This is a genomic window from Blastococcus sp. SYSU DS0552 (genome assembly GCF_054050815.1).
Map to the genome: position 1 here is coordinate 55,345 of NZ_JBJHAB010000012.1, position 54,846 is coordinate 110,190.

Here is a 54,846-nt window from a genome sequence, read left to right on the forward strand (position 1 = left end):
ACGGCGTTCCGCAGACCATCACCGACGCGTTCGGCACCTCCGGCTTCATGCACACCGACGACGGCGCGATCGTGGCCGGCCAGCCCGACGTCGCGGCCACCTGGTTCCCGGCGAACGACCACCCCCGGGACGCCGCCTCGGTCACCGTCCGCGCCACGGTCCCGGAGGGCCTGGAGGCCGTCTCCAACGGCGTCCTCCGCGGCACCCGCACCGCGCACGGGTGGACCACCTGGGACTGGCGCGCGCAGGAGCCGATGGCCACCTACCTGGTCACGCTGGCGATCGGCGAGTTCGACCTGCGCGAGTACCGGGCCGACGGCATCCGGTACTGGGACGCGCTGGACCCCGACCTGTTCACCATGGAGCTCGACCCGGGGTCCGGGGGCGCCTCCGTCGGTGAGGTGGCCGAGGGGTCGCTGGCCCGGCAGCCGGAGATCACCGACTTCCTCTCCGGCGTCTTCGGGCCGTACCCGTTCCGTGCTTCCGGCGGCATCGTCGACGACCTGCCGGAGTTCGGGTTCGCGCTGGAGACGCAGACCCGGCCGATCTACTCCTCGGCGTTCTTCTCCGACTCCGTGAGCGGCGACCTCGTGGTGGTCCACGAACTGGCGCACCAGTGGACCGGCGACCTGCTGCGCATCGACGAGTGGCGGCACATCTGGCTCAACGAGGGGTTCGCCACGTACGCCGAGTGGCTCTGGCTCGAGCGCGAAGGGCTGTCCAGCCCGCAGCAGGAGTTCGACGCCATCGCCGCGGGCGCCCCGCCGGAGTTCTGGGAGCTCACCATCGGCGACCCGGGGCCGGCCACGGAGAACCTCTTCGACATCGCCGTCTACTACCGCGGCGCGATGACCCTCCAGGCGCTGCGCACCGAGGTGGGCGACGAGGCGTTCTTCGCGATCGTCCGGGAGTGGGTGGCGTCCCAGGCCGGCGGCACGGTCACCACCGAGGAGTTCGTCGCGCTCGCGGAGAAGGTGTCCGGGCAGCAGCTGGACGAGCTGTTCCACCAGTGGCTGTTCACCCCCGGGAACCCGACCGCGGCCGGCTGACGACCCGAGCGGCTGAGGGGCCCGGCCGGGCCTCTCAGCCGCTCGGCCCGAACTGCTCCACCCGGATGTCCGCCGCCGGGATACCCAGGGTCTCCAGCAGCCGGGTGGCCGCGCCGGCGAACGCGGCCGAGCCGCAGACGAAGGCCGTCTGACCCGGCTCCCACAGCGGCACCAGGTCCGCGGCGGTGAGCCGGCCGGCGGGCCGGATGCCGTGCGGCTCCCGCGTGGTGACGACCAGCGCGCCGGCGGCGAGCAGCTCGACGGCGTAGGGCAGCAGCTCCAGCGTCCGGACCGAGACGGCGATCCGGAGCCGGTCGGCGCGTCCCAGCGCCCGGGCGGTGCGCAGCATCGACACGAACGGGACGACGCCGGTGCCGCCGGCGACCAGCAGCGCCGGGCTCTCGGTGTCCCACACGAACCAGCCACCGATGGGGCCGCGCACCTCCAGCACGTCGCCCGGCTCCACGACGTCGGCCAGGTGGGTGGAGACCTCGCCGTCGTCCAGCCGTTCCACGAACAGCTCCACCAGCGGATCGCCGGGCGCGGAGGCGACCGAGTAGGAGCGCTGCGCGGTGTACCCGTCGGGGGCGGTGAGCCGGACCACGTAGTGCTGCCCGGGCAGGTGGTCGACCCGGTCGGCGACGTCCAGCCGCAGCTGCACCGACCGCGGCACCGGGCGGCGGACGCCGGCGACGGTGGCCGTCCGCCAGCCCCCGCTGGGTGCACCGGCGACCCCGGCGCCCAGCACGACCGGGTCCGGGGCCTCAGTCACCCTGGTACCGCTGCTGCCGCCACGGGTCCCCGCGGTCGTGGTAGCCGTTCTGCTCCCAGAAGCCCGGCTGGTCACGGGCCAGCAGGGTCAGCTTGCTGATCCACTTGGCGCTCTTCCAGAAGTACAGGTGCGGCACCAGCAGCCGGACGGGACCACCGTGCTCCGGGGTCAGCGGGCGACCGTCGAAGTCCCAGACCAACCATGCCTTGCCGCCGGTGACGTCGGCCAGCGGCAGGTTGGTCGTGTAGCCGGTCTTCGACGTCGCCATGACGAAGTGCGCCTCGGCGGTCGGCCGGGCGGCATCGAGCAGCGTGTCGACGCTGACGCCGGAGAACCGGGTGTCGAACTTCGACCAGGTCGTGACGCAGTGGATGTCGCCGCGGTACTCCGACGGCGGCAGCCGGTGCGCCTCCTCCCACGACCACGTCGTCGGCGACTCCACCTTCCCGTCGACGGTGATGCTCCAGGTCTCGGGTGAGATGCGCGGGGTCGGCTCGGCGGTCAGCACCGGCCAGTCGGCGCCGACGTCGTACTGGCCGGGCGGCAGCCGCGGGTCGCGCTCGCGACGGCGGCCGAGGAATCCACGGGTGGGGGTGGGCACGAGGACACGATCCCCCACCGGAGGCGCCTGGACCACCACCGCGCGCCCCCGACGTGCACGGATGCCGGGAGCCTCCCCTCCGACCTGCGGTGAGGGTCGCCTTACATGAGCCGTGTCACCTCGTGTTGGCTTGGTGGCAAGCACGGTGTAGTCCTAGCGTGGGGACTTGTGGTGACGGTGGAGCACGCTCAGCGCAGGACCCCGAAGGTGGCGAAGACCAACTCGGTCTTCAAGAAGGCCGTGATGGCCGTCAGCGGCATCATCATGGTGCTGTACCTGATCGCGCACGTGATCGGGAACCTGAAGGCCTTCTCCGGCGCCGAGGCGTTCAACTCGTACTCGGGCTGGATCCGGACGGTCGGCAACCCGGCGCTGCCCGGGCAGACCACGCTCTGGGTCATCCGGATCGTGCTGCTGGTCGCCGTCGTGGCGCACTTCTGGGCCGCCGTCTCGCTGTGGCGCCAGGCCAAGCGTGCGCGCCCGTCGGGCTACGTGACCAAGAAGGCCACCGCCCAGAGCTACGCCTCGCGGACGATGCGCTGGGGCGGCGTGATCGTCGGCGCCTTCATCATCTACCACGTCCTCGACCTCACCCTGGGTGCGGTGAACGCCGAGGGCTTCGACAGCACGCCGTACGACCGGCTCGTCGCCAGCTTCCAGAACCCGTTCGTCACGATCTTCTACGCCATCTCGGTGATCCTGCTGGGCATGCACCTGCGGCACGGCATCTGGAGCGCCACGCAGACCTTGGGCCAGAGCAACCGGCGCCGCGAGAAGACGGTCAGCCTGTTCGCCCTCGGGTTCTCGACCGTCCTGACCCTCGGCTTCCTGCTGGTGCCGTTCTCCGTCCTCTTCGGGCTCATCGACTAAGGAGCTCCCCCAGATGCCTCTCGAGCTGTTCACCGTCGGCGAGCCCATCGCCGACACCAAGGCCCCCACCGACGTCCCGATCGGCGAGCGCTGGAGCGAGCGCAAGTTCCGCGGCCGCCTGGTCAACCCCGCCAACCGCCGCAAGATGACGATCATCGTCGTCGGCACGGGCCTGGCCGGTGGCTCCGCCGCCGCCACGCTGGGCGAGGCCGGCTACAACGTGAAGTCGTTCTGGTACCAGGACAGCCCGCGCCGCGCGCACAGCGTCGCCGCGCAGGGCGGGATCAACGCCGCCAAGAACTACCGCAACGACGGCGACAGCGTGCACCGGCTGTTCTACGACACGGTCAAGGGCGGCGACTTCCGCTCGCGCGAGAACAACGTGCACCGCCTCGCCGAGGTCAGCGTCAACATCATCGACCAGTGCGTCGCCCAGGGCGTCCCCTTCGCCCGCGAGTACGGCGGCCTGCTCGACAACCGCTCCTTCGGTGGCACCCAGGTCTCGCGCACCTTCTACGCCCGCGGCCAGACGGGCCAGCAGCTGCTCTACGGCGCCTACCAGGCGCTGGAGCGGCAGATCGCGGCCGGGACCGTCGAGGAGCACTCGCGCACCGAGATGCTCGACCTGATCGTCGTCGACGGCCGCGCCCGCGGCATCGTCGCCCGCGACCTCGTCAGCGGCGAGATCAGCACGCACTTCGCCGACGCGGTGGTCATCGCCAGCGGTGGCTACGGCAACGTCTTCTACCTCTCCACCAACGCCAAGGGCTCCAACACCACGGCGATCTGGCGGGCGCACAAGCGGGGCGCGTACTTCGCCAACCCCTGCTACACGCAGATCCACCCCACCTGCATCCCGGTCAAGGGCGACTACCAGTCGAAGCTGACCCTGATGTCGGAGTCGCTGCGCAACGACGGCCGCGTGTGGGTGCCCAAGGAGCGCGGCGACGACCGCGACCCGCGGGACATCCCCGAGTCCGACCGCGACTACTACCTCGAGCGCCTCTACCCCTCGTTCGGCAACCTGGTGCCCCGCGACATCGCCTCGCGCCAGGCCAAGAACGTCTGCGACGAGGGCCGCGGCGTGGGCCCGGGTGGGCTCGGCGTCTACCTGGACTTCGCCGAGGCGATCGAGCGCCTCGGGCGTCCGGCCGTCGAGGCCAAGTACGGGAACCTCTTCGACATGTACGCCCAGATCACGGGCGAGGACCCCTACGAGGTCCCGATGCGGATCTACCCCGCCGTGCACTACACGATGGGCGGGCTGTGGGTCGACTACGACCTGCAGTCGACGATCCCGGGCATGTTCGTGATCGGGGAGGCCAACTTCTCCGACCACGGCGCGAACCGGCTCGGCGCCTCCGCGCTGATGCAGGGGTTGGCCGACGGCTACTTCGTGCTCCCGTCGACGATCAGCAGCTACCTCGCCGACGGGCCGTTCGAGAAGGTCGACGAGAGCCACCCCGCCGCCGTCGAGGCGCTCACCGGTGTGCAGGAGCAGGTGCAGAAGCTGCTGAGCATCAACGGCAACCGCACCCCGGCGTCCTTCCACCGCGAGGTCGGCCAGCTGATGTGGGACCTCTGCGGCATGGAGCGCACGGACGAGGGCCTGCGCAAGGCCATCGACCGCATCCAGGAGATCCGCAAGGAGTTCTGGACCAACCTGAAGGTGACCGGCGACTGGCACTCGTTCAACCAGACGCTGGAGCACGCCGGCCGGGTCGCCGACTTCATCGAGCTCGCCGAGCTGATGTGCATCGACGCCCTGCACCGCCGCGAGAGCTGCGGTGGCCACTTCCGCGCGGAGAGCCAGACGCCCGACGGGGAGGCGCTGCGCGACGACGAGAACTTCGCCTACGTCGCCGCCTGGGAGTGGACGCCGGAGGGCCAGCCCCCGGTCCTGCACCGGGAAGACCTCGAGTACGAGTACGTCCACCTCGCCCAGCGGAGCTACAAGTGACAGCCACACACGAAGGCCCGATGCGCTCCAGCGTCGGCAACCCCGCGGCCGAGAAGCGCGGGATGAACCTGACGCTGCGCATCTGGCGCCAGCAGGGGCCGACGGCCAAGGGCAAGATGGTGACCTACAAGATCACCGACATCTCCCCCGACATGTCGTTCCTCGAGATGCTCGACGTGCTCAACGAGCAGCTGATCATGCAGGGCGACGACCCGGTCGCCTTCGACCACGACTGCCGCGAGGGCATCTGCGGCATGTGCGGCGTCATGATCAACGGTCAGGCGCACGGCCCGCAGCAGACGACCACGTGCCAGCTGCACATGCGTTCCTTCAAGGACGGCGACTCGATCGACATCGAGCCGTGGCGCGCCACCGCGTTCCCGGTGATCAAGGACCTCGCCGTCGACCGGCGGGCGTTCGACCGGATCATCCAGGCCGGCGGCTACATCAGCGTGCCCACCGGCACCGCGCCCGAGGCGCACGCGACCCCGGTGCCGAAGGCCGACTCGGACGCCGCGTTCGACGCCGCCACCTGCATCGGCTGCGGTGCCTGCGTGGCGGCCTGCCCGAACGCCTCCTCGATGCTGTTCACCGCCGCCAAGGTGACGCACCTGGGGCTGCTGCCCCAGGGCCAGCCCGAGCGCAACGACCGCGTGGTCAACATGGTGGCGCAGCAGGACCGCGAGGGCTTCGGCGGCTGCACGAACATCGGCGAGTGCTCCGCCTCCTGCCCGAAGGGCATCTCGATGGAGACGATCTCCCGGCTGAACCACGACCTGCTCGGCGCCCTGCGCGCCGGGGCGCGGCCGAAGAGCTGACTTCACCGCGCCCCCCTGGCGCGGAACTGCACGAGAGCCCCCCTCCGGACACCGGAGGGGGGCTTTCGTGCACTCCGAGGCCGCACGCCGGCTGGCACACTGCGCGCGTGCTGCCCACGACCGCCGAAGACCGCGTGGCACCCCCCACGGCGTCCCCGGTCCGCGCGCTGCTGCACGTCCTGCTGGCCGGCGGGCTCGGCATCCTGATGGCGGTCGTGGGCGCGCCCGTCGTCATCGCCTCGCTCTTCGGCGGCTGGACCGCCGTGGGCATCGCGGTCGCCGTGCTCACCGCCGTCGCCTGCGGGCTCGCCGTCGCCGTGGACCGCACCGCGGGACCGGGTGGCTGCGGCCGGCCCGGCTCGGTGCTGCGGGGCGTCACCCTGGGCGTGGTCGCGTCCGGTGCCGTCGTCGTGCTCGCGGGGGTGGCGCTGCGCCTGGACGTCGGCGACGGCGTGCCCGTGCTGCTCCGCTACGCGGCCGCCGGTCTGCCGTTCGCCGCGGTCGCCGGCCTGCAGTGGCCCGGCGTGGTCCGGATCGTCACGGCGGTGCTCCTCGCGGGATGCGCCGCGGCAGTCCTCGTGCCGCGCGGGACGGAGGCGGCCCAGGACGCCCAGCAGCAGCGGACCCTCACGGAGGTGGGCACCACTGAGCACCCGTGGGTCACCGCGGTCGACGGCTACCGGGTCTCCGCGTCCCAGGCGACCGGCAGCCCGCTGATCTGGACGCGGCTGGAACGCGCCGACCACCGGGCCGACGCGGTGCTCTGGCTGTTCCGCGACCAGCCGGTGGATCCCGCGGCGGCCGACCCGTGCGCAGCGACCTCGCTCTGGACGCCGGGCGGCGACCAGCCGATGACCTCCTGCACCGCCCTCGGCGACGGGCGCTGGCTGCGCTCGTCCGGGTACTGGCAGGAGCTGGTCCGCTTCGACCCCGACGTCCGGGTCGGCGTGACGGTCGACCCGGTCGTCGCGCTGCCGGTGCTCGAGGCGGCGCTGGCCGCGGCTCGCCCGATGACCGAGGACGAGTACGAGACCTGGCTCGACGAAGGGCTCACGCCCGGCTGGTGAGCGGCGCCTGCTCCCGCTCGTCCAGCCAGCTCCACAGCTCGTCCGGCGGTAGCGGCCGGCTCAGGTGGTACCCCTGGACGACGTCGCAGCCCAGCTCCGCGAGGGCCGCGACCGTCGCCGCGTCCTCCGCGCCCTCGGCCACCATCACCAGCCCCAGCGCGTGCGCCAGCTGCAGGGTGGAGGTGACGATCGAGGCCGCTCGCGCGCTCCCGGTCAGCGCCGCGATGAACGTGCGGTCCAGCTTCAGCTCGGTGACCGGCAGCGCGGCGAGGTAGGCCAGGCTGGAGTGGCCGGTGCCGTAGTCGTCGATGGCCACGCCGACGCCGTCGTCCCGCAGCCGGCCGAGCACCCCGACGGCGCGCTCCCGGTCCTCCATCAGCAGGCTCTCGGTGACCTCGAGGACCAGGCTGCCCGCGGTCAGCCCGTGCGCGGCGAGCAGGCGGGCGACGTCGTCCGGGAAGGACTGGTCGACCAGGTTCGAGGGGCTGACGTTGACCGCCATGGTGAGCGACCGGCCCTGGTCGGCCCAGCGGCGGCACTGGGCCAGGGCCATGTCGACCACCCGGGCGGTCAGTTGGCCCATGAGCCCGGCCGACTCCGCCAGGTCGATGAACGCGTCCGGGTAGAGCAGCCCCCGCGTCGGGTGCTGCCAGCGGACGAGCGCCTCGACGCCTGCCACCGTGCCCGTAGGGAGATCGAGCTTCGGCTGGTAGTGCAGCACCAGCTCACCGGTCTCGAGAGCCCGCCGCAGCGCCGAGACGTCCTCCAGCCGGTGCCGACCGTGCCCGTCCCGATCCTCGTCGTACACGGCGGCGCCGAGGCGGCCGGACTTCGCCGAGTACATCGCCAGGTCGGCCAGCTGCAGCAGCTCCACGGCGCTGCGCGAGTGGTCGGGGCCCACGGCGACACCGACGGCGGCGTCCAGGCCGAGCTCCATGCCGGCGAGCCGGAACGGGCGCCGCAGGTGGTCGCGGAGGCGGTCGGCCAGGACGAGGGCGCCGTCGACGTCCAGGTCCTGGGCCAGGACGACGAACTCGTCCCCGCCCAGCCGGGCCAGCAGGTCACCGTCGCGCACCTGCGCCCGCAGCCGGGTGCCGACCTCCCGCAGCAGCGCGTCGCCGACACCGTGGCCCAGCGAGTCGTTGATCTCCTTGAACCGGTCGAGGTCGAGGACGAGGACGGCGAGCTCCTCACCGGCGAGGAGCCGGGCGTCCAGGGCGTCGAGCGCCTCGAAGACGCAGCGCCGGTTGGGCAGCCCGGTCAGCTCGTCGGTGCGCGCCTGGCGGCGGCTGTCGGCCAGCGCGCGGACGGCGCGGAAGGTGAGCGCGGTCCGCGCCAGGGCGGCGAGGACCGCGCCGAAGGCGAGCGCCCCCGTCATCGGGTCGCCGCCACGGAAGTACCCGTGGACGAGCAGCCCGACCGCGGTCAGGGTGCACACCGCGGGGACGAGCAGCGGCGCGCGGACCGCGGCGGGGTCGGAGATGCCCCCGGCGGGGGCGTGGCAGGCCGAGAACCCGAAGCACAGGAACGCCAGACCCCAGACCACGTCGAGCGCGCTGCCCACGGAGTACGTGTCGTGGGCGACCTGGTAGGCGTACACGCTGTCGCCGGTGACGAACAGCAGGAGCCCGGTGACGACCCACCACCAGCCGCCCCCGCCGCGCCGCCCGATGACGACCAGGCCGGCGGCCAGCAGGCTGAGCAGCAGCAGGTCACCCACCGGGTAGGCGATGCCGACGAGGGCGGCGCCCTGCCCGTCCGCCGCGGTGCGGAGCAGGTCCCCGAGGGCCAGGGACGCGGCCAGGGCCCCGGCGGTGAGCCCGGTGACCAGGCAGTCGAGCCAGAGGTCGGCCGTGAGCCGCCGCACCCGGCCGCGGATCATGAGCAGCAGCGCGAGGAAGGCCAGCGGGTAGAACCCCAGCTGGAGGGCGTCGGCCCACGACGGCCGGGGCACCGTCTCCAGCCCCCGGTAGTGCAGCTCGTAGACCGCGCCACCGAGCAGGTAGGCCCCGACCGCGCCGGCGAAGCAGAGCCACGCCCGGCGTGCGACCGAGGTCACGCGTGCCCGCAGCACGAGCACGACCGTGAGGGCGGCGAGGAAGACCAGCTTCCCGCCCGCGGCCAGGTACTCCCCGACGTACGGGATCCCGAGGGCGGCCATCACCAGGCAGAGCACCCAGGCGGCGGACGCGACGGCGGCCGTGACCCGCACGGCACGCAGCGCCCGGTCCGCGTCGCGCCCCCGCGTGCTCCCGGTGCGCCGCTCATCCATGACCGGACGATCGGCGCGGTACGAGATCGGCTGAAACGCAGCTCACGTCCCTCCTCCCCCGCCGGGGGGAGGCCGGGGCCGCGCCGGGAGCGTCAGGCGGGAGGCACCGGCGGGATGATCCGGTCGACGACGTCGGCCGGCATCAGCCCGGCCTTGCCGAAGCGGCTGGCCGCTTCGATGAACTGCGGCGCGGAGGCCGCGAGCTCTACGAGCATCGCCCGGGCGTCGTCCTCCCGGCCCGCGAGGGCCGCGACGACGGCCCGCCACATCAGCTGGTCGGGCTCGGTGACCGGGTCCATGGGGCGCAGCAGCTCCAGCTCCCGGTCGGCGGTGACGGGGTCCCCGTCGATGGCCTGCTGGAAGGCGCGGACGACGTCCTGGTAGCGGGCACGGGTCACGGTCAGGTCGGCCAGGGCGCCCAGCGGGTCCGGGGAGTCGTCGACCCGCAGGTCGACCACCATGTCGTGCCAGGGACGCCCGGTCGTGGTCGCGCGGACGACCATGATCGCGGCCGACCGGCGTCCCCGGAAGTCACCGCCGGCCTCCTCCCCCGCCACCAGCGCGCTGAGCAGGCGCTGCGCGAGCAGACCGGCGGAGCCCTCGAACCGCTCCACCATCGCTTCCCACACCGCGGGCGAGCTCGCCATGTTGGCCAGCGCGACGCAGTTGTCGCCGATGAGGTGACCGGCGGCGTCGACGCAGCTGGTGCCCGTGTACACGGCGAAGTCGCCGGCGAGACCGAGGACGGCGACCTGCCGGCGCTCGGGCTGGGGGTCGACGCTGCTGAGCGCCGTCAGCACCTCCTGCGCGGTGAACCCGCCGCGCAGGAGGTCGAGACCGACGGAGCCGTACATGGGCTCGGCCATCGACTGCGTGGCGATGACCCCGTGCCCCGGGAGGGCGAAGGGGACGCTGTTGCCGACCGCGAAGGCCTGGGACTGGGTGGCGACGCCCATCTCCCCCGTCTCGGGGTCGCGGGCCACGATCGAGTAGGTCACCGCGGCGGCCTACCCGCGGCTCCCCGGGACCCGAAACCCCGGTGCGTCACAGTGCGCGGTCCCCCATGGCCTGGGCCAGGAGCTCCACCGACCGCAGCCGTCCGTCGAGGGACGCCGACTGGTGGGCGACGATCAGCTCGTCGGCGTCGGCCAGCTTCGCGAACCCCTCGAGGTGCTCGCGCACCTCGGCCGGGGTGCCGACGGCGGTGTGGGTCAGCATGGTGGAGACGTGCTGACCGGCTCCCTGCGCGAGCAGCTGGTCGGCCTGCTCGTCGGTGAGCGCCCGGCCACGGCCGAACAGGCCGATGGCCAGGTTCCGCCGGACGGCCTGCAGCTGCTCCTGCGCGGCCGCGGTGCTGTCGGCGGCGACGACGTTGACCCCGGCGATGACGTAGGGCTCCGCCAGCTGCTCGGAGGGCTTGAACTCCCGGCGGTAGGCGGCGACGGCCGGCTCGAGCATGGCCGGCGCGAAGTGCGAGGCGAACGCGTAGGGCAGCCCGAGCGCCGCGGCGAGCGTGGCGCCGAACATCGACGACCCGAGCACGTACAGCGGCACCCGCGAGCCCTTGCCGGGGATCGCGTCGACACCGGGCACCCGGCTCTCACCGGCCAGGTAGGCCTGCAGCTCGAGGATGTCCTGCGGGAAGCTGTCGGCCGAACGCGGGTCGCGGCGCAGCGCGTACATGGTGTTCTGGTCGCTGCCCGGGGCACGGCCCAGCCCCAAATCGATGCGGCCGGGGTACATCGCGTCGAGCGTGCCGAACTGCTCGGCGATCGTCAGCGGCGAGTGGTTGGGCAGCATGACCCCGCCGGCACCCAGCCGGATGCTGCTGGTCTGCGCGCCGACGTGCGCGATCAGCACGCTGGTGGCCGACGAGGCGATCGAGGGCATGTTGTGGTGCTCGGCGTACCAGACGCGCGCGTAACCGTGCTCCTCCGCGCACTGGGCGAGAGCCACGCTCGCGGCGATGGCGCTGCTCGCGGTCTCCCCGCGCGGGATGGGGGCCAGGTCGAGGACGGACAGGGTGATGCTCATGTGCGGTACGGGCCTTTCACGTCGGTTGCCTGGCGCAACGCCGCCCGCCCGCCGCACCTTCCCCTGCGCCGTGGGAGCGTTCCGGCCGCTCCGCGTGTCCTGCAGTGGCCGTGGAGCGCCGCGAACACCCCCAGAGCGTGGGTCAGCGGCTCTGCAGCGCGTCCAGCGCGACGGCCATCGCCGCCGCCACCCGGAAGTCCAGGCGGTCGTCGGGAACGGTCACCGTGTACTGGTCGCGCAGCGCGATCCGCTTCTCGCTGCTCATCACCAGCGCCCCGGTCCGGCTGTCGGTGAAGTCGAAGTGGAAGAGGAAAGGCACCGGGATGCTGTCGAGGAACGGGATGAGGCCCCACACCCGGCGCAGCAGCGCGATGAACCGGTTGCGCTCCTGGCCGACGGCGTCGATGCCGGGCGCCGACAGATGCCAGGTGGAGCGCAGCAGGCTGGCGCCGAACGCCTTCCGGAAGTAGCCGACGGGCTGCCCGTGCTCGTCGAGGACGTCGTGCTCGGCGCCGACGTCCAGCCGCTGGCGGGCCTTGAAGGAGAACACCCGCCGGCTCTTGGACTCGTCGGCGAAGAAGGTGACCTCCTCCCGCAGCTTCATCCGCTTCTGCTCGGCGAGGGCGAGGAGCTGCCCTTCGCTGCCGTCGGGGTTCGCCGAGCGCACCTCGTAGCGGTTGACCATCATCGTGACCCGCTGCCGGACGAAGAACTTCGGCACGACCACAGGGGCCGGCTGGGGCGCGGGGGGAACGGTCACGACTGTGCTCCAACAGTGGTCGACGGCTGGGGTCGGCTCATCCTGTCGGATCGGCGCCCCTCGCGGGCCGGTGCCGACCGTCGGCCGGCCCGCGGGAGGGCGACCGGGCTCACCGCGGGGACTCCGCCCGCCCACCGGTGAGGACGTCGTGCAGCCGCTGCACCTGCCGCTCCAGAGGGCTGGAGTTCTCGTCGTCCCGCATCGGCCCCGCGGGCATCAGCACCCACAGCAGCAGGTAGACGAGGATGCCGGCACCACCGGCGACGGTCAGGCCGACGAAGCCGACCCGCCACAGCACGGCGTCGATGCCGGTGTACTCGGCGAGCCCGCCGCACACCCCGCCGGCCATGCGGTCGGTGGTGCTGCGCCGGAGCTCCGGTCGCCGCGGCGGGCGCTGCTGCCCGCCGTCGGGGGCGTCCGCGGGCGGAGGGAGGGGAACTGAGTTCGTCATGCCACGAGCCTGCGCGCGGAGCCGCCGGCGCGACATCCGGTGACACCCGGATCCGCCCCCGAGAACGGCGCTCAGGGTCTCCCCCGGCCGGACCTCACCGCAGCGGGAGCGGCGTCGTGTCGCCGTCCTCCCGCGGGCCGAGGATCCAGCGCTCCTCGAGGGCGATGGGCACGTCGTTGATGCTGGCCTCCCGCCGGCGCATCAGGCCGTCGGCGGCGAACTCCCAGTTCTCGTTGCCGTAGGAGCGCCACGTGCGGCCCTCGGCGTCCTGCCACTCGTACTGGAAGCGCACCGCGATGCGGTCGTCGGTGAAGGCCCACAGCTCCTTGCGCAGCGCGTAGTCCAGCTCGCGCTGCCACTTGCGGGTCAGGAAGTCCACCACCTGGTCACGGCCCCGCAGGAACTCGGCGCGGTTCCGCCAGACGGTGTCCTCCGTGTAGGCCTGCGCCACCCGGACCGGGTCGCGAGTGTTCCACGCGTCCTCCGCGGCGCGCACCTTCTGCTGGGCGGTCTCCAGGGTGAACGGCGGGAACGGTGGTCGGGACACGCGGTGCCTCCTCGGGCGCAGCGGCGGCCGCCTGCCGGCCACCGGGTGCCAGCCTGCCGGGGGTGCGGGCCCCCTCGCACGCCGGCCGATGAGTTCGCCGCGGCCGGCCCGTCTAGGTTCTCGACGACCGGTTCACCGAAGGAGATCCCGTGGGACGCATCGCCGCCGCCCTGTTCACCACCGTCGACGGTTCGGCCGAGCGCCCGGACCAGTGGCACGGGCCGTACTTCGACGAGGCGATGGGCGCGGCCATGGACCGGCACCTGGGCCGGTGCGAGGCCTACCTGATGGGCCGCGTCCTGCACGACCAGTGGGCCCGGTACTGGCCCGGCAACGACAGCGACGAGTTCGCCGAGTTCATCAACCCGGCCACCAAGTACGTGCTGTCGACGACGCTCCAGGACTCCGACTGGGCCGGGACGACGGTGCTGCGCTCCCTCGACGAGGTGCGGGCGCTGAAGGAGCGCACCGCCGGCACCATCGGCATGTCCGGCAGCCTGACGACCGTGCGGTCGCTTCTGGAGGCCGGCCTGCTCGACGAGCTGATGCTGCTGGTGGACCCGGTCGTGGTCGCCGGGGAGCGCCGCTGGACCGACGAGCTGGGCCGCACCCCGCTGGAGCTGCTGTCCTCGGAGGCCTTCCCGACCGGCGTCCTGCACCTGGTCTACCGGCCCGCCCGGGAGGGTTGAGACGCCCGGTCGCCGCCAGGTGTTCCGGACCGCGTCACCGGGCGGACACCTTCGGTGCCCACGCTGGCGCCATGACGGCGAGCCTCTTCGTGATCGGGATCCGGGTCGGCTGGATCGGGCGTGACGTCCGGTCGGACGACGCCGGGGCCGGTCGCGCGGACGACGTCGTGCACGCGGTCGCCAAGCCGGTGGTCGACGGGCTGGAGGCGTCGCTGTGCGGGCAGCTGGTGCGGGCGACCGCCGCGCAGGACTGGCCCACGCAGCACGGCACGGCGCGGTGCGGGGAGTGCGCCCGCCTCGCCAGCTGATCCCGGCGGCCGCGGTACGACTGTTACCGGGTCGCTCCCCTGCCGTGCGCGCGCTGCTCTCCCACGGGTCACCTTCCGGCCGGAGCCTGGTGCCGTCCGGACGGAGACGATCCAGGAGGAAGCCATGACCACGCCCGCAGCCAAGCCGCCGGCCACGTCCACCACCGAGCCGAAGAACCGCAAGCAGTCCGACGAGGACGCGCCCGGCACCGAGCCGACGACGCCGGAGCTCGACGAGCTGGCCCGTACCCGCGAGGAGGCCGAGGACCGGGCCCGGGAGCTGCTGGCCGCCCAGGTCCTGCAGGAGGCCCGTAACGGATCCCACGACGAGCGGGCCCGCCAGCTGGTCCTCGCCGTCCGCCGCGACCTCCTCGTGGAGCTGCGCGAGCAGGAGCAGGAGCAGGCCCGCCGGCAGCTCGCCGCGGCGGCGGACAGCAGCGAGGACGCCGTCGTCGGCCTCGTGCAGGGGGTGACGACGATCGTGCGCAGCTTCGTGCCCGCCGTGCTCGTCCGGCCGGAGGAGGTCATCGAGACCACCTACGCCCTGGCCGACCAGGGGCTGCGCGTGACCCGCCGGCTGGCGCTGACCCTGACCGAGAGCGTGCGCGGGCTCGTCACGACCTGACGGGGCGCGCCCCGTCGGCGAGGGCCGCCGGGTCACCCCGGCGCCCCTCGCCGACGCACGGGGTCCGGTCCACCGCCGCTGGGTCGCCTCCTCCCCTACTCTCCCGGCGTGCTCGATGCACGCGAGAGCCCACGACCGGGCCGGGCCGACCGGTGGCGGTGGCCCGTGCGCACCCTGGCGGTCCTCGCCGTCGCCGTGTGACTCCGTGGACTTCCTCGCCCTGTCACACCGGCGGCGCGGCCGGTGTCTCCATGTCGTCGGATCGACACACCTGGAGGAGACATGGCGAGGAGCACGCGGGTCCCCGCGACCGAGGTCACCGGCATCTACGGAGGCCTGGTGAAGGCGATGTGCCGGAAAATGTTCGGCCAGGTGCCGGAGTCCGTCGGCGTGCTCTGGCACCACCCGGCCGTGGTCAAGGACCTGATGGGCCTGGGCCGCAAGGCCGACGCGTGGCACCGGCTGAACCCCCAGCTCGCGACCTTCGCGTCGATGGCCGCGGCCGCGACCGTCGGGTGCAGGTTCTGCCTGGATCTCCACTACTTCATGACGCGCAACCGCGGGCTCGACGAGGCGAAGGCCCGCGAGGTGCCGCGCTGGCGGCAGTCGACGGTCTTCACGCCCCTGGAGCGGCGAGTGATGGAGTACGCCGAGGCGATGAGCCAGACGCCGCCGGCCGTGACCGACGAGCTGTCGACCGCGCTGCTGACCGACCTCGGCGCGCCCGCGCTCGTCGAGCTGACCGCCCGGGTCGGCGCGATGAACCTCACGGCGCGGGCCAACGTCGCACTCGGCATCCGCTCGCAGGAGTTCGCGGCGTCCTGCGGCCTGCCGCCGCTGGCCACCCCTTCGCGGGACGGCCTCACCCCGGCATGACCGACGACCCCTTCCCCGCCCACCGCGGCCTGCTCTTCACCGTCGCCTACGAGCTGCTCGGCTCGGCCGCCGACGCCGACGACGTGGTGCAGGAGACCTGGCTGCGGTGGGCCGAGGTGGACCCCGCGACGGTGCGGGACCCGCGCGCCTACCTGGTGCGGATCGTCACCCGGCAGGCGCTGAACCGGCTGCGGACGATCTCCCGCCGGCGCGAGGACTACGTGGGCGAGTGGTTGCCGGAGCCGCTGCTGACCGGCCCCGACGTCGCCGAGGACGTCGAGCTCGCGGAGAGCGTCTCGATCGCGGTGCTCACGGTGCTGGAGACGCTGGGACCGGTCGAGCGCGCGGTGCTCGTGCTGCACGAGGTGTTCGACGTGCCCTACGACGAGATCGCCGAGGCGGTGGGCAGGTCCAGCGCCGCGGCGCGGCAGATCGCGCACCGGGCCCGCGAGCACGTGGCGGCCCGGCGACCGCGGATGACGGTGAGCCGCACCGAGCAGCAGCAGGTCGTGGACCGGTTCCTCGCCGCGCTCACCGGTGGCGACGTGCAGGCGCTGCTGGACGTCCTGGCGCCCGACGTCGTCGTGGTCGCGGACGGCGGCGGTCTGGCGCCCGCCGCCCGGCGACCGTTCGCGGGCCGGGCGCGGGTGGCGAACGCGCTGTCCCGGTTCGCCGAGCTCGCGCCCGGCGTGCGGATCACCACCCCGCTGGTCAACGGGGCGGTCGGGGCGCGGATCGACCCCGGCGGCGAGTTCGACACCGTGGTCACGTTCGTCGTCGAGGACGGCCGGATCAGCCGCATGTACGCGGTTCGGAACCCGCACGAACTGGGCAGGCTCGACACGGTGGCCGAGCTGCGGCGCTGACCAGAGGTCCGCGGCCTGATCTTCGGGAGCGGACGTGGCGGGAACGAACGTGCTCATCCTGGGCGGCGGCAACGCCGGCATCTCCCTGGCGGCGCGGCTGCTCCGGGACGGGGTGGAGGACGTCACCGTCGTGGCGCCGTCCCCGGTGCACCGGTACAAGCCGCTGCTGAACTACGTCGCCGCGGGCGAGGCGACGATGGCCGACCTGGAACGCCCGATGGCCGACGTCGTGCCGGACGGGTGCACGTGGATCCGCGACGCCGTCGACGCCGTCGACCCCGCCGCCATGACGGTGCGCACCCGCGGGGGCCGGACCCTGCACTGCTCGACCCTCGTGCTCTGCCCGGGCCTCGTGGAGGACTGGGACGCGACGCCGGGGCTGCAGCGGGCCTACACCGAGGGGTGGGCCGCGTCCTCGTACGTGCCGGGCAGCGCCCCGCTGGTGTGGCCGGGCGTGACGTCGCTGCGGGCCGGCTCCGTGGTCTTCACCGTGCCCCCGGAGCCGGCGTCCTGCGGGCCGACCGCACTCAAGCCGCTGTTGATGGCGTGCGACCACTGGCGGCGCGCCGGCGTGCTGGACGACCTGCAGGTCCGCCTCGTGCTGCCGGCGGCGACGGGGACCGGCATCCCGGAAGCGGACCGGTACCTGGAGGACGTGTTCGCCGGCTACAGCATCGAGGTGCTGCGCGAGTCACGGATCGAGCGGGTGGACGGTGACCTGCACTCGGTCACGATCACCTCCCCGAGCGGCCGGCGGGTGCTGGAGGACGTCGCGTTCGCGCACGCCGTCCCGCACTACCGGGCGCCGCGCTGGATCGCCGACGCCGGCCTCGCCGTCGATACCTCCCCCGGCCTGGTGGACGTCGACCCCGGGACGCTGCGGCACCGCCGGCACGGGTCGATCTGGGGCCTCGGCGACGCCGCCGACCTCGCCACCCGCCCGTCGGGGGGTGCGCTGCGGAAGCAGGTGAAGGTGCTGAGCGAGAACCTGTCGGCCGCCGCGACGGGCAAGCCGATGCAGCAGTACAACGGCTACACGGTCATGCCGATCACCGTGACCCGCCGGAAGCTGATGCTGAACGAGGTCGACCGCGACAACCGGTCCCAGCCATCGGTGCCCTTCCTCGACCCGTTCGTGCCGCGACGCTGGCAGTGGCTGTTCGACCGCTACGGGCTGCCGCAGGTCTACTGGCACCGCATCCTCCGCGGCCGGGTCTGATCCCGTCCTGAAGGTCCTCGACAGGGCCCGCGCCCCATGTCGAGAATCCGAGCGCGGCTCCGTCCCCGGGGTGCGAACGGCCAGACTGGGCCGTACCTCACCAGGGAGAACACCATGGCCAAGTACCTGCTGCTCAAGCACTACCGCGGCGCGCCGGCGGCGGTGAACGACGTCCCGATGGAGAAGTGGACGCCGGAGGAGATCTCGGCCCACGTGCGGTACATGCAGGAGTTCGCCGAGCGGCTCGAGGGCACCGGCGAGTTCGTCGACGGGCAGGCACTCGCGGCCGAGGGCACGTGGGTCCGCTCGGACGGCGAGGGGCGGCCGCCGGTCACCGACGGCCCGTTCGCGGAGACGAAGGACCTCATCGCCGGCTGGATGGTGATCGACGTCGACAGCTACGAACGCGCGGTCGAGCTGGCCGGCGAGCTCTCCGCGGCTCCCGGAGCAGGGGGGAAGCCGATCCACGAGTGGCTCGAGCTGCGTCCGTTCCTGACGGCGCCGCCGACCGTCACGGAGTGACCGCACCGGTGGACGAGACCCTGCTCCGGGCGCTCATCCCCACCGTGATCGGGATCCTCGGCCGCCGCGGAGCCGACTTCGCGGCGGCCGAGGACGCGGTCCAGGAAGCGTTGCTCGAAGCCGTCCGGGTGTGGCCGGAGAACCCACCGCGCGACCCGCAGGGCTGGCTGGTCACGGTGGCCTGGCGCAAGTTCCTCGACGCCACCCGCGCCGAAACCTCCCGGCGGCAGCGCGAGCTGCGCGTCGAGGGCGAGCCGCCGCCCGGGCCGGCCGGGGGCGTGGACGACACCCTCCAGCTGTACTTCCTGTGCGCCCACCCGTCCCTGACCCCGGCCTCGGCGGTCGCGCTCACGCTGCGGGCGGTCGGCGGCCTCACCACGCGGCAGATCGCCCAGGCCTACCTCGTGCCCGAGGCGACCATGGCGCAGCGGATCAGCCGGGCCAAGAAGACGGTGTCGGGCGTCCGGTTCGACCAGCCCGGGGACATCGCCACCGTTCTGCGGGTGCTGTACCTGGTCTTCAACGAGGGCTACTCCGGCGACATCGACCTCGCCGCCGAGGCCATCCGGCTCACCCGCCGGCTCGCAGCCGCCGTCGACCACCCCGAGGTGGCGGGCCTGCTGGCGCTCATGCTGCTGCACTCCGCGCGCCGCCCCGCACGAACCCGCCGCGACGGGAGCCTCGTGCCCCTGGCCGAGCAGGACCGCACCGCGTGGGACACCCGGTCGATCACCGAGGGCGTCGAGGTGCTGCAGGCCGCGCTGGCCCGCGACCGGCTGGGTGAGTTCCAGGCGCAGGCCGCGATCGCGGCGCTGCACGCCGACGCACGCACCGCCGGGGAGACCGACTGGGTGCAGATCGTGGAGTGGTACGACGAGCTGGTGCGGCTCACCGGCAGCCCGATCGCCCGCCTCAACCGGGCCGTCGCGGTCGGCGAGGCCGACGGTGCGCGGGCCGGTCTGGCCGCGCTGGCCGAACTGGACCCCTCGCTCCCCCGCTACTCCGCCGTCGCGGCGTACCTGCACGAGCGCGACGGCGACCCGGCGACGGCGGCGCGGCTCTACGCCGAGGCCGCCCGTGCCGCACCGAACCTGCCCGAGCGCGACCACCTCATGCGCCAGGCGGCCCGGCTCAACGCCCTCGCGGTCGAATGAGCCGCTACCGCTGCTGCCGGCGGGCGATGAGGACGAGGCCGCCCACCAGGATCACGAGGGGCGCCCAGCCCGGCAGACCGAAGGGGCCGACGATCAGCTGGATCACGAAGATCGCGAGCTGGAAGGCGACGATGAAGCCCACCAGGAGCAGGATCCCGAAGAGCAGCGGCCGTTCCGCCTGCAGCTGTCGCAGGTAGTCCATCAGGTCTCCTCGGTCGTGGGGCACCCCGGCGACACCGGCCATCGGGGACATCGACACCAGAACGTTGCTCCTGTAGCCCCTGTTCCGCGCGTCCACCGTGGGGTGCGCCCGGAGGTCACACGTTGAAGCGGAACTCCACCACGTCGCCGTCGGCCATGACGTAGTCCTTGCCCTCCATGCGGACCCAGCCGCGGGACTTGGCCTCGGCCATGGAGCCGGCCTCGACCAGTTGGTCGAAGCTGACGATCTCGGCCTTGATGAAGCCGCGCTGGAAGTCGGTGTGGATGACGCCGGCGGCCTGCGGGGCGGTCGCGCCAACCGGGATCGTCCAGGCGCGCGACTCCTTCGGCCCGGCGGTGAGGTAGGTCTGCAGCCCCAGGGTGCGGAAGCCGACCTTCGCCAGCTGGTCCAGCCCGGGCTCGCTCTGCCCGATCGACTCGAGCAGCTCGGCGGCCTCGTCGGCCGGCAGCTCGATCAGCTCCGACTCGGTCTGCGCGTCGAGGAAGATCGCCTCCGCCGGAGCCACCAGCGCCCGCAGCTCGTCGAGCTTCTCGCTGTTCGCGAGCTCGTCGGCGTCCACGTTGAAGACGTAGAGGAACGGCTTGGTGGTGAGCAGCGTCAGCTCGCGCAGCGGCTCGGGGTCGACCCCCGCGGAGAAGAGGGTCTTCCCCTCGTCCAGCACCTTCTGCGCGTCCTGGGCGGCGGACAGCAGCGCGGCCCGCTCCTTGTCCTTCCTCGCCTCCTTCTCCAGCCGCGGGACGGCCTTCTCCAGCGTCTGCATGTCGGCCAGCACGAGCTCGGTGTTGATCGTCTCGATGTCGTCCGCGGGGCTCACCTTGCCCTCGACGTGCACGACGTCGGGGTCGCTGAAGACCCGGATGACCTGGCAGATCGCGTCGCTCTCGCGGATGTTCGCCAGGAACTTGTTGCCCAGGCCCTGACCCTCGCTGGCGCCGCGCACGATGCCGGCGATGTCCACGAAGGACACCGTCGCCGGGATGATCTTCTGCGAGCCGAAGATCTCCGCGAGCTTCTCCAGCCGCGGGTCGGGCACCCCCACCACGCCGACGTTCGGCTCGATCGTCGCGAACGGGTAGTTCGCCGCGAGGACGTCGTTCTTGGTCAGGGCGTTGAACAGGGTCGACTTGCCGACGTTGGGCAGGCCGACGATCCCGATGGTGAGGCTCACGGGAGCTCAGAGTACGGCCCCGGCGCACCGCCTCCGGACGCCCGACATCGTGGTGGCACCCGCGCGGCGGCGCCCACCACCGTGGGCCTCCCCCGCCCTGATGAGGTTCCTGGTCCAGTTCCCCCCCCCCCGCGCCGCCGGCCGACGACCGTGATGGATCGGTCGAAGGGATACAGCGTGGGCAAGCACCGCACGGACGCAGCTCGCGGCGGGTCCCTGCGGAGCGGCCGTGGTGCGGCCGAGGTCCAGGGGCTGACCCTCGGGGCCGATGACGATCCGGTCACCGCCCCGGCGAGGGCAGCAACCCGCGCTCCACCGCCACCAGCACCGCCCGGGTCCGGTCGTCCACCCCGAGCTTCGCGAAGACCCGCAGCAGGTGCGTCTTCACCGTCGCCTCACCGATGAACAACTGCCGGCCGATCTCGGCGTTCGTCAACCCCCGCGCCACGCCCGCGAGCACCTCGAGCTCGCGCGCGGTCGGCGCCTCGGCGACCGGGGCCCGCAGCCGCGAGACCAGCCGCGCGGCGACCGGCGGCGCCAGCACGGTCTCCCCGCGGGCCGCGGCCCGGACGGCGTCGGCCAGCTGCGGCAGCGGCGTGTCCTTGAGCAGGTAGCCGGTTGCCCCGGCCTCCACCGCGCGCACGATGTCGGCGTCGGTGTCGTAGGTGGTCAGCACCAGCACGCGGACGTCCGGGTGCGCGGAGAGGATGCGCCCGGTCGCCGTGACGCCGTCCATCCGCGGCATGCGCAGGTCCATGAGGACGACGTCCGGCTCCAGCTCGGCCACCCGCACCAGCGCCTCGGCCCCGTCGCCCGCCTCCCCGACCACGTCGAGGTCGGGTTGCGCGTCGAGCCACCCGACCAGACCGCCCCGGACCACGGGGTGGTCGTCCACCACCACCACCCGGATCACGGCACCCCCGCTCACGAGGCCGGCACCCGCACGGTCACCCGCGTGCCCTCGCCGGGCGCCGAGACCACGTCGACCTCGCCCCCGACGGAGGAGACGCGGTCGCGCAGCCCCTCCAGCCCCGCACCCCGCGCGCGGGACGGTTCGAAACCCACCCCGTCGTCCTCCACGTGCACCGACACCTGCCGCGCCCCCTCACCGCCGACGACCGACACCCGGATCACCACCGCCCGCGCCGCCGCGTGCCGGCGCACGTTGGTCAGCGCCTCCTGCGCTCCCCGGAGCAGGACGACCTCCTCGTCGCGGCGCAGCGCCAGACCGCCGTCCAGCGCCGACGTGTCCACGCGCACCGGGAGGCCGGTCTCGCGCCCGAACCGCTCGGCCAGGCGGGCCAGCGCCTCGACCAGGGTCGAGCCGTCCAGCGCCACCGGCCGGAAAGCGGCGACCATGGCGCGCGCCTCGGCAAGGTTCTCCCGCGCCACCTCCTCGATCAGCGTCAGCCGTTCGCGGGCGACCACCGGGTCGGCGGCGAGCTGGGCGGCCGCGGTCTGCGCCAGGACCACGATGCTCGTGTAGCCCTGCGCGAGGGTGTCGTGCACCTCCTGGGCCAGCCGCTCCCGCTCGGTCAGGACACCGCGCTCGTGCTCGGCGCGGGCCAACTGCGCCCGGGTGCGCTCCAGCTGCTCGATGAGCTCGGCGCGGTGAGCGCTCTGGTGCAGCACCCGGCTGATCCACAGCCCCAGCGCCAGGCTGAACAGCAGGCTGATGGCGGTCTGCACCAGCACCTCGCGGGCCAGCTCCCCCGATACCGCGCGCACCAGCGGGCCGGCCGCGGTGGCGGCTGCCAGCAGCACGGTCCACGCCACACCCGTCATCCGGCCGTGCACGACGAACCACACCTGCGGATAGGCGAGGAACAGCAGGAAGAACAGCTCCGGGGACAGGAACCCGAGCGCGCAGAACCCGGCGACGAGCACCGCCAGGTAGACGACCGCACGGACCGGCGCATCACCGCTCAGCGCCGGCGCACCGGCCAGCACGTACGCCAGCGCGAACCCCGCCAGCACCCCCAGGACGGCGGTCAGCCGCCCGCCGTCGTGGTCGGCGACCGCCGTCGCCACGGCCAGCCCCCACAACGCCGCCGAGATGACGTGCATCCCGACGACGGTCGCCCGCCAGCCGCGCTCGGACAGCGGTTCGGCGCCGCCCTCCTCGTCCGCGGGCGGGAGGAAGGCGGCGCCGAGCCGGCTGCGGACGCTCATCCGGCGTTCCGCCGCCAGCGGAACGTCCGGGCGCAGACCACGACGCCGATGATCACCCATGCGGCCAGCACCACGGCAGTGGTCCCGTGCTCCCAGCTGCCCGCGGGCTCCGCGGCCGCGGCCGCGTCGGGCAGGAAGACCGAGCGCATGCCCTGCGTCATCCACTTGAGCGGGAAGACCGCGGCCAGCTGCTGCATCCACCCCGGCAGCTCCGAGAACACGAAGAACACACCGGAGAAGAACTGCAGGACGACGGCGACCGCCGGGATGCCCGCGCCCGCCGCCCGCGCGCTGCCGACGAACGACGACACCGCGATGCCGAGCACCGTGCCGGCGAGGATGCCCAGCACCGCCACCCAGGCGAAGGTCAGCCAGCGGCCGGCGTCGCCGGGCATCGGCACGTCGTAGACCGTCGCGGCCACCACGAGCAGCACCGCCAGCTGGACGACGGTGGTGAGCAGCACCTGACCGGCCTTGCCGATCCCGTACGCCAGCGGCGGCGTGCCCAGCGTCTGCAGCCGCAGCAGGTCGCCCCGGTCGCGCTCCTCGGTGATCGCGAGGCCGACGGCCTGGAAGCTCGTCAGCATGATCCCCGTCGCGGCGATCCCGGCCAGGAAGTACTGCCGGAAGTCCACCCCGGGCGCCACCTCGCGGCCGGCGAAGATCGATCCGAAGATCACCAGCATCACGACCGGGTAGGCGAACGAGAACACCAGCTGGCCCGGGTCGCGGACGAACAGCCGCAGCTCCAGGGCGACCCTGGCCCGCCCGATCGTCCAGGCGCCCGGGGGTACCGGACGGCGGGTGGCCGGCGGCGGGGTGGGCAGCAGAGCGGTCATCGGGGGGCTCCCTCGGAGACGAGCCGGAGGTAGACGTCCTCCAGGCCGGGACGGGTCACGGTGAGGTCGGGGACCTCGCCGGTGGGGGTCGCCGCCAGCAGGTCGCGCAGGACGCCGGCCGGCGTGCGGGTGACGACCTCGCGCACGACGCCGTCCTCGGTCCAGCGCACGGTGGCCTCCTGACGCAGGGCGGCCCCCAGCGCCCCGGGCGGGGCGACCTCCACCAGCCGGCCCGCCGCGATCACCCCGACCCGGTCGGCCAGCTGCGCGGCCTCGTCGAGGTAGTGGGTGGTGAGCACGACGGTGGTGCCGCGGTCGCGCAGCCCCTCGATCAGCGACCAGAACTGCCGGCGGGCGACCGGGTCGAGCCCGGTCGTCGGCTCGTCGAGGAAGAGCAGCTCCGGCCGTCCCTGCACCCCCAGCGCGACCTCCAGCCGCCGCCGCTGCCCGCCGGAGAGCCGGTCGACGCGCGTGCCCGCCGCCTGCTCCAGGCCGACGGCGGCGAGCAGCTCCGTGCTGCTCTGCGGGGTCGCGTGGTAGTGCGCGTAGTGGTCGACGGTCTCCCGCACGGTGAGGGCGTCACCCGCCCCGGTGCTCTGCCCGACGACACCGACGCGGTCCCGCCAGCGCCGGTCGGCGCCGGCCGGGTCCTCCCCCAGCACCTCGAGCGTCCCGCCGTCCCGCCGCCGGAGGCCGGCCAGGATCTCGACCGTCGTCGTCTTGCCGGCCCCGTTCGGGCCCAGCAGCGCGAACACCTCGCCCCGCCGCACGTCGAGGTCGACGCCGTCCACGACGGCCCGCCCCCCGTACCGCTTCACCAGACCGCGCACCCGCACGGCCGGTCGCTCGCCGGCTGCCGCACCGGGCACGTCCGGCGCCTCGTGGATCGTCGTCATGCAGCCAGCATCGCCGGAGAGCCACCCCGGGGGGAACGACCGGAGCGCTGATCCGCCGTCCACCGACCGGTGGACGGCGGACGGCCCCGCCCACCCCCACGGCGGCGTCCGAAAACCGCCAGGAGCCGTCCCCTTGCACTGGCATGCTCGACGACGTGACCGAGCTCCTGGACCACGAACGCCGCTACCGCGCCGTCGCCGGCCGGGACGCACGCTTCGACGGATGGTTCGTCACCGCGGTGCGCACCACCGGCATCTACTGCCGCCCCTCGTGCCCGGCCCGCACACCGCTCCCCCGCAACGTCACCTTCTTCTCCACCGCCGCCGCCGCCCAGGGGGCCGGGTACCGGGCGTGCCGGCGGTGCCGTCCCGACGCCGTCCCCGGATCCCCCGAGTGGGACGTGCGCGCCGACGTCGTCGCGCGGGCGATGCGCCTGATCGCCGACGGCGAGGTGGAGCGCTCCGGGGTGCCGGGCCTGGCCGCCCGGCTGGGGTACTCCGAGCGGCAGCTGCACAGGCTGCTCGTCGGGGAGCTCGGGGTCGGCGCGCTGGCCCTGGCCCGGGCCCGGCGCGCGCAGACCGCCCGGGTGCTGCTGGAGACCACCGGGCTCCCGGTCACCGACATCGCGTTCGCGGCCGGGTTCGCCAGCGTGCGCCAGTTCAACGACACGGTGCGGGAGGTGTTCGCCACCACCCCGACCGAGCTGCGCCGAGCCCGCCGCGGCGCCCCGGCTGGGCAGCCCGGCTGGCTGACGCTGCGACTGGCCGCCCGGGCGCCGTACGCCGCCGACGAGGTCCTGCTCTTCCTGGGCGCGCACGCCGTCCCCGGGCTCGAGGAGTGGGACGGGCGCACCTTCTCGCGGGTGCTCGACCTGCCGCACGGCCCGGCGGTGGTCCGGCTGTCCCCGGCGGCCGACGGCAGCGCCGCGGTGACCGCCCGCCTGCGGCTCACCGAGCTGCGCGACCTGGGCGCCGCGGTGACCCGCTGCCGGCGGATGCTCGACCTGGACGCGGACCCGGCCGCCGTCGACGAGGCCCTGGGCGGGGACCCCGCGCTGGCCGCGCTCGTCGCCGCCGCTCCCGGGCGGCGGGTGCCCGCCTCGCCCGACGCCGAGGAGCTCGCGGTCCGCGCGGTGCTCGGGCAGCAGGTGTCGGTCGCGGGCGCACGGACGCTCACCGCGCGGCTGCTGGCCGCCGGCACACCGCTGGCCGAGCCGGTCGGCTCGCTCACCCACGCCTTCCCCCGGGCCGCCGCCCTCGCCGACGCCGACCTCGGCGCGGTGGGGCTGACCGGCGCACGGCGCCGCACGGTCACCGCGCTGGCAGCCGCGCTGGACCGGGGCGACATCGCGCTCGACCCCGGCGCCGACCGGGAGGCGGCCGGGCGGGCGTTGCTCGCCGTCCCCGGCATCGGCCCCTGGACGGCGGCCCTCGTCGCCCTGCGCGGCCTCGCCGATCCCGACGTGTGGCTGCCCGGCGACCTCGCGCTGCGCCGGTCGCTGGCCGCGCTCGGCAGCTCCGACGTCGAGGCCGCCACCCGCTGGCGGCCCTGGCGCTCCTACGCCGTGATGCACCTGTGGGCGCTCGCCGCGCCGTCCCTGTTCACCCGCACGCCCGCCCTCCCGAGGAGCGCCTGATGACCGTCCCGATCCGCACCCGGCACGCCACCGTCGCCACGGCACCCGGCCCGTTCACCGTGGTGGTGGACACCGACCCCGACGGCCGGGAGGTCGTGCTCGCCAGCGGCTGGACCGCCGAGGTGGCCGACCTGCTGGCCGTGGTGCACCCGTCCCTCCGTCCGGTGTCCAGCGAGCTCGCCCCCCGACTGGACGTGCTCGACGCCGTCGAGGAGTTCCACGACGGCCGGGTGGGCGCGATCGACGCCGTCGCGGTCCGGCAGCGCTCCGGACCGTTCCTGCAGGAGGCCTGGGACGTGCTGCGCACAGTGCCGGCCGGGGCGCCCGACACCTACGCGGCCTTCGCCGCCCGGTGCGGCCGCCCCGCGGCGGTGCGCGCGGCGGCGAACGCCTGCGCCCGCAACGCGACGGCCCTGTTCGTGCCGTGCCACCGGGTGCTCGGCTCCGGCGGCGGGCTGGGCGGTTTCCGCTGGGGGACGCCGGTCAAGCGCTGGCTGCTCGACCACGAGGCGGCGCACGCCGGCGTGCCCGCCGGCTGACCTCCCCGGAACTGTCGCACCCCTCCGGCAGGGTCGCGCCCATGGACGCCGCTTCTCTCTTCCTCGGGCTCCTCCTGGGCGCGCTGCTCGGTGCCGCGATCACGCTGGGCGTCGTCACCCTGCTCGCCCGCCGCCGCCCGGAGGACACGGGGCTGGAGCCGGTGCACGAGTCGCTCGACCACCTGCACCGGCTGCTGGCCGGCATGGAACGGGCCCGGGCCACCGCGCACGGGGAGCTGCGCGAGCAGATGGGCACCGTCGGCCAGGCCTCGGCGCAGCTGAAGCACGAGACCGCCGCGCTCGTCACCGCACTGCGCACGCCGCACGTCCGTGGCCGCTGGGGCGAGGTGCAGCTGCGGCGCGTGGTCGAGGTCGCCGGCCTGCTCGAGCACTGCGACTTCGTCGAGCAGCCCGGCGGCACGAACGACGAGGGCGCCGGCGTCCGCCCCGACCTCGTCGTCACCCTCGCCGACGGCCGGCAGGTGGTGGTCGACGCCAAGGTCCCGTTCACCGGCTACATCGAGGCGGTGCAGGCCGAGGACCGCGACGTCCGCGCCCAGCGGGTGGTGGCGCACGCCCGGCAGCTGCGCACCCACGTCGACCAGCTGGCCGCCCGCCGGTACCCGACCGCCTTCCGGCCGGCGGCCCCGTTCACCGTCCTGTTCGTCCCCTCCGACGGGTTCCTGACGACGGCGCTGGAGGCCGAACCCGGCCTGCTCGAGTACGGCTTCGCCCGCGACGTGGTGCTCGCGACGCCGAGCACCCTGCTGGCCCTGCTGCGCACGGTTGCCTACTCCTGGCGCCAGGAGCGGCTGGCCCGCGACGCCGACCAGGTGCTCGAGGTGGGCCGGCGGCTGCACGCCCGCCTCAGCACGCTCTCCGGGCACCTCACCCGCCTGGGCTCGGCGTTGTCGACCACGCTCACCCGCTACAACGAGACGGTCGGCTCCTACGAGCGCTCGGTGCTGACCGCCGCGCGCCGGTTCGACGACCTGGGGATCGCCGAGGCCCCCGTACCCGAGCCTGCCCCGGTGGAGGCGACCATCCGCACGCTGCGGCCGGCCGACGACCTCGGGCGGCTGGACCCGGCCGGGGTGGAGGAGCGCGACGGCACCGCGGGCTGAGGCGGGCCGGACCGCCGGACGGACTCGTCCACCCCGCCCGTCACAACCATCACCCTGCGCTACTGGGCCACCACAGGATGCCCGCGACGCGATGGCCTCCTCCCACGAACTGCCAGCTCGGGTCGCTACCGTTGCCCCGGAGGTCGGCCAGCCGGGTCGTCCACGGGAGCGGGACGGAGGTGCGCCATGGCCACGGCGAGCACGGCGGGCGCATGGCAGAGCGGAGGACGGCCCGATCGGCCGTACCCCGCACGCGCACCGCGTCCCCCCGTCGCCAGCGACCGCCCGGCCCGCCCCGCGCGCCCGTCCCGTGCCGGCGCACCCGCACCCGGTCGCGCCGGCGAGCGCCTGCGCGCGGCCGAGCGCGAATACGCGGACGACCGGTCACAGCCGGCCGGTCCCCGCCGTCGCGAGCCCGGCCCGCCGCGGCCGAGCGCCGGGCGCCCCGCGCAGGAGCGCGGCCGTGCGCAGACCGCGTCGCCCGCCGCCGCACCGGGGAGTCGGCTGCGCGGCTCCCTCGCCGTGCTCGGCGTCTTCCTGCTGACCCTCGCCGGCGGTGCGGTCGACTCCTTCTTCGGCATCGGCCTGGGCCTGATCACGCTGGTCGCGCTGGCGATCGGGGTCTCGGTGGCCACCCTGCTCGTCCGGCGCCGCGACCTGCTGACCGTCATCGTCGCGCCGCCACTGGTCTTCGCGCTGGTCGCGGTCGTGAACATCGTCCTCGCCCCCTCGGCGACGCTGAACCTGCCCACCATGGCGACCCTGCTGGTCCGCGGATTCCCGACGATGGCCGTCGCGACCGCGATCGCCCTCCTGCTGAGCGTCGTGCGGCTGGTCACCCGCCGCTGACCACGGCGGCCCACAGCCGCCCTGACACGCTCGCCCCGACGGTGGGCCGGGGATGGAGGAGGACGACGTCATGGAGCTGCTCCTCTGGCTGGCCGCGGGGGGCGCCCTCCTCGCAGTCCTGGCACTGATCGTCGTGCGGCGCCAACGGCGCAGCGGCCGGTCGGACGCCCCGCACCTGTCGACGAGGCACGGCGCCCCATCCCACGGCTCCCCCAGCAGCAACGACTGGACGTTCGGGGGTGGCGTCGGCTGAGGCCGGCGGGCGTGCTCAGTCGGCGGTGTCCCGCTTCGCCTTCTCGGCCCGGCGCAGCTCGTGCGGCAGCGCGAACACCAGCCGCTCCTCGGCGGCCTTCACCGTCCCCACGTCGGGGTAACCGCGGGCGGCGAGCCAGTCCAGCACCTCGCTCACCAGGATCTCCGGCACCGACGCACCGCTGGTGACGCCGACGGTGCCGACCCCCTCGAGCCAGGCCTCGTCGATCTCCGCGGCGTAGTCGACCAGGTAGCTGGCGCGGGCGCCGGCCTCCAGGGCGACCTCCACCAGCCGCACGGAGTTCGACGAGTTCGTGGAACCCACCACGAGCACGAGGTCGCACTCGCCGGCCATCTGCTTCACGGCCTGCTGCCGGTTCTGCGTGGCGTAGCAGATGTCGTCGCTGGGCGGCGACTGCAGCCCCGGGAACCGGTTCTTCAGCTGGTCGACGGTGGCCAGGGTCTCGTCGACCGACAGCGTGGTCTGCGACAGCCACACGACCTTCTCCGGGTCGCGCACCTGGACGTTCGCGACGTCGTCGGGCCCGTCGACGAGCTGGATGTGGGTCGGGGCCTCGCCGGAGGTGCCCTCGACCTCCTCGTGGCCGCGGTGGCCGATCAGCAGAATGTCGTAGTCGTCCCGGGCGAACCGCTTGGCCTCCTGGTGCACCTTCGTGACCAACGGGCAGGTGGCGTCGATGGTGCGCAGCTGCCGGTCGGCCGCCTCCTGGTGCACCGCCGGGGAGACGCCGTGGGCGCTGAAGACGACGACGGAGCCCTCGGGCACCTCGTCGGTCTCCTCCACGAAGATCGCCCCGCGCCGCTCCAGCGTGGCCACGACGTGCTTGTTGTGGACGATCTGCTTGCGGACGTACACCGGAGCACCGTGGATCTCCAGCGCTCGTTCGACGGCGACCACCGCCCGGTCCACGCCGGCGCAGTACCCCCGGGGATCGGCCAGCAGGACACGTCCGCGCTGTTCAGCCATGCCCCCATGGTAGGTGGGTGGCCGGCGCCGGGCGGGCGTGCGCAGGTGGCCCCGGACACGGATGTGACCAGCCACATCCCTCCTGCAGGCGCATCATCCCTGGTCGGGGGTGTCGGGCGGGGCGTTCTGGGGCACGCTGTGCAGCATGGCCCGTGAGATCCCCGAGGTTGTCCGCGCCGCCGCCGGTCTGGCGGCCACCGTGCTCGACGAGGCGCGCAAGCTGCCCGAGACCCTGCCCGGCGTGCCCGTGCGCGTGATCGGCATGGCGATGCAGCACGCGATGAAGGTGCAGCAGACCTACGCCGGGTTCGTCGCCCGCGGCGACGAGCTCCTCGTCGGGCTCCGCGGCGAGGCAGAGCCGGGTCTGGCGACCTTCGACGACGACGTGGAGCCGCCCACCGGCTACCGCGGCTCCGCCTTCGACCGGGTCGCCGACAGCGGCACGATCACCGACGAGGAGGTGGCCGAGCTCCCCGACGACCCGGCCGCCGACGCGGTGGTCGCCGCCATCGACGACCTCGGGGAGGAGCTGGTGGAGGACCTCGCCGACGGGCTCGAGGAGCTCGCCGACGGCGCGGGCGAGGCCCAGCAGGCCCTCACCGACCTGCCGGTGGAGGAGGCGCCGAGCACCGACGAGGTGCTCGACGAGCTCGCCATCGACGAGGTCGTCCCCGAGGTGCCCGACACCGACCCGCTGGACCAGGGGCCCGCGGACGCGCTCGCCGCCGACGACGCGGTGGTCACCGAGGACGCCGGCGCCCTGGAGCGGGCGCTGCTGGAGTCCGAGCCCGCTCCGGCGGCTGCTGCCGAGCAGCCCGACGGTGGTGAGAGCGTCGACGTGCTCACCGCCGACGGCGAGGTGGCGACCGTCGACGCGGCGGTCACCGACGAGGGCATCGCCGCCGTCGAGGAGCCGCAGGAAGGCGCCGGCACCGACGAGACGGTCGCGGCCACCGACGGCACCGCCACCGCCGCGACGGGCACGAACGCCGGCCCGGACGTCGCCGTGGACGAGAGCGGCAGCCCGGTCGCCGCCGCCACCGGTGTGCGGACCGACGTGGGCGGCACCGACACCGCCGGGACCGACGCCGCGATCGACGAGGGAGCGGCCGTCGGCGCCGTCGGGGAGGGCTCCGCGGCACCGACCGACGACCCCCAGGGCGGCAGCGAGCTGTCCGGCGCCCAGGCCGCCGGGGCGGCGCCCGTCGACGGCTACGACAGCTTCTCGATCGCCCAGCTGCGCGGCCGTCTGCGCGGCTACCAGCTCAACACGGTCTCCGACCTGCTGGCCTACGAGCAGGCCACCCGCGCGCGCGAGCCGTACCTGCGGATGCTGCGCAACCGGCTGGAGAAGCTCGAGGAGCAGGCGGTCGAGGCCAGCCCGCTGGCCCCGCGGGGCACCTGAGGGACGGCCCCTGCCCCGGTCGGACCGGTGCGGGGGCAGCCCAGGGGGTGTCGGTGCCGTCTGACACCCTCAGGTCATGACCGCCCCGTCGTCCCCCGAGTCGCCGTGGCCGGTCCGCACGGTGGCTCGCAAGGTGGCCGACTGGATCGGCCGGCTGGGCGAGGTCTGGGTCGAGGGGCAGGTCGCCCAGCTGTCGCGGCGGGGCGGTGCGGCCACCGTGTTCCTCACCCTGCGCGACCCGGCGGCCGACCTGTCGGTGCCGGTCACCTGCCACCGCGAGGTCGCCGAACGCCCCGGCCTCGAGCTCACCGAGGGCGCCCGCGTCATCGTGCGGGCCCGGCCCGACTACTACGTGGCCCGCGGCTCCTTCTCCCTGCGGGCCACCGAGATCCGCGCCGTCGGGCTGGGTGAACTGCTCGCCCGCATCGAGCGGATCCGCCGCCTGCTGACCGCCGAGGGCCTCTTCGCCGCGGCCCGGAAGCGGCCGCTGCCCTTCGCACCCGGCGTCGTGGGGCTGATCACCGGCCGGGACAGCGCCGCCGAGCGGGACGTGCTGGTGACCGCGCGCCGGCGGTGGCCGGCGGTGCGCTTCGCGCTGCACCACTGCGTCGTGCAAGGGCCACAGGCGGCCGCGAACGTCATCGAGGGGCTGCGGAAGCTGGACGCCGACCCGGCCGTGGAGGTCATCGTGATCGCCCGCGGCGGCGGCTCGGTCGAGGACCTGCTGCCCTTCTCCGACGAGGGCCTGGTGCGCGCCGTCGCCGGCTGCCGCACCCCGGTCGTCACCGCCGTCGGCCACGAGACCGACACGACGCTCGTCGACCACGCGGCCGACGTGCGGGCCGCCACCCCTACCGACGCCGCCCACCGGATCGTGCCGGAGATCGGTGAGCAGCGGCGGCTCGTCGACGGGCTGCGCGCCCGCGCCCGGCACCTGGTCGCCGCCCGGCTGGAGCAGCAGGAGCGCTGGCTGGAGTCGGTCCGCAGCCGGCCGGCGCTCGCCTCCCCCGACCGGCTGCTACACGGCCGGGAGGAGGACGTCGAGGGCCTGCGCACCCGTGCCCGCCGGACGCTCACCCACCGCGTCGAGGCGGCGGAGCGCGACCTGGAGCACGCCCGGGCACGGGTGGCCGCCCTCTCCCCGGCCGCGACGCTGGACCGCGGCTACGCCGTCGTGCAGCGGGCCGACGGCGCGCTGGTGCGCGATCCCGGCGACGTGGCCGACGGCGAGCTGCTGCGGGTGCGGGTCGCCGGCGGCCAGCTCCCCGTCCGCGTCGACCGGAGCGCGACCGCCTCCCCCGGCACCGAAGCCACCACCGTCCAGGAGGACCCCGCATGAGCGCCGACGAGCGCACCCCCGAGCCGACGACCACCTACGAGCAGGCCCGGGAGGAACTGGCCGACGTCGTGCGGCGGCTGGAGGCCGGCGGCCTGACCCTCGAGGAGTCGCTGACCCTCTGGGAGCGCGGGGAGGAGCTGGCCCGGGTCTGCCAGCACTGGCTCGACCGGGCCCGCGAGCGCCTGGCCGCCGCCGCGCCCGGCGAGGAGCCCTGAGCGGCTCCTAGGCCGGCCCGCACTGCCGCGACAGCCCGCGACGGAGGAGCTCAGGCGGGAGAACGCACCCCGGCGTCCGGGGCGATCACGAGGCCGGCCTCGGCGAAGGCCGCCAGCACCCGGTCGACCCGCTGCTGGAGCGCGGGAGACCCCGGCGCCCCCTCGTCGAGGCAGCGGGCCAGCACGTCCCGCACGTCCACCCCGGCGGGGGCGGCGGGGATGCGCGTCACCATGCCGCACGCGCACGACCCACCCTCGGCCGGGGCCCGGTGATCACTACGGGGGCACTCCTCGTGTGGCGGCATCCGGGGTCTCCTCGTGGACGGTCGGGTCAGTGGCTGATGCCCGACAGCGTCACCCCTGCCGGCCGTCCCGGCCCGCGACGCACCGGGGCGTCACCCTCTCGTGACCTGCGTCGCACGCTGTACCCCCTCGCGGGTCAGCCCTGGAAGGGGGCGACCGCCGCGGCCACCTCGCGCAGCTCGTCGTCCGCGGCCGAGCCGGTGACGACCAGCGTGACCCCGTCGGCGACCCGCGAGAACGCCGTCTCGCCCCGCTGCGTCGTCGACCGGGTCCACCGCTCGCCGTCGATCTCCGCCCCGCCGTCCTCCGTCGCGCCGTCGAGCACGGCGTCGACGGCGTCGGCGTCCGCGTCGTCGCTCACCACGTATCCGGCGTAGTCACCCGCCGGCGTCACGTACCCCAGCTGCACGGTGACCGGCGCCCCCTCGGGGCCGGTGCCGGCATCGGTGCGCACGCTCGTCGGGCGGTAGTCCTCACCGAGCGAGGGCACCAGCAGGGCGTACTCCGACTCCGCCTCGGCCAGCCGCAGCGTGCTCGTGGGGTCGATCTCCCGCACCGGGTCGTCCGGGTTGTTGCGGAAGGCCTGCCAGGCCACGATCAGCAGGCAGATGACCACGAGCGGGACGAGCGAGCGGAGCATGTTCGCCGCGCTCATCCGGTTGGCCCGCTCGGCGGCGGACGGCGGCGGCGGGACCTCGGCCTCGGGCCCGGCCACGTCATCGGGGTGCTGGGGACGCTGGCTCGTAGGGCCGGATCCGGTCATGCCCCTAGGATCGCAGGTGAGCTCTCCCCCACCGCCGCCCAGCGCCCGTGCGGCCTCCTGTCGATCCGGTTCTGCCGGAGCGGCCGGTCGCAGGGTCGCCCCGGCTCCGTCCCGGGCCCCACCCCGAGCTTGCGAGGGGTGGGGAGGACGGGGTCCTTCTCCAGGAGGTCCTGTGTCGCTCCCCTTCCCCGACGCCCCCGTCTCCCCGGCCTCTGGGCGCCCGTTCAGCGCCGATCGACCGGCGCCCGACCGCAACCTGGCCATGGAGCTCGTGCGGGTCACCGAGGCGGGCGCCATGGCGGCCGGTCGCTGGGTGGGCCGCGGCGACAAGATCGGTGGTGACGGCGCGGCCGTCGATGCGATGCGCGCGCTCATCGGCACGGTGAGCATGAAGGGCGTCGTCGTGATCGGCGAGGGCGAGAAGGACGAGGCGCCGATGCTCTACAACGGCGAGCAGGTCGGGGACGGGCAGGGGCCGGAGTGCGACGTCGCCGTCGACCCGGTCGACGGCACCACGCTGATGGCCAAGGGCATGCCCAACGCCATCGCCGTCATGGCGGTTGCCGAGCGGGGCGCCATGTACGACCCGTCGGCGGTCTTCTACATGGAGAAGCTGGCCACCGGCCCGGCCGCGGCCGACGTCGTGGACATCACCGCGCCGGTCGCCGAGAACATCCGGCGCATCGCGAAGGCCAAGCGCAGCTCGGTCGGTGACGTGACCGTCTGCATCCTCGACCGCCCGCGGCACGAGCAGCTGGTGCACGAGGTGCGCGAGGCCGGGGCGCGGATCAAGTTCATCACCGACGGCGACGTCGCGGGCGCGATCGCCGCCGCCCGCGAGGGCACCGGAGTGGACCTGCTGCTCGGCATCGGCGGCACGCCCGAAGGGATCATCACCGCCTGCGCCCTCAAGTGCATGGGCGGCGCGCTCCAGGGCCGGCTGTGGCCCAAGGACGACGACGAGCGGCAGAAGGCGCTGGACGCCGGGCACGACCTCGACCGCGTCCTGCACATCGACGACCTGGTGCGCGGCGACGTCTTCTTCGTGGCCACCGGCATCACCGACGGCGAGCTGCTGCGCGGAGTCCGCTACAGCGCCGGTGGGTGCACCACCCAGTCGCTGGTCATGCGCTCCCGGTCGGGCACCATCCGCTCGATCGACAGCCTGCACTCGCTGGAGAAGCTGCGCGCCTACTCGGCCGTACCCTTCGACCGGGAGCCCTGACCGGGGGGCACGCCGAGTGGGGCCCGGAGCGCTCCGCCCAGCGGCTCCGTGCCAGCGAGGACGGCACCTGGCCGCGGTGCCATCCACGAGGATCGCGGTGTCATGGCAGGTGGCGCTGGGCCAGCCGGTCCATGAGCGCACGCCAGCGGCTGGGGTGCTCGCCCGGCGCCAGGCTGCGCAGCCGCAGGTCGCCGAAGACCGTGCGGGCGTGGACCACCACCACCGGCGTGCCCGCCAGCCGGGCCACGGGCGCCAGCTCGACCCTGCGGTCGCCGAACACCGTGCGGCCCAGCAGCTCGGCCTCCACGCCCTCGGCGACGATGACGTCGACGGTGCCGAACACCGTGCTCACGTGCAGGTCGAGCCGCTCCTCGCCGGTCCGCAGGCCGCGCAGGTCGATCCGGACGTCGCCGAACACGGAGCTCGCCCGCCGCGGTGGCGTCGCCGCCACGGTCAGCACGATGTCGCCGAAGACGCTGCTGACCTCCTCCTCCGGCGTCCGCCGCCCGACGATCTCGACCGGTGCCGGGGCACCCGCCGGCAGGTCGGCGACCAGCACGTCCAGCTCGGCCCGCGTGACCGCGGCGTAGGCCGACTCGGCCCGCTGGGCGAACTCGTCGAGGTCCAGCCGGCCCTCACCCACGGCCGCCTGCAACCGGGCGACCACGGCCTCGCGCTCGGCATCCGAGGCGCGGAGGACCGGGGCGCCGGCGTCGTCGCTCACGTCGGGAGACGCTACCGAGTCCCCGTGCCCGGGACGCCCAACCGGGGCGCGGGATCCCGGGTCACGCCAGCTCGGTGCAGGCCATCACCGTGTAGGCCTTGACCCGGCCCCCGCAGGTGCTCGCGTACTGCTCGTAGGCCGACAGCGGCGGCGACTCGTACATCAGGTCGTCGCAGGCCTGCAGCTCCCCGTCGAAGCAGCCCTGCGCGTAGGCGTCGAGGATCGGGTCCGGCCCGAGGTCGCCGGGCTCCACCGGCGGGAACTCCTCGACGCCCCCGCCCGGCGCGCCGGCGTACCAGCCGCCCATATCCTCGTCCAGGTACTCGCCCGCGTCCTCCATCTGCGCCCGCGAACCCTCGACCATCCCCTCGCGGATGCCGTCGGTCAGCGCCGGGCCGAGCTCCGCCGCCACGGCCCGGCCGACGTCCTCCGCGCCACCCAGCACCACGGCGCTCAGCAGCAGCGTGGTGGCCGCGGCCCCCACGGCCAGACCCCCCACCGCCGCGCCCGCGATCGCCCAGCGGCCACGGTGCGACGGCGCGGCAGCGACGGCCGGCGCGAGCTGCGCCGGCGTCGGCGTCGGCTGCCAGGCGGCGGCGGACGCCCAGTCCGGCGCCGGCTGGGCACCCGGCGCCGGCCAGTCCGCCGCCGGAGCCGGCCAGCTCGGATCGCCCTGCTGCTGCGGGGACGACGGAACGCCGGCGTCCGGCGTCGGGGGCGGCTGGGACATGGGGCCCTCCTCGGGGGCTCGTGCCGGCTCGGCACCGTGGCAGCGCACAGCACTGCGGCGCGCACCCCTCTCCTCGGCGGCCCGCGCGAGGGCGGGACCGACCGGCACCCCCACGGGTGTCTAGGGTCCCGTGCGGAGCACTGTCACCATCCACACCACCGGGAGCACAGCGTGGCCCAGCAGAACGGCGCAGCGCAGGACGGCAGCGGTCAGGACACCCCCGACTTCCGCATCGAGCACGACTCCATGGGAGAGGTCCGCGTTCCCTCCTGGGCCAAGTGGCGGGCGCAGACCCAGCGTGCCGTCGAGAACTTCCCCATCTCGGGCACGCCTATCGAGCGGGAGCTGATCGGGGCGCTCGCGGCGATCAAGGGAGCGGCGGCCGCCGTCAACGCCGACCTCGGCGTCCTCGACCGGTCGATCGCCGACGCCGTCACCGAGGCGGCCGGGACCGTGGCCCGCGGCGACTGGGACGCGCACTTCCCCATCGACGTCTTCCAGACCGGCTCGGGCACGTCGAGCAACATGAACACCAACGAGGTCATCGCCTCGCTGGCCACCGAGTCCCTCGGCGCGCCGGTGCACCCGAACGACCACGTCAACGCCTCGCAGTCGTCCAACGACGTCTTCCCGTCGGCGATCCACATCGCCGCCACCCGCGCCATCGTCGTCACCCTGATCCCGGCGCTGCGGCACCTCGAGGCCTCGCTCGAGCGGAAGGCGGAGGAGTTCGCGGAGGTCGTCAAGAGCGGCCGCACCCACCTCATGGACGCCACCCCGGTGACCCTCGGCCAGGAGTTCGGCGGCTACGCGGCCGCCGTCCGCTACGGGATCGAGCGGCTGGAGGCCTCGCTGCCGCGCATCGGCGAGCTGCCCCTCGGTGGCACCGCCGTCGGGACCGGCATCAACACCCCGCCCGGCTTCGCCGCCGCGATCATCGAGAAGCTGGCCGGCCAGATGGAGCTGCCGCTGACGGAGGCCCGCAACCACTTCGAGGCGCAGAGCTCCCGCGACGCGCTGGTCGAGGGCTCGGGCCAGCTGAAGACGATCGCCGTCGGCCTGATCAAGATCGCCAACGACCTGCGCTGGATGGGTTCCGGCCCGCGCACCGGGCTCGGCGAGATCGCCCTCCCCGACCTGCAGCCGGGCAGCTCGATCATGCCGGGCAAGGTCAACCCGGTGATCCCCGAGGCGGTGATCCAGGTCGGCGCCCAGGTGATCGGCAACGACGCCGCGGTCACCTACGCGGGCACCACCGGCGTCTTCGAGCTCAACGTGACCTTGCCGCTCATGGCCCGCAACATCCTGGAGTCGATCCGGCTCCTGGCCAACGTCAGCCGGCTGCTCGCCGACCGGTGCGTCGACGGAATCACCGCCAACGTGGAGCAGTGCCGCACCTACGCCGAGTCCTCCCCCTCGATCGTCACGCCGCTGAACAAGTACATCGGGTACGAGGAGGCGGCCAAGGTCGCCAAGCAGTCGCTGGCCGAGCAGAAGACGATCCGCCAGGTCGTCGTCGAGCGCGGCTACGTGGAGCAGGGCAAGCTCACCGAGGCCCAGCTCGACGAGGCGCTCGACGTCCTCTCCATGACCCACCCCTGACGTGGCTCCCGTCGGCCACCCCTGCGGGGGTGGCCGACGGACCGCGGGATCAGTCCAGGGCCGCGGTGAAAACCTTGCGGGTGCCCGGCGAGGCACCCACCGAACGCTTGAAGGCAACGAGCCCGATGTTCGGCCTGCCGTCCTTCTCACTCGCCGGTCCCAGGTCGACCAGGCGGGCCCCGCTCTCCAGGGCCTCCCGGTAGACCAGGTACGCGAGCAGCTCCATGGGTGAGTGCGCCAGGTCGCCGTCGGGGGCATCGGCCCAGTGCACGACCTGGTGGACGTCCTCCAGCGCCCGGTAGACGACGGCACCGGCGACGGGCCGCCCGTCCAGACGCAGCAGCCGCATCTGCACCCGGTCGGGAAACGCCTCGGAGACCCGGGCCAGGTAGTCGCGCGCCAGCGGCAGGGGCCGGCCGTGCGAGGTGCGGTTGTCGGCGAGGATCCGGTGCAACGTCGTGAGGTCCTCGCCACCGGTGACCTCCACCAGCTCCCACGATCCGCGCAGCGCCGCCCGCACGTACCGCCGCTTGCGCTCCTTGAGCAGCAGCAGCGGATCGACGACCCCGGCCAGGTCGACGTGCATGTTCAGGTCGCAGCGCTCGACGGTGAAGCCGCAGTTGAGGAGGACGTACTCCACCAGCGGCTCGGCAGCGGAGTACGCCACCGGCCGCGCCCGGACCTCCACCCGTCCGACCCCCTGGGCCCGCAGCGACGCGAGGGCGCTGGAGACCAGGTCCACGAGATCGGTGACGGCAGGGTCGTCGCGCACCAGGTCCAGCCCGCCGAACGGAGCGCTGTGACCGGACACCAGCGCACCGTCGGTCAGGACACCGTCCAGCACACCCACGAGCGGGCCTCCCGGGCGGCGGTGCTCGTGCCGCCAGCGCCGGTCCACGGGTACGTCGTTCAGCTCGTGGAAGCGCGCGCCGCAGTAGAGCAGCCCACCTCCCAGCAGCGGCTCGGCCAGGCCCGGACCAGTCACCTCAGCGGGCCGGCCGCGCCCGGACGGCGATGTTCGCCCCGTAGTCGGCCGGGAGTTCGTCGCCGAGGTCGTTGAGCGCCCGGATGAGGGCCGGCGGGAAGTCCAGCATCATCGCGTTCGGCAGCGGCTTGAACAGCATGCCCCTACGCTCGATCGGCTCGAAGCCCGCCGACCGGAGGTCCGACTCCAACTGCTCGAGGCTGTACACCCGCTGGTGCCCGACCAGGTGGTCGCGCGGGCTCAGGCTGTCGAGCTCCGGCTGCAGGCCCATCAGCACGGCGAGACGACGGTGCAGCGACCGCTGGTTGGGGACCACCACGACGAGCTCCCCCTCCGGGGCCAGCCAGGTCCGCAGGTGGTCGGCGAGCGCGACCGGGTCGTCCACGTGCTCGAGCACGTGCAGCGCCATCAACTTGTCGCAGGGCTCGTCCGGTCGGAACTGCTCGAAGAGGGCCTCGGCGACCTCCACCCCCGGGTGCTCCGCGCGGACCCGGTCCGCCAGGCTGGGGGCACCCTCGACGACCAGGTACCGGCGCGGCAGCGGGGCCAGCCGGGAGAGCGTCACGCCCTCGCCGAAGCCGAGCTCGACCACGAAGTCGTCCGGGTCCACGAGCGTGGCCAGCCAGCTGCAGCAATGCTCCTGGAGGGCGTCCTCGATGAACTTGTCAGGGACGTCGTCGTTGAGGTGGTAGCTGTGCGCGATGCGCTCCAACTCGGCCGTGCGTGCGTCCAACGACTACTCCTCCGGGGACCTGGGGCCATGCCTGTCGCGAGCGCGGACCCGGTCCTCCCGGGCCCCCATCAGCCTGCGCCGCGGCCTCGCGCCGCGGCCTCGCGGGGCGGGCGACACCGGCGCGGCACCACGCAGCCACGGTAACCGAAGGAGCACCCGTCGCCGGGGACGTCGCGGCAACGGCTAGCGTCGTCGGGGTACCAATCCGCGCGCTCCCTGGACCGGAGGTCGGCATCGCCGTGCCCGTGCCCTTCAACGAGACAGCGCGCGAGTACCAGGCGCTGCAGGCCCAGCTCGAGGATGCCGTCCTGGCCGTGCTCCGTGGCGGGTGGTACGTGCACGGCTCCGAGCACGCCGCCTTCGAGGCCGAACTCGCCGCGTTCCTCGGTGCGCCCCACGTCATCGGCGTGGGGAACGGCACGGACGCCCTCGAGATCGCGCTGCGCGCCGTGGGCGCCGGCCCCGGCCGGGAGGTCGTGACCGCGGGAAACGCCGGGGGGTACGGGGCCGCGGCAGCCAGGGCCGCCGGAGCCGAGGTCGTCGTCGCCGACGTGGACCCGCACACGCTGCTGCTGGACCCGGTGAGCGCGGCCGCGGCGTGCACCGCCCGCACCGCTGCGGTCGTCGTCACGCACCTCTACGGGCGCACCGCCGACGTGGCGGCGCTCCGCGCCGGCCTGCCCGCACACGTGGCGGTGCTCGAGGACTGCGCCCAGGCCATCGGCGCGGACACTCCGGCCGGGCGCTGCGGGACCGTCGGCGACGTCGGCACGTTCAGCTTCTACCCGACGAAGAACCTCGGTGCGGTCGGTGACGGCGGCGCCGTGGTGTGCCGATCCCCCGAGCTCGCCGCGCGGATCCGGGCGCTGCGCCAGTACGGCTGGACCGAGCGCTACGTCGTCGGCGTGCCCGGAGGGCGCAACTCCCGGCTCGACGAGCTGCAGGCCGCGGCGCTGCGGGTGAAGCTGCCGCACGTGACCGCGTGGAACGCACGTCGCCGCGAGATCGTCGCCGCGTACGCCGAGGCGGCCGTGGGAACCCGGCTGGCCCTGCCGGCGCCGGGCCCCGGGGACGTCGGCCACCTCGCCGTCGGGCGCCACCCGCAACGGGGGGATCTCGCGCGCCGACTGGCCGGGCTCGGCGTCGCCACTGCGGTCCACTACCCGGTCGCGGACCACCGTCAGGCGGCGCTCGGTGCCACGCCTGGGCCCACCGGGGCGGCGGAGGCCGAGCGCGCATGCGCCGAGGTGATCAGCCTGCCGTGCTTCCCCTACCTGACCGACGCCGAAGTGGAGCAGGTCTGCACCGCGGTTGCGCGGGTCGCCTGACTCAGCCGAGCTGATCCGCGACGGCCAGCCCCTGGACCACCTGGTCGTTCATCGAGGCGACCCCGAGCCCGAGCAACCCTCCTGTCAGGAGCGCAGCCGGGCAGGCCGCCGCCAGTGCGTCACGCGCGGCGGCGTCGGCGGCCACCGCCGACGCCGTCGGGATGATGACGGCGCCGGGAGCCGCGATCACCCTCAGGACCCGGACCACGGATCCGGGATCCCCGCTGACCTCGAGCAGATGAGTCAGCTCGTCCACCAGCTCGGTGGAGACGTCGTGGCCCGCCCGGTGGCGCTCCACGACGGCAGGCCCCGCCTCGACCACAACCCGGTGCCACTCCGGGTCCCGCCCGGCCTGGACGTCCTGGTCGGTGACCCGGTAGGCGCCGTAGTCCGGGTCCAGCACCGACAGGCAGCCGACAGGGGCCCCGATCGATCGCCCCCGCACCAGGCAGCAGAGGGCCAGGACCGAGGCGCCGGTCGGACGTTCCCGGGCGGGCAGGCCGAGCAGCGCCTGCAACCGTTCGACCCCGACGCCGAGGACCGGCCGCGCCGCCACCCAGCGCCCCCCGTCGGCGGTGCCGACCTGCCAGCCTCCGGGAGCGGGCGCCAGGGACTCCACGGCCGCCTGGCTGACGGTGACGTGGGGCAGCGCCGACAGCCGGCGCTCCAGCGTGCGCACCAGCTCCCCGACGAAGCCCGTCGAGGAGGTCCAGAAGGGATGCTCACGCAGGCCGGTGGGCCGACCGGCGCAGGCGTCGGCCACCGTCTCCGGCCAGAACAACGGCAGCCACGCGGCGCGGTGGTACCGCGCCAGCAGCCCGTCGCCCGCCGGGCCGGCCAGCTTCGCGAAGAACGGCTCCACCAGGCGTCGCTGGACGGCCGCACCGTGGTTGAGCTCCGCGGCCTCGCGGTACGTCAGCGTGTCGTAGGCCGGCGAGCTCACCTTGTGCGCGGCGTGGCGCGGATCGTCCCGGGACATCGGGGCCGGGCCGGTCAGGCCGCCGGCGGAGAACACCTCCAGCCGGTCGGCGACCAGGTGGTCCGGCCAGCGTCGTCCCCCGACGAGGACCTCCGGCGTCGGCGTCCGGACCCACGGGACCTGTGCTCGCAGCCAGCGGTCGACCAGGTCCGTGAAGCGGGTCCAGTCGTAGCGGACCTGCGGCTGGTAGCCGGCGAGGTCGGGCGTTCGCTCCGGGCCCGCCCCCCCGCTCTCGACGAGCACCATGCCGATGTCGAAGTCCGTGTCGTCGACGCGCATGCCGCGGAAATGGCCACCCGGGGAGCGCCCGTCGGTCACGAGCACGACCTCCCGGCCGGCCGCACCGAGCTCGGCGGCGGCCACCAGGACGGCGAGGTTGTTCCCGACCAGGAGCGCCTCAGGCACCAGCCGGCTCCGCGTCCACCCAGATCTCGGAGCCCAGCTCCGGGAGCAGCTCGGCCAGCCGGTCGAACCCGTCCAGGAGCTCAGGGGTCAGGAAACCGTCGTCCACCAGGCGTTGCATCTGCGCGTGCGTGAACGGCTTGACCAGGATGCTGCCGCGGTGGCGGACGACGAAGCCGGCGCGCGCCAGCTCGGCCTCGAGTCCGGCCTGGTCGTACACCGTTCGCTGCTGCATCGTCCGCTGCGTGTCCGACTCGGTGGCCGGGTCGGGGATCAGGCCCATGGCGACGGCCAGCAGGCGGTGCAGGGACCGCGCGCTGGGCACGTTCACGTGGGCCACCGCGCCGGGTGCGCAGGCAGCGCGGACAGCGGCGAGCAACCGCTGCGGGTCGGGCACCTCGTGCAGCAGGCAGCTGACCACCACCATGTCGAACGGCCCGCCGAGCTCGCTGACGTCGACGTCTTCGGCGAATCCCTCCACGACCCTGGCCCGGCCGACGTCACCGGCCAGCCGGCGGGCGTTGTCGGCGAAGGTCGGTGCGGGCTCGACCACCACCGTCTCCACGCCGGGGAGGTCGACGAACAGGGGCAGTTCCCCGCACCCGACCTCCAGCAGCCGGCGCGGGGCGTGCGCGGCCACCCGCGCCAGGACGCACCGGCGGCGGTACCGGACCTGCACGGGTTCGAACGGCAGGGCGCGGTACTGCACCGCGTAGTCGACGAGGTCGCGCCGGGCGCTGGTCACGACGATCCGCCTCTCCTCGCTCCGGACCGCCCCCGGCATCGCGAGCCGAGGAGGGCGCGCGCCGGGGTCGCGGGCGCCCCGGACCCTAGCCGGGGGCCCGCGGCCCCACGATCCGACACCCTCAGCAGGAACAAGTTCCCCAGCGACACCACGGGAACCGGCTCCTCCCCCGGGGAGGCGCCCGGTCCTGTTGGCTGTAGGCGTGACAGTCGAAGACCCGGGCGCTCCTCCTCCCGGTGAGCGCCGCAGCAGCCCGTGGGGCCGGCGGGCAGCGGACAAGGGATGGCCCGAGGGCGGGGCCGCGCTCGGCTGCCGGATCGTCGAGCTCCCCCGGATCACCGATCCCCGGGGCAACCTGACCTTCATCGAAGGGGAACGGCACATCCCCTTCGCCGTCCGCCGGGTCTTCTACCTCTACGACGTCCCTGGCGGCGAGTCACGGGGCGGTCACGCGCACCGGGAGCTCGAGCAGCTGATCATCGCGGTGAACGGCAGCTTCGACGTCATCGTCGACGACGGCAGCGAGCACGAGCGCTTCTCCCTCAACCGGTCCTACTACGGCCTGTACGTGCCCCGGATGATCTGGACGCACCTGGAGAACTTCTCCAGCGGGAGCGTCAGCCTGGTGGTGGCCTCCCTGGAGTACGAGGAGTCCGACTACTACCGCGACTACCAGGACTTCCAGCTCGCCAGCACCTCCCAGGCCGGGGACCGCCGGTGAGCGGTCCGCTGGTGAGCGTCCTGGTGCCGACCTACAACGGCGAGCGGTTCCTGCGCCGGGCCCTGGAGTCGGCGCTGACCCAGACGTACCGGGACATCGAGGTGATCGTCGGGGACGACGGCTCCGTCGACGGCACAGCGGAGATCCTGGCCGCCGTCGAGGCCTCCGACCCGCGGGTCCGCGTGGTCCGCCGGGAGCAGAACGTGGGCGCCTTCGACAACACCGCCGGCCTCGTCGGGGAGGCACGGGGCGAGTACGTCAAGTATCTGCTCCACGATGACCTCCTGGCACCCGAGTGCATCGAGACGCTCCTGGCGGGGATCCGTTCGCGGCCCGGCATCTCGATGGCCTTCTCGCACCGGGCGATCGTGGACGCCGAGGAGGCACCGATCCCGGGACGGCAGCCGGCGCTGCTCAGCGACCAGCCGGGCGTCATCACCGGCGAGCGCCTCGGCAGCGCCGTCCTGGAGTCGTGCCGGAACGTGATCGGCGAGGTGACGACGGTGCTGTTCCGGCGCGCCGACATCGACCTCGGATCCCTCTACCGGCTCGACGGTCGGCGGCTGCAGGCGAACGCCGATGTGGCGCTCTGGCTGCGGCTGCTCAGCCGCGGGGACGCCTACTACAGCCCCCGGACGCTCAGCAGTTTCCGCCAGCACTCGGGGCAGCAGTCCGCCCGGCCCCGGCTGCACGCGCTCGGGGCCCGCGAGTGGCCGCTCCTGATCGACTGGGGACGGCGCCACGGGTTCCTGCCGACACAGGCCGAGCAGCGCCGCGCGCACACCGCGGCGCTGACCATGGCGGCCTCCGTGTACGCCGCGCTCCTAGATCCCGCGGACAGCGCGCACGCCCTGGAGGCGGTCTTCCTGTCGACGGCCCGGCTGGTCGAGCTCGACGGGCAGGTCCCCGTGGCCGGGGGCCGACCGCTGTGGGAACGGGCCCACACCTCCGCAGTCCTGGACCGCTTCGCTCGCGAGCTCGACGTGTGGGCCCAGACCTATCCCGTCGCCCTGGCCGCACCGGAGCTGGACGCCGCGGAGGTCGACGCCACCGTCCAGGCGTTCCGCGAGGTGCGGACCACCAACGCAGCCAGGAGCCTGGTGCTGGCCGTGCGACCACCGCTCGTCGACCAGGCCGTCCCCCTGATCGAGGCCGCTCTCACGAGAGGCCCCGACATCGACGTCGAGCTGGTGCCGACCGAGGACCCGGCGTCCCTGCTCGCCGAACCGTGGCTGGCCGTCGCACCGCACGGCAGCACGTGGCACGACGGACGGGCGACGGCGGTGTGGACCTTCGACCCGGCAGCCGGCCGCCACTGAGGGGGGTCGGCCGACGGATCGTGGCCGGGTCCGGCGAGGCGGGACGTCGACGTCGTGCGCCGCGCCCGAAAGTGAGTAGCGTCTTGAAGCGATGAGCGAGACAACGAGCGCCGGTGACGCAACGACCCCTGACGTCACCCTGCGCTACCCCGGTGGAGAACTGCCCCTGCCGCTGAAGAGCGGGACCGAGGGCGCCGACGGAATCGACACCAGCAAGCTGCTGGCGACGACCGGCAAGGTCGCCCTGGACATCGGCTTCGTGAACACGGCGTCGTGCACCTCGGCGATCACCTACATCGACGGTGACGCAGGCATCCTGCGCTACCGCGGCTACCCGATCGACCAGCTGGCGGAGAACTCGAGCTTCCTCGAGGTCACCTACCTGCTGATCCACGGTGAGCTGCCGACCGCCGACGAGCTGGCCGCCTTCGACCAGAAGCTGCGGCGGCACACGCTGCTGCACGAGGACCTCAAGCAGTTCTTCAACGGTTTCCCGCGGGACGCGCACCCCATGCCGGTGCTCTCCTCGGCCGTCAGCGCGCTGTCGACCTTCTACCAGGACTCGCTGGACCCCTTCGACGAGGACCACGTGGAGATCAGCACGCTCCGCCTGCTCGCGAAGCTGCCGACGATCGCCGCGTACGCGTACAAGAAGTCGGTCGGTCAGCCGTTCCTGTACCCGGACAACTCGCTGGGCCTGGTGGAGAACTTCCTGCGGATGACGTTCGGCTTCCCCGCCGAGCCCTACGACGTCGACCCGGACCTGGCCAAGGCGCTGGACATGCTCTTCGTCCTGCACGCCGACCACGAGCAGAACTGCTCGACCTCCACGGTCCGGCTGGTGGGGTCCTCGCACGCGAACCTGTTCGCCTCGGTCTCCGCCGGCATCAACGCGCTCTTCGGCCCGCTGCACGGCGGGGCGAACCAGTCGGTGCTGGAGATGCTGGAGGCCATCCGGGCCGACGGCGGGGACATCCCGCGCTTCGTCGAGCGGGTGAAGAACAAGGAGCCCGGCGTCAAGCTCATGGGCTTCGGCCACCGGGTGTACAAGAACTACGACCCCCGCGCGGCCATCGTGAAGTCGACGGCCGACACGGTGCTCGACAAGCTCGGCGGCAACAACGAGCTGCTCGACCTGGCGCGCCAGCTCGAGGAGATCGCGCTGAAGGACGAGTTCTTCATCCAGCGCAAGCTCTACCCGAACGTCGACTTCTACACCGGGCTGATCTACCAGGCGATGGGCTTCCCGACACGCATGTTCACCGTGCTGTTCGCGCTCGGCCGGCTGCCCGGCTGGATCGCGCAGTGGCGCGAGATGATCGCCGACCCGAGCACGAAGATCGGGCGTCCCCGGCAGCTCTACACCGGCGCGACCGAACGGGACTACGTCCCCCTCGACGCGCGCTGAGCGAGGACCCCGCCCCTCGTCCCTCGCCGGCCCGGGACGGGGCCTGACCGGGCCGGGTGACCCTCCAGGTCACCCGGCCCGTTGCGTCCCCGGGCGCGATCCCTACGGTGGGTGCGACCCCGCTCTCGGAAGGACCGCGCATGGCCGAGCTCCCCGACGAGGACCTCCTCGTCCTGCCGCCCATGCCCTTGGCGACCGGCCGGTTGCTGGAGCCCGACGGCGACGGCCCGCCCGTCCGCATCACGAAGCTGGAGTTCGTCGTCTCCACAGAGGACGGCGGCGAGCTGCGGATCCCCCTGGAACACCGGCACGGCGCCTGGTGGGCGCCCTGAGCCGCCTGCTCGGCGACTCCCCCCAGGTTCACCCCACCCCGAACGGGTGATCTCCTCCCCCTCGTTCTTCAAGCACCTCCCCCGGCGTGTCGATGGATGTGCGGAGAGCTCCTGACCACAGCAGCACCAGGAGCCCCATCCGTCACGACGAGATCGCCCGGGGGACGCAGTGCCTGCTTCGCGGACACCCGGGCGTGCGGCTGCCCCGCGCACCGCGCGGTCCACCAGCGCCGGCCGCACCGCGGCCGGCACCCGTTCCGCCCCCCGGTCGTCGGCTGCCCGCACCTCGTCGGCCCGCAGCGGCGCGAGCGGCGGGAAGCGCTCCCCGGCCCGACCGCCCCTGACCCCGGCGCAGGCCGCGGCACTGCGCGACGCGCTGGCCCTGCGCCAGGCGGCCGCCGCCCGCCCCGGCGTCACGCCCGAGCAGCTGGCCGCGGCCCGGGCGGCCGTCGCCGCCCGCTCCGGCGGGACCGGCACCCGCTCCGGTGGCACCGGCAGCCGCTCCGGTGGCGCCGGCGCGCGGCGCCCGGCGCCCGGGTCCGCGGCCGGCCGTGGGCGCCCTGCCACCGGCCGGGCCACGACTCGACGCACCCCCAGCCGACGGCGGCGCAGCGGCCGCACCCGGCGTCCCGGTTCCCGCTGGTCGGCCCGCCTCGGCGTCATCGCCACCAGCGCCCTCCTCATCCCGGCCGCCCTGGCGGTGCTGCTGCCCGGGACGCAGTCGCCCGACGGCGGCGGCGCCGCCCTCGACCCCACGGCCTTGGCGCTCACCGCACGCAGCTCGCTGCTGGAGCAGGCGGACCGCTACCACCGGCTGGCCGATGAGGCCGGACTGGCCCGCGACCGGCTGACGGACGCGCTGAGCGCCGAGAACGCGGTGCGCGCCGAGCTCGCCACCATGCGGCACGCCGTCGGCGCCGGCGCGGCGGAGCTCTACCGGGCCGACGGCACCAGCCGGTACCCGGTGCTCGGGCTGGACCTCGACCGGCCCGGTACCACCTCCGCGACGTTCACCCGGGTGGCCATCGCCGACCGGGCCGGGCGGGCGCTGGAGGGCAGCGTGGTCCGGGCGGAGCGCGCCGCCGCCCGGCTGCAGGCAGCCTCCTCCCGCGTGGCGGACGCCCGCGCCGCCCTGCGGGTCGCCGAACAGCGCGCCGCCGGCGTCCTCGCCGCCGTGCGCGACGAGGTGGGCGAGCTCTCCCCCGAGGTCACCGGCCGGCTCGCCGGTCTCGGGGCGATCCCCGCGGCCGGTCCCCAGCAGCAGCGCAACGAGGCCGCCACGCGGCGCTGGCAGGACTACCTCGGGCGCCTGGCCGGTGCGGGGCTCGTGCCGCCGCCGGCTGCCGCGCTGGCCGATGCCGCCACGTTCCCCCCGGGCCTGTCCCCGGCACTGGACGCCGACGGCCGGCCGATCCCGGGCGTGGCCTGGGCCGTCATCGGCAGCGAACCGGTGACGGTGCTGCCGGCCGAGACCGTGGCCGCGGTCAGCAACGCCCTCTCACAGCTCGGCAAGCCCTTCGTCGCGGGGACCGCGGGGCCGGAGACCTACGACTGCGGTGGCTTCACCGCCGGCACCTGGCTGCTGGCCGGGTACGCCCTGCCCGGTGACCCCGCGGCCCAGTGGGCAACCGGCGCACCGGTGCCGGCGCGCGACGTCCAGATCGGCGACCTGGTCTTCGCCCCCGGCGGGCAGGACGTCGGCATCTACCTGGGCGACGGGCAGGTCATCGGCGCCTCCGCCGCCTCCTACCAGGTGGCCGTCCGCTCGATGGCGGCCGGCTCGTCGGCGGTGCGGGTGACCCTGCCCCGCCCGGTCGAGCCCAGCCCGGCGCTCCCCGCCGGCGGCGGGACCGGCGCGTGCGGCGCTCCCCTTCCGGCGCCGGGCCCCGTGAGCCCCGCGTGGGGCGGCTGGTCCAACGGCCGGATCCCGGCCGAGGCGCTGTGCCGGCTGGGGGTGGCCGGGCACGCGCTGCGGTGCGACGCGGCCGCCGCCTACGCCCAGCTGGACGCCGCCTTCACCGCCGAGTTCGGCACCCCGCTGCACCTCACCGACTCCTACCGCTCCTTCGGCGGCCAGGTGGCGGCCTACTACGCCAAGCCCACCCTGGCGGCCGTGCCCGGGACGTCGAACCACGGCTGGGCGCTGGCGATCGACCTCGGCGGCGGGATCAACGTGGCCCACACCCCGCAGTGGAACTGGATGACGGCCAACGCCGCGCGCTTCGGCTTCGTCCAGCCGGAGTGGGCCCGGCCCGGTGCGGAGAAGCCCGAGCCCTGGCACTGGGAGTACGGCTACATCTCCTGAGCGGCGGGCGGCCGGCGGCTCTCAGAGCCAGGGCAGGTCGACGACGTCCCGCCAGGGCAGCGTCACGCTGGCCTCGCTGGCCTGCCCGGCCAGCCGTTGGGCCACCCCGGGATCCGCGCAGACCACCGGCCGGTGCGGGGTCACGACCACGTGCATGTCGGGCAGCGCGAGACCCGCGGCGGCGATGCGCTGCCGCATCAGCTCCGGGGCGACCAGGGCCGCCGACGCGAGCACCGGCACCGCGCGGTGCGACCACAGCGCCAACGGCCCCTCGACACGCAGCTCCGGTGACACCTCGTGGGCCCGGCCGGTCGCCGCGGAGCGGACGCGGTGCAGCTCCACCGTGCGCGCCGAAGGTGAGGGAACCCAGGGCACGGCGAGTTCGCCGCGCACGACGACGACGGTCCAGCCCACCGCCGTCTCGGACCGGTCCGACCAGTCCAGCACGGCGATCCCCTCGCCCGCCGCGGCCGCGTCCGTCACGGGCCGCCGGGCCACCCACGTGCCCAGCGCAGCGGCGATGCCCGCGGTCGTGCCCGGGATCCCCGCCCGGCTCATGTCCTCGGCGAGGTCGGTCAGCGGCACCCGCTGCACCCGTTCGTCCTCCTCGACGTGCAGCACGGTGCCCGCACCCGGTCGCCGGACGAGCCCCAGGCGCAGGCGCTGCGAGGACAGCCGCGGCAGCAGCTGCGCGGCCACGTCGTGCAGGTCGACGACGTCGACGGGCGCGGTCCGGAACCGCTGCAGCAGACGCGTGGACGAGGTTGTGCCGAACGGTCCGGGGGTCACGGGCGGTCCCCGGCACCGAGGAGGGGGCGCAGCCGGGCCGGCAGCGCCGGCAGGCCGAGGACCGCGGCGAGCTCGGCCCGGCTGAGCCGGACCGGGAGGACGTCCTCGTCCCACCCGGTGGCCAGGCGGACCCGTGCGGTGGAGGCGGGCCACACCGCCTCGCGCGCGGCGGCCACGTGCAGCTCGGTCAGCACGTCGTGCAGGTGGATTCTGGCCACCGGGTGCACGGCGCTGTCGTCCAGGGCGGTGCGCACGGATGCGGCGAGCAGCTCGCGGGCGGTCGCGTCCAGCCAGTGCGGCACGAGCGCCGGGCACCCGGCGTCGCCCGCGGGCAGCGCGCTCACCGGGCACCGCTCCGGTACCACGCCCTGGGCCCCGGGCCCGGCGCATGGGCCGGGCGGCGGTTCCTCGGGCGGGGTGTCACGAGGTGGATATCGGCAGGCTCGGACCGACTTCGACCCGCCGACGGGTCCTTTTCCGGCTCGATTCTCCCGGGCGTGTCCGCTCACCCCACCCCGCCCCGCACGTCACCGCTCTGCGCGGGGCACATGCCGAGATCCCGTGATCTCGACCGCTCCCCTGCGGGGCGACGGCCGAGATCACGGGATCTCGATGGCCTTGTCCGGTGGCTCGTCCCGCGTCTGCGCGGGGTGCGAGGGCCGGGGTCCTTCCTCAGTCCGCGAGTTCGGCCAGCCGGTCCTTGAGCGCCTTCTCGACCCGGTCGGCGTAGACGTTCATGTTGCGCACCGAGGTGTTGAGGTCGGCCGACAACTGGGTCTTGGTCCGCCCACCCCAGGTCGTCAGGTACCAGGTCGCCCAGCCGAGCACGTTGGGCTGGCCGGCCCGCTGATCGCGGCGGGCGTCCGGGTCGGGAGCGCACGCGGCCGTGAGGGCGTGGGAGAGCAGCGTCTGCTCGGCCTCCCCCATGATCTCGTCCGGCGCCTCGGAGGAGTCGGGCAGCAGGATCTCGGTGGCCTCGGGCGCCCCGTCCAGCGATTGCAGGTTCCGCAGCCCGTTCAGCGTGGCGACGGTCTGGGAGTTGCGCCGCAAGGTGTCGACGCTCTGCCCCATGTAGGCGGCGAGCTCCTTCTCGCTGGGGCGGCGCTGGTGCTCCGCCATGAACGCCGCGATCGCCTTCTGCTGCTTGTGCTCGGTGTCGGCCGCGGTGCGCCCGTGGGCGTTGCGCCCCAGGTCGTGCACCCACTTGGACAGCTGGGTGGCCAAAAAGGCACCGAACGGAACGGACTTGTTCTCGTCGTATTGCGCGACCGCCTTGAGGATCCACTCGTAGACCTGCTGGCCGAGGTCGTCGGGGTCGGGCAGGTGCAGGCGGATCGTGCTCATGTTGCGCTGCAGGCGCTTGAGGCTGACCGGCCCGTAGTGCCGGCACAGGTCGTCGAGGAAGGCCGGCGGCAGGTCGCGCGGCGCGCGCCGGCGGACGCTGGTCTCCGCGCGCAGCCCGATGGTGGTGGTCCCCCGGCCGGCACACCAGGCCTTGACCCAGTCGGCGAGCACGGCGGCGGTTCCGCAGGCGCCGTCCACCCGGTAGAGACCGTCACCCTGGTCGTAGCTGACCGTGACGCCCTCGGGCAGGTCCCGGCGGAACTCGTCGAGCGGCAGCTCGTGGTCCACCCGGAAGTGCACCCGGTCGCGCGGGGTGATGGGCGCCAGCGCCCACCCGTCGGCCTCGGGGATCCCCCCGAAGACGAGGGGCTCGCGGGTACGGGGTCGGTCGTCGGTGGTGGACGTCGGGAACGGGACGCGGTCGGGCATCGGTACTCCTGGGCACTACGGGGAAGAAGGGGGTGCCGGGCGGCCGGCACCCCGCACTGCACGGGAGGCCGTCAGGCCGGGATGCGCTCCCCCGGGCCGGGGCGGCGCGGCGCGGGGACGGGCGAGGCCGGCGCCGAGGCGTCGGGCAGCGCCTCGAACATGTCGGCGCCCAGGGCGTCGGCACGGGCCGCACCGACGGCGGCGTGCTCGAGCAGCGTCGTGGCCGCGGCGCGCTCGGCACCGCTGGGCTCGGCCGTGTAGACCGGCATGTGGTCGTAGAGCGAGGTGAACACCGCCGACACGAACGCGTACGCCGCCTGGGCCTGCGGCGAGAACTTCGCCACCGCTGCCCGGGGTCCGAGATCGACGCCGACGGTCACCCGGACGACGCGGTCGTCCTTGCTGAGGCCGGTGACCGCGACGACCACGCCCTCGTGCTCGGCGGCCAGCGCCGCGAGCGCCGCGAGGCACTTGCGGGTGGCGCCCCGGCGGGGTCGCAGCTGCACGTGGACCACCACGGACTCCTGGTCGCCGGTCTGGTCCCCCGCCACCGAAGCGGTGCATGCGTTACGTGCCATCTTGATCGCCCCCTGTCACTTGCCTGGGGAGGAATCTGCCGCATGCACGCTGCGGACACGGCACACAACTCGCTGTGTCCATCGCAGTAGTCAGGGCGAAGCTTCGGCAAGAGTTGCCCGTGTCGCGGTCGCCTAGCCCCATCGGGCCGTCAGATTGGCACGGACTGCCGAGGAGCACCCCCCGACAGTCGTGCAGTTCTGTCAGTCGCCGGGGCGCGCCGCCTCGGCCGGACGCGGGCTCTCCGCGCCGGCGCCGTCGGGGTCGGCGTCCGACTGGGCCGTGGGCGCGAACGCCGCCAGCGCGCCGAGCGCGTCCGCGGTGACCTGGGCCGCCAGCAGGTTCGCCTCGGCGATCTGCCGGTAGACCTCCTCGCGGTGGATGGTGACCTCGCGCGGGGCCTTGAAGCCCAGTCGCACGGTGCCTCCGCGCACCTCGACGACGTGGACCTCGATGTCGTCGCCGATGCGGATCGTCTCGCCGACGCTGCGGGTGAGTGTGAGCACGAGTACCCCTCCATGGGTGTGTGGGTGGCCGTCCGTGGCGGTGCCCGCGGCTGCGGGCACGGGGCCGCGTCCCCGACGCGGCGACACTGAGGTTATCGGCGCAGGCGCCGACGAAGAGGATGCGCACCGTCGGTCTGCACGACCTGCTGCGCCCGGTGCGTCGCGGGGGCGACGACGACCGGGGCCCGCAGGTTGGCCGTGGCCTCGGCGACGTCGCCACCGGGCACGCTGACCAGGCAGTAGACCCGGGCATCGGCCGGGTCGGTCAGACCCAGACCGGCCCGGACGTCGGCCGGGACGACCGGGGCGTACTCCGGGAAGAACTCCCGCGCCGGCACGGCGAGGAACCGGGGACCGTCCGGCGAGACCGCCTGTAGCCAGAAGAGCAGCCCGGCGGCGTCCCCGGCGACCAGCACGTAGTCGGAGTGGTCCGGGAACCCCGGCAGCGGCTCGGTGAACGACAGCACCTGCACCGGGGGCGGAGCCGGCACCGTCGTCATCGGGCCCACTGCGGGGCTGTCGGCGAGGATGGTCATCAGCGCAGGTAGTCCATGAGCGTCGGCGAGATGGCCTTCGCCGTGGCCTGCAGCGCCGCCTGGTAGCCGACCTGCTGCCCCTGCAGCCGCATGATGGTGTTCGGCAGGTCCACGTTCTCGACCTCGCCGAGCTGGGTCTCCAGGGTCAGCGCGAGGTCGCTGTTGATCTGCTGCTCGCGCTCGATCCGGGCCGCCCGGGCGCCGACGTCGGCGACCCCGCCGAGCATCCGCCTCATCGCCGCGTCCAGGTCCACCAGCCCCTGGTCCAGGGCAGCGGGGTCGTTCACGAGGTCGTCGGCGATCCGGGCGACCAGGGCGAACAGGTCGGCACCGGCCGGCCCGAACGCCTCGGGCCCGGTCAGGTCCACGCGAACCTCCTCGGTGAACGAGACCCGCCGCATGACGTCTGCGCCGTCGGCCCCTGCGATGCCCTGGAAGTCCCCGGCGTCGCTGTAGGCCGTGGCGCCGGTGGTCACCCCGCCGAACACCGGGCGACCCTGGATCGTCGTGTTCGCCAGCCCGAGCAGGCTCTCGCGCAGCGACGCCACCTCCGTGGCCAGCGCCCGCCGGCTGGCCTCGGACGAGCTGCCGGTGCTGGCACCCTGCACGGTGAGGTCCCGGACCCGCCGGGTCACGTCGAGCATGTTCTGCAGCGTGGAGTCGGTGATCGACAGCCAGCTGTCGGCATCGGAGATGTTGCGGCCGAACTGCTCGACGGCGGCCTGCTCCGACCGGAGCTGCATCGCCTTGTTCGTGCCGGTCGGCGAGTCGGACGGCGCGTTGATGAGCCTGCCCGAGGTGAGCTGCTGCTGCAGCTTCCCGAACGTGTCGAGGTTGCGGTTGAGGCCCTGCAGGCTGGTGAGCGCGACGGCCTTCTGCGTGATGCGCACTCAGATCACAACCCCACGCGGCCGGTGCGGTTGATCAGGACGTCGAGCATCTCGTCGATCGCCGAG

60 protein-coding genes (2 of these 60 cut by a window edge) are annotated in these 54,846 nt (G+C 74.1%); 29 read left to right on the forward strand and 31 right to left on the reverse strand.

All coding sequences use genetic code 11. The features are described from left to right. Positions 1–1,049: the 3' portion of a M1 family metallopeptidase gene (locus tag ACI8AG_RS13550; protein ID WP_456597454.1), read on the forward strand. It extends 409 nt beyond the left edge of the window; 1,049 of the gene's 1,458 nt are visible here — the last part of the coding sequence; the start codon falls outside the window, past its left edge; its stop codon occupies positions 1,047–1,049. A gap of 34 nt (positions 1,050–1,083) precedes the next feature. On the opposite strand, the gene ACI8AG_RS13555 is transcribed toward ACI8AG_RS13550, so the two are convergent. Both ACI8AG_RS13555 and ACI8AG_RS13560 read right to left on the reverse strand, forming a co-directional pair. Then, on the reverse strand, positions 1,084–1,821 hold the full coding sequence (locus tag ACI8AG_RS13555) for an FAD-binding oxidoreductase (RefSeq protein ID WP_456597455.1): 738 nt from the start codon (positions 1,819–1,821) through the stop codon (positions 1,084–1,086). Next, the gene (locus tag ACI8AG_RS13560) at positions 1,814–2,422 is read right to left on the reverse strand and encodes a sulfite oxidase-like oxidoreductase (protein WP_456590904.1); all 609 of its coding nucleotides are present in this window, start codon (positions 2,420–2,422) and stop codon (positions 1,814–1,816) included. Before ACI8AG_RS13560 ends, ACI8AG_RS13555 begins: the two co-directional genes overlap by 8 nt. Before the next feature lie 207 nt (positions 2,423–2,629). Here ACI8AG_RS13560 and ACI8AG_RS13565 point away from each other — a divergent pair, with 207 nt between their 5' ends. From ACI8AG_RS13565 to ACI8AG_RS13580, 4 genes are all read left to right on the forward strand, one after another. Then, positions 2,630–3,292, forward strand: coding sequence for a succinate dehydrogenase cytochrome b subunit (locus ACI8AG_RS13565; RefSeq protein ID WP_456590905.1), 663 nt, complete (start codon positions 2,630–2,632; stop codon positions 3,290–3,292). Between the two features lie 13 nt (positions 3,293–3,305). Next, positions 3,306–5,252 (forward strand): fumarate reductase/succinate dehydrogenase flavoprotein subunit, encoded by a 1,947-nt coding sequence (locus tag ACI8AG_RS13570; RefSeq protein ID WP_456590906.1) that lies wholly within the window; start codon positions 3,306–3,308, stop codon positions 5,250–5,252. 20 nt (positions 5,253–5,272) lie between these two features. Then, a complete protein-coding gene (locus ACI8AG_RS13575) occupies positions 5,273–6,070 on the forward strand; it encodes a succinate dehydrogenase/fumarate reductase iron-sulfur subunit (RefSeq protein WP_456590907.1) in 798 nt (265 codons plus the stop codon). A gap of 107 nt (positions 6,071–6,177) precedes the next feature. After that, positions 6,178–7,137, forward strand: a complete 960-nt coding sequence (locus tag ACI8AG_RS13580) for a hypothetical protein (protein ID WP_456597456.1) — start codon at positions 6,178–6,180, stop codon at positions 7,135–7,137. Here ACI8AG_RS13580 and ACI8AG_RS13585 read toward each other — a convergent pair. The 6 genes from ACI8AG_RS13585 to ACI8AG_RS13610 all read right to left on the reverse strand — a co-directional run bounded on the left by ACI8AG_RS13585 (position 7,121) and on the right by ACI8AG_RS13610 (position 13,201). Beyond that, the gene (locus ACI8AG_RS13585; RefSeq protein WP_456597457.1) at positions 7,121–9,409 is read right to left on the reverse strand and encodes a putative bifunctional diguanylate cyclase/phosphodiesterase; all 2,289 of its coding nucleotides are present in this window, start codon (positions 9,407–9,409) and stop codon (positions 7,121–7,123) included. The genes ACI8AG_RS13580 and ACI8AG_RS13585 overlap by 17 nt on opposite strands. A gap of 92 nt (positions 9,410–9,501) precedes the next feature. After that, positions 9,502–10,407, reverse strand: coding sequence for a DUF1028 domain-containing protein (locus ACI8AG_RS13590; protein WP_456597458.1), 906 nt, complete (start codon positions 10,405–10,407; stop codon positions 9,502–9,504). A gap of 46 nt (positions 10,408–10,453) precedes the next feature. Further along, a complete protein-coding gene (locus ACI8AG_RS13595) occupies positions 10,454–11,443 on the reverse strand; it encodes an LLM class flavin-dependent oxidoreductase (RefSeq protein ID WP_456597459.1) in 990 nt (329 codons plus the stop codon). Between the two features lie 142 nt (positions 11,444–11,585). After that, on the reverse strand, positions 11,586–12,203 hold the full coding sequence (locus ACI8AG_RS13600; RefSeq protein ID WP_456590912.1) for a hypothetical protein: 618 nt from the start codon (positions 12,201–12,203) through the stop codon (positions 11,586–11,588). Between the two features lie 109 nt (positions 12,204–12,312). Beyond that, the gene (locus ACI8AG_RS13605; RefSeq protein ID WP_456597460.1) at positions 12,313–12,654 is read right to left on the reverse strand and encodes a PspC domain-containing protein; all 342 of its coding nucleotides are present in this window, start codon (positions 12,652–12,654) and stop codon (positions 12,313–12,315) included. A 94-nt stretch (positions 12,655–12,748) separates the two neighbouring features. Next, positions 12,749–13,201: a nuclear transport factor 2 family protein gene (locus tag ACI8AG_RS13610; protein ID WP_456590914.1), complete on the reverse strand. Its 453-nt coding sequence runs from the start codon at positions 13,199–13,201 to the stop codon at positions 12,749–12,751. A gap of 149 nt (positions 13,202–13,350) precedes the next feature. Here ACI8AG_RS13610 and ACI8AG_RS13615 point away from each other — a divergent pair, with 149 nt between their 5' ends. The 8 genes from ACI8AG_RS13615 (at position 13,351) to ACI8AG_RS13650 (ending at position 19,460) form a co-directional block, all read left to right on the forward strand. After that, entirely contained in the window at positions 13,351–13,890 is a 540-nt protein-coding gene (locus ACI8AG_RS13615) for a dihydrofolate reductase family protein (protein ID WP_456597461.1), read from the forward strand. 71 nt (positions 13,891–13,961) lie between these two features. Further along, positions 13,962–14,198: a hypothetical protein gene (locus ACI8AG_RS13620; protein ID WP_456597462.1), complete on the forward strand. Its 237-nt coding sequence runs from the start codon at positions 13,962–13,964 to the stop codon at positions 14,196–14,198. A 124-nt stretch (positions 14,199–14,322) separates the two neighbouring features. Next, a complete protein-coding gene (locus ACI8AG_RS13625) occupies positions 14,323–14,823 on the forward strand; it encodes a hypothetical protein (protein ID WP_456597463.1) in 501 nt (166 codons plus the stop codon). A gap of 282 nt (positions 14,824–15,105) precedes the next feature. Further along, the gene (locus ACI8AG_RS13630) at positions 15,106–15,699 is read left to right on the forward strand and encodes a carboxymuconolactone decarboxylase family protein (RefSeq protein ID WP_456597464.1); all 594 of its coding nucleotides are present in this window, start codon (positions 15,106–15,108) and stop codon (positions 15,697–15,699) included. Next, positions 15,696–16,565: an RNA polymerase sigma-70 factor gene (locus ACI8AG_RS13635; protein ID WP_456597465.1), complete on the forward strand. Its 870-nt coding sequence runs from the start codon at positions 15,696–15,698 to the stop codon at positions 16,563–16,565. The genes ACI8AG_RS13630 and ACI8AG_RS13635 overlap by 4 nt, the downstream gene beginning before the upstream one ends. 34 nt (positions 16,566–16,599) lie before the next feature. Continuing rightward, positions 16,600–17,784: an NAD(P)/FAD-dependent oxidoreductase gene (locus ACI8AG_RS13640; protein ID WP_456597466.1), complete on the forward strand. Its 1,185-nt coding sequence runs from the start codon at positions 16,600–16,602 to the stop codon at positions 17,782–17,784. A gap of 114 nt (positions 17,785–17,898) precedes the next feature. Next, positions 17,899–18,306 carry a YciI family protein gene (locus tag ACI8AG_RS13645; RefSeq protein ID WP_456597467.1) on the forward strand — a complete coding sequence of 136 codons (408 nt, stop codon included), beginning with the start codon at positions 17,899–17,901 and terminating at the stop codon, positions 18,304–18,306. Next, on the forward strand, positions 18,303–19,460 hold the full coding sequence (locus ACI8AG_RS13650) for an RNA polymerase sigma factor (protein WP_456597468.1): 1,158 nt from the start codon (positions 18,303–18,305) through the stop codon (positions 19,458–19,460). The genes ACI8AG_RS13645 and ACI8AG_RS13650 overlap by 4 nt, the downstream gene beginning before the upstream one ends. Positions 19,461–19,464: 4 nt before the next feature. On the opposite strand, the gene ACI8AG_RS13655 is transcribed toward ACI8AG_RS13650, so the two are convergent. The 6 genes from ACI8AG_RS13655 to ACI8AG_RS13680 form a co-directional block, all read right to left on the reverse strand. Then, positions 19,465–19,662 carry a hypothetical protein gene (locus tag ACI8AG_RS13655; RefSeq protein ID WP_456580839.1) on the reverse strand — a complete coding sequence of 66 codons (198 nt, stop codon included), beginning with the start codon at positions 19,660–19,662 and terminating at the stop codon, positions 19,465–19,467. Between the two features lie 115 nt (positions 19,663–19,777). Next, positions 19,778–20,851, reverse strand: a complete 1,074-nt coding sequence (ychF, locus tag ACI8AG_RS13660; protein ID WP_456597469.1) for a redox-regulated ATPase YchF — start codon at positions 20,849–20,851, stop codon at positions 19,778–19,780. A 280-nt stretch (positions 20,852–21,131) separates the two neighbouring features. Then, positions 21,132–21,779 (reverse strand): response regulator, encoded by a 648-nt coding sequence (locus tag ACI8AG_RS13665; protein WP_456597470.1) that lies wholly within the window; start codon positions 21,777–21,779, stop codon positions 21,132–21,134. Beyond that, positions 21,776–23,023, reverse strand: a complete 1,248-nt coding sequence (locus ACI8AG_RS13670; RefSeq protein WP_456597471.1) for a sensor histidine kinase — start codon at positions 23,021–23,023, stop codon at positions 21,776–21,778. Before ACI8AG_RS13670 ends, ACI8AG_RS13665 begins: the two co-directional genes overlap by 4 nt. Then, positions 23,020–23,862, reverse strand: a complete 843-nt coding sequence (locus ACI8AG_RS13675) for an ABC transporter permease (RefSeq protein WP_456597472.1) — start codon at positions 23,860–23,862, stop codon at positions 23,020–23,022. The genes ACI8AG_RS13670 and ACI8AG_RS13675 overlap by 4 nt, the downstream gene beginning before the upstream one ends. Beyond that, positions 23,859–24,758 (reverse strand): ABC transporter ATP-binding protein, encoded by a 900-nt coding sequence (locus ACI8AG_RS13680; RefSeq protein ID WP_456597473.1) that lies wholly within the window; start codon positions 24,756–24,758, stop codon positions 23,859–23,861. The genes ACI8AG_RS13675 and ACI8AG_RS13680 overlap by 4 nt, the downstream gene beginning before the upstream one ends. A gap of 155 nt (positions 24,759–24,913) precedes the next feature. Here ACI8AG_RS13680 and ACI8AG_RS13685 point away from each other — a divergent pair, with 155 nt between their 5' ends. From ACI8AG_RS13685 to ACI8AG_RS13705, 5 genes are all read left to right on the forward strand, one after another. Continuing rightward, complete coding sequence (locus ACI8AG_RS13685; protein WP_456597474.1) at positions 24,914–26,395, forward strand: DNA-3-methyladenine glycosylase 2 family protein; 1,482 nt, start codon at positions 24,914–24,916, stop codon at positions 26,393–26,395. Then, positions 26,395–26,934 carry a methylated-DNA--[protein]-cysteine S-methyltransferase gene (locus ACI8AG_RS13690; protein ID WP_456597475.1) on the forward strand — a complete coding sequence of 180 codons (540 nt, stop codon included), beginning with the start codon at positions 26,395–26,397 and terminating at the stop codon, positions 26,932–26,934. The genes ACI8AG_RS13685 and ACI8AG_RS13690 overlap by 1 nt, the downstream gene beginning before the upstream one ends. A 41-nt stretch (positions 26,935–26,975) precedes the next feature. Continuing rightward, positions 26,976–28,058 (forward strand): DNA recombination protein RmuC, encoded by a 1,083-nt coding sequence (locus ACI8AG_RS13695; protein ID WP_456597476.1) that lies wholly within the window; start codon positions 26,976–26,978, stop codon positions 28,056–28,058. 186 nt (positions 28,059–28,244) lie between these two features. Continuing rightward, positions 28,245–28,907 (forward strand): DUF6542 domain-containing protein, encoded by a 663-nt coding sequence (locus tag ACI8AG_RS13700; RefSeq protein WP_456597477.1) that lies wholly within the window; start codon positions 28,245–28,247, stop codon positions 28,905–28,907. A 52-nt stretch (positions 28,908–28,959) separates the two neighbouring features. Beyond that, complete coding sequence (locus ACI8AG_RS13705; RefSeq protein WP_456590934.1) at positions 28,960–29,160, forward strand: hypothetical protein; 201 nt, start codon at positions 28,960–28,962, stop codon at positions 29,158–29,160. Between the two features lie 15 nt (positions 29,161–29,175). Here the strand turns inward: ACI8AG_RS13705 and ACI8AG_RS13710 are convergent, their stop codons facing one another. Further along, entirely contained in the window at positions 29,176–30,147 is a 972-nt protein-coding gene (locus tag ACI8AG_RS13710; protein WP_456597478.1) for a 4-hydroxy-3-methylbut-2-enyl diphosphate reductase, read from the reverse strand. A 145-nt stretch (positions 30,148–30,292) separates the two neighbouring features. Here ACI8AG_RS13710 and ACI8AG_RS13715 point away from each other — a divergent pair, with 145 nt between their 5' ends. The 3 genes from ACI8AG_RS13715 (at position 30,293) to ACI8AG_RS13725 (ending at position 33,106) form a co-directional block, all read left to right on the forward strand. Further along, a complete protein-coding gene (locus ACI8AG_RS13715; RefSeq protein ID WP_456597479.1) occupies positions 30,293–31,552 on the forward strand; it encodes a hypothetical protein in 1,260 nt (419 codons plus the stop codon). A gap of 76 nt (positions 31,553–31,628) precedes the next feature. Then, positions 31,629–32,891, forward strand: coding sequence for an exodeoxyribonuclease VII large subunit (gene xseA / locus ACI8AG_RS13720; protein WP_456597480.1), 1,263 nt, complete (start codon positions 31,629–31,631; stop codon positions 32,889–32,891). Next, entirely contained in the window at positions 32,888–33,106 is a 219-nt protein-coding gene (locus ACI8AG_RS13725; RefSeq protein WP_456597481.1) for an exodeoxyribonuclease VII small subunit, read from the forward strand. The genes xseA and ACI8AG_RS13725 overlap by 4 nt, the downstream gene beginning before the upstream one ends. 50 nt (positions 33,107–33,156) lie before the next feature. On the opposite strand, the gene ACI8AG_RS13730 is transcribed toward ACI8AG_RS13725, so the two are convergent. Together ACI8AG_RS13730 and ACI8AG_RS13735 are read right to left on the reverse strand one after the other, a co-directional pair. Beyond that, positions 33,157–33,339: a hypothetical protein gene (locus tag ACI8AG_RS13730; protein WP_456597482.1), complete on the reverse strand. Its 183-nt coding sequence runs from the start codon at positions 33,337–33,339 to the stop codon at positions 33,157–33,159. 206 nt (positions 33,340–33,545) lie between these two features. After that, on the reverse strand, positions 33,546–34,172 hold the full coding sequence (locus tag ACI8AG_RS13735; protein WP_456597483.1) for a DUF4245 domain-containing protein: 627 nt from the start codon (positions 34,170–34,172) through the stop codon (positions 33,546–33,548). Positions 34,173–34,344: 172 nt separating this feature from the next. Between ACI8AG_RS13735 and glpX the strand changes: the two genes are divergently transcribed. Further along, positions 34,345–35,397 (forward strand): class II fructose-bisphosphatase, encoded by a 1,053-nt coding sequence (gene glpX, locus ACI8AG_RS13740; protein WP_456597484.1) that lies wholly within the window; start codon positions 34,345–34,347, stop codon positions 35,395–35,397. Positions 35,398–35,497: 100 nt separating this feature from the next. On the opposite strand, the gene ACI8AG_RS13745 is transcribed toward glpX, so the two are convergent. Both ACI8AG_RS13745 and ACI8AG_RS13750 read right to left on the reverse strand, forming a co-directional pair. After that, a complete protein-coding gene (locus tag ACI8AG_RS13745; RefSeq protein WP_456597485.1) occupies positions 35,498–36,121 on the reverse strand; it encodes a DUF1707 domain-containing protein in 624 nt (207 codons plus the stop codon). A 61-nt stretch (positions 36,122–36,182) separates the two neighbouring features. Further along, complete coding sequence (locus ACI8AG_RS13750) at positions 36,183–36,851, reverse strand: hypothetical protein (protein WP_456597486.1); 669 nt, start codon at positions 36,849–36,851, stop codon at positions 36,183–36,185. A 171-nt stretch (positions 36,852–37,022) separates the two neighbouring features. On the opposite strand from ACI8AG_RS13750, the gene ACI8AG_RS13755 reads away from it, so the two are divergent. Further along, the gene (locus ACI8AG_RS13755; protein ID WP_456597487.1) at positions 37,023–38,453 is read left to right on the forward strand and encodes a class II fumarate hydratase; all 1,431 of its coding nucleotides are present in this window, start codon (positions 37,023–37,025) and stop codon (positions 38,451–38,453) included. Positions 38,454–38,502: 49 nt separating this feature from the next. Here the strand turns inward: ACI8AG_RS13755 and ACI8AG_RS13760 are convergent, their stop codons facing one another. Continuing rightward, positions 38,503–39,438, reverse strand: a complete 936-nt coding sequence (locus ACI8AG_RS13760; RefSeq protein ID WP_456597488.1) for a GNAT family N-acetyltransferase — start codon at positions 39,436–39,438, stop codon at positions 38,503–38,505. 1 nt (position 39,439) lies between these two features. Beyond that, positions 39,440–40,171 (reverse strand): class I SAM-dependent methyltransferase, encoded by a 732-nt coding sequence (locus ACI8AG_RS13765; RefSeq protein ID WP_456597489.1) that lies wholly within the window; start codon positions 40,169–40,171, stop codon positions 39,440–39,442. A 239-nt stretch (positions 40,172–40,410) separates the two neighbouring features. On the opposite strand from ACI8AG_RS13765, the gene ACI8AG_RS13770 reads away from it, so the two are divergent. Further along, positions 40,411–41,499, forward strand: coding sequence for a DegT/DnrJ/EryC1/StrS family aminotransferase (locus tag ACI8AG_RS13770; protein WP_456597490.1), 1,089 nt, complete (start codon positions 40,411–40,413; stop codon positions 41,497–41,499). A gap of 1 nt (position 41,500) precedes the next feature. On the opposite strand, the gene ACI8AG_RS13775 is transcribed toward ACI8AG_RS13770, so the two are convergent. Then, a complete protein-coding gene (locus ACI8AG_RS13775; protein ID WP_456597491.1) occupies positions 41,501–42,883 on the reverse strand; it encodes a hypothetical protein in 1,383 nt (460 codons plus the stop codon). Next, positions 42,876–43,625, reverse strand: a complete 750-nt coding sequence (locus ACI8AG_RS13780; RefSeq protein ID WP_456597492.1) for a class I SAM-dependent methyltransferase — start codon at positions 43,623–43,625, stop codon at positions 42,876–42,878. Before ACI8AG_RS13780 ends, ACI8AG_RS13775 begins: the two co-directional genes overlap by 8 nt. 202 nt (positions 43,626–43,827) lie before the next feature. Between ACI8AG_RS13780 and ACI8AG_RS13785 the strand changes: the two genes are divergently transcribed. From ACI8AG_RS13785 to ACI8AG_RS13805, 5 genes are all read left to right on the forward strand, one after another. After that, positions 43,828–44,346, forward strand: coding sequence for a sugar 3,4-ketoisomerase (locus tag ACI8AG_RS13785; protein WP_456597493.1), 519 nt, complete (start codon positions 43,828–43,830; stop codon positions 44,344–44,346). Continuing rightward, on the forward strand, positions 44,343–45,665 hold the full coding sequence (locus ACI8AG_RS13790) for a glycosyltransferase (RefSeq protein ID WP_456597494.1): 1,323 nt from the start codon (positions 44,343–44,345) through the stop codon (positions 45,663–45,665). The genes ACI8AG_RS13785 and ACI8AG_RS13790 overlap by 4 nt, the downstream gene beginning before the upstream one ends. A gap of 91 nt (positions 45,666–45,756) precedes the next feature. Further along, positions 45,757–47,073, forward strand: coding sequence for a citrate synthase (locus ACI8AG_RS13795; RefSeq protein WP_456597495.1), 1,317 nt, complete (start codon positions 45,757–45,759; stop codon positions 47,071–47,073). 140 nt (positions 47,074–47,213) lie between these two features. Continuing rightward, positions 47,214–47,405: a hypothetical protein gene (locus ACI8AG_RS13800; RefSeq protein ID WP_456590946.1), complete on the forward strand. Its 192-nt coding sequence runs from the start codon at positions 47,214–47,216 to the stop codon at positions 47,403–47,405. A gap of 169 nt (positions 47,406–47,574) precedes the next feature. Beyond that, positions 47,575–49,710, forward strand: coding sequence for an NlpC/P60 family protein (locus tag ACI8AG_RS13805; protein ID WP_456597496.1), 2,136 nt, complete (start codon positions 47,575–47,577; stop codon positions 49,708–49,710). A gap of 21 nt (positions 49,711–49,731) precedes the next feature. Here the strand turns inward: ACI8AG_RS13805 and ACI8AG_RS13810 are convergent, their stop codons facing one another. From ACI8AG_RS13810 to flgK, 8 genes are all read right to left on the reverse strand, one after another. Continuing rightward, positions 49,732–50,499 (reverse strand): hypothetical protein, encoded by a 768-nt coding sequence (locus tag ACI8AG_RS13810; RefSeq protein WP_456597497.1) that lies wholly within the window; start codon positions 50,497–50,499, stop codon positions 49,732–49,734. Further along, entirely contained in the window at positions 50,496–50,843 is a 348-nt protein-coding gene (locus tag ACI8AG_RS13815) for a hypothetical protein (protein WP_456597498.1), read from the reverse strand. The genes ACI8AG_RS13810 and ACI8AG_RS13815 overlap by 4 nt, the downstream gene beginning before the upstream one ends. Before the next feature lie 328 nt (positions 50,844–51,171). Beyond that, positions 51,172–52,272: a flagellar biosynthesis protein FliA gene (locus ACI8AG_RS13820; protein WP_456597499.1), complete on the reverse strand. Its 1,101-nt coding sequence runs from the start codon at positions 52,270–52,272 to the stop codon at positions 51,172–51,174. Positions 52,273–52,343: 71 nt separating this feature from the next. After that, complete coding sequence (locus tag ACI8AG_RS13825) at positions 52,344–52,850, reverse strand: hypothetical protein (RefSeq protein ID WP_456590951.1); 507 nt, start codon at positions 52,848–52,850, stop codon at positions 52,344–52,346. 201 nt (positions 52,851–53,051) lie between these two features. Next, complete coding sequence (gene csrA / locus ACI8AG_RS13830) at positions 53,052–53,354, reverse strand: carbon storage regulator CsrA (protein ID WP_456590952.1); 303 nt, start codon at positions 53,352–53,354, stop codon at positions 53,052–53,054. A 92-nt stretch (positions 53,355–53,446) separates the two neighbouring features. Further along, positions 53,447–53,890 (reverse strand): flagellar assembly protein FliW, encoded by a 444-nt coding sequence (fliW, locus tag ACI8AG_RS13835; RefSeq protein ID WP_456597500.1) that lies wholly within the window; start codon positions 53,888–53,890, stop codon positions 53,447–53,449. Beyond that, the gene (gene flgL, locus ACI8AG_RS13840; RefSeq protein WP_456597501.1) at positions 53,890–54,780 is read right to left on the reverse strand and encodes a flagellar hook-associated protein FlgL; all 891 of its coding nucleotides are present in this window, start codon (positions 54,778–54,780) and stop codon (positions 53,890–53,892) included. The genes fliW and flgL overlap by 1 nt, the downstream gene beginning before the upstream one ends. Before the next feature lie 5 nt (positions 54,781–54,785). Continuing rightward, positions 54,786–54,846, reverse strand: partial view of a flagellar hook-associated protein FlgK gene (flgK, locus tag ACI8AG_RS13845; protein WP_456597502.1) — the end only. It continues 1,352 nt past the right edge of the window; 61 of the gene's 1,413 nt are visible here — the last part of the coding sequence; the start codon falls outside the window, past its right edge; its stop codon occupies positions 54,786–54,788.

What these genes read in the sequence shown, in the direction of transcription:
- fliW (WP_456597500.1), bottom strand. Translation starts at nt 53,890, where the DNA reads ATGACCATCCTCGCCGACAGCCCCGCAGTGGGCCCGATGACGACGGTG.
- ACI8AG_RS13715 (WP_456597479.1), top strand. Translation starts at nt 30,293, where the DNA reads ATGGCCCGTGAGATCCCCGAGGTTGTCCGCGCCGCCGCCGGTCTGGCG.
- ACI8AG_RS13690 (WP_456597475.1), top strand. Translation starts at nt 26,395, where the DNA reads ATGACCGTCCCGATCCGCACCCGGCACGCCACCGTCGCCACGGCACCC.
- ACI8AG_RS13825 (WP_456590951.1), bottom strand. Translation starts at nt 52,850, where the DNA reads ATGGCACGTAACGCATGCACCGCTTCGGTGGCGGGGGACCAGACCGGC.
- ACI8AG_RS13635 (WP_456597465.1), top strand. Translation starts at nt 15,696, where the DNA reads ATGACCGACGACCCCTTCCCCGCCCACCGCGGCCTGCTCTTCACCGTC.
- ACI8AG_RS13575 (WP_456590907.1), top strand. Translation starts at nt 5,273, where the DNA reads ATGCGCTCCAGCGTCGGCAACCCCGCGGCCGAGAAGCGCGGGATGAAC.
- ACI8AG_RS13725 (WP_456597481.1), top strand. Translation starts at nt 32,888, where the DNA reads ATGAGCGCCGACGAGCGCACCCCCGAGCCGACGACCACCTACGAGCAG.
- ACI8AG_RS13680 (WP_456597473.1), bottom strand. Translation starts at nt 24,758, where the DNA reads ATGACGACGATCCACGAGGCGCCGGACGTGCCCGGTGCGGCAGCCGGC.
- ACI8AG_RS13630 (WP_456597464.1), top strand. Translation starts at nt 15,106, where the DNA reads ATGGCGAGGAGCACGCGGGTCCCCGCGACCGAGGTCACCGGCATCTAC.
- ACI8AG_RS13730 (WP_456597482.1), bottom strand. Translation starts at nt 33,339, where the DNA reads ATGGTGACGCGCATCCCCGCCGCCCCCGCCGGGGTGGACGTGCGGGAC.
- ACI8AG_RS13750 (WP_456597486.1), bottom strand. Translation starts at nt 36,851, where the DNA reads ATGTCCCAGCCGCCCCCGACGCCGGACGCCGGCGTTCCGTCGTCCCCG.
- ACI8AG_RS13595 (WP_456597459.1), bottom strand. Translation starts at nt 11,443, where the DNA reads ATGAGCATCACCCTGTCCGTCCTCGACCTGGCCCCCATCCCGCGCGGG.
- ACI8AG_RS13625 (WP_456597463.1), top strand. Translation starts at nt 14,323, where the DNA reads ATGACCACGCCCGCAGCCAAGCCGCCGGCCACGTCCACCACCGAGCCG.
- ACI8AG_RS13700 (WP_456597477.1), top strand. Translation starts at nt 28,245, where the DNA reads ATGGCCACGGCGAGCACGGCGGGCGCATGGCAGAGCGGAGGACGGCCC.
- ACI8AG_RS13800 (WP_456590946.1), top strand. Translation starts at nt 47,214, where the DNA reads ATGGCCGAGCTCCCCGACGAGGACCTCCTCGTCCTGCCGCCCATGCCC.
- ACI8AG_RS13605 (WP_456597460.1), bottom strand. Translation starts at nt 12,654, where the DNA reads ATGACGAACTCAGTTCCCCTCCCTCCGCCCGCGGACGCCCCCGACGGC.
- ACI8AG_RS13675 (WP_456597472.1), bottom strand. Translation starts at nt 23,862, where the DNA reads ATGACCGCTCTGCTGCCCACCCCGCCGCCGGCCACCCGCCGTCCGGTA.
- ACI8AG_RS13585 (WP_456597457.1), bottom strand. Translation starts at nt 9,409, where the DNA reads ATGGATGAGCGGCGCACCGGGAGCACGCGGGGGCGCGACGCGGACCGG.
- ACI8AG_RS13570 (WP_456590906.1), top strand. Translation starts at nt 3,306, where the DNA reads ATGCCTCTCGAGCTGTTCACCGTCGGCGAGCCCATCGCCGACACCAAG.
- ACI8AG_RS13795 (WP_456597495.1), top strand. Translation starts at nt 45,757, where the DNA reads ATGAGCGAGACAACGAGCGCCGGTGACGCAACGACCCCTGACGTCACC.
- ACI8AG_RS13620 (WP_456597462.1), top strand. Translation starts at nt 13,962, where the DNA reads ATGACGGCGAGCCTCTTCGTGATCGGGATCCGGGTCGGCTGGATCGGG.
- ACI8AG_RS13670 (WP_456597471.1), bottom strand. Translation starts at nt 23,023, where the DNA reads ATGAGCGTCCGCAGCCGGCTCGGCGCCGCCTTCCTCCCGCCCGCGGAC.
- ACI8AG_RS13695 (WP_456597476.1), top strand. Translation starts at nt 26,976, where the DNA reads ATGGACGCCGCTTCTCTCTTCCTCGGGCTCCTCCTGGGCGCGCTGCTC.
- ACI8AG_RS13735 (WP_456597483.1), bottom strand. Translation starts at nt 34,172, where the DNA reads ATGACCGGATCCGGCCCTACGAGCCAGCGTCCCCAGCACCCCGATGAC.
- ACI8AG_RS13645 (WP_456597467.1), top strand. Translation starts at nt 17,899, where the DNA reads ATGGCCAAGTACCTGCTGCTCAAGCACTACCGCGGCGCGCCGGCGGCG.
- xseA (WP_456597480.1), top strand. Translation starts at nt 31,629, where the DNA reads ATGACCGCCCCGTCGTCCCCCGAGTCGCCGTGGCCGGTCCGCACGGTG.
- ACI8AG_RS13655 (WP_456580839.1), bottom strand. Translation starts at nt 19,662, where the DNA reads ATGGACTACCTGCGACAGCTGCAGGCGGAACGGCCGCTGCTCTTCGGG.
- ACI8AG_RS13820 (WP_456597499.1), bottom strand. Translation starts at nt 52,272, where the DNA reads ATGCCCGACCGCGTCCCGTTCCCGACGTCCACCACCGACGACCGACCC.
- ACI8AG_RS13710 (WP_456597478.1), bottom strand. Translation starts at nt 30,147, where the DNA reads ATGGCTGAACAGCGCGGACGTGTCCTGCTGGCCGATCCCCGGGGGTAC.
- ACI8AG_RS13705 (WP_456590934.1), top strand. Translation starts at nt 28,960, where the DNA reads ATGGAGGAGGACGACGTCATGGAGCTGCTCCTCTGGCTGGCCGCGGGG.